The 54,716-nt window shown below is 70.8% G+C and carries 52 protein-coding genes, 3 tRNA genes and 1 pseudogene (2 of these 56 running past the window's edge); 33 read left to right on the top strand and 23 right to left on the bottom strand.

Features of this window, described 5'->3' with window-relative positions:
• The 6 genes from E0E30_RS00250 to rplI all read left to right on the top strand — a co-directional run.
• Positions 1-156, top strand: partial view of an AMP-dependent synthetase/ligase gene (locus E0E30_RS00250; RefSeq protein ID WP_130866638.1) — the final stretch only. The gene continues 1,857 nt to the left of window position 1, outside the view; only the last 156 of its 2,013 coding nucleotides appear in the window; its start codon lies off the left edge, out of view; the stop codon is at positions 154-156.
• Between the two features lie 3 nt (positions 157-159).
• Positions 160-543 (top strand): rhodanese-like domain-containing protein, encoded by a 384-nt coding sequence (locus E0E30_RS00255; RefSeq protein WP_130864584.1) that lies wholly within the window; start codon positions 160-162, stop codon positions 541-543.
• Between the two features lie 622 nt (positions 544-1,165).
• Entirely contained in the window at positions 1,166-1,456 is a 291-nt protein-coding gene (gene rpsF / locus E0E30_RS00260) for a 30S ribosomal protein S6 (protein WP_130864585.1), read from the top strand.
• Positions 1,457-1,644: 188 nt separating this feature from the next.
• Positions 1,645-2,217, top strand: a complete 573-nt coding sequence (locus E0E30_RS00265) for a single-stranded DNA-binding protein (protein ID WP_130864586.1) — start codon at positions 1,645-1,647, stop codon at positions 2,215-2,217.
• Between the two features lie 179 nt (positions 2,218-2,396).
• Positions 2,397-2,636 carry a 30S ribosomal protein S18 gene (gene rpsR, locus E0E30_RS00270; RefSeq protein ID WP_130864587.1) on the top strand — a complete coding sequence of 80 codons (240 nt, stop codon included), beginning with the start codon at positions 2,397-2,399 and terminating at the stop codon, positions 2,634-2,636.
• A 14-nt stretch (positions 2,637-2,650) separates the two neighbouring features.
• Complete coding sequence (gene rplI / locus E0E30_RS00275; protein WP_130864588.1) at positions 2,651-3,100, top strand: 50S ribosomal protein L9; 450 nt, start codon at positions 2,651-2,653, stop codon at positions 3,098-3,100.
• 211 nt (positions 3,101-3,311) lie between these two features.
• Here the strand turns inward: rplI and E0E30_RS00280 are convergent, their stop codons facing one another.
• The gene (locus E0E30_RS00280) at positions 3,312-3,764 is read right to left on the bottom strand and encodes an arsenate-mycothiol transferase ArsC (RefSeq protein ID WP_130864589.1); all 453 of its coding nucleotides are present in this window, start codon (positions 3,762-3,764) and stop codon (positions 3,312-3,314) included.
• A 15-nt stretch (positions 3,765-3,779) separates the two neighbouring features.
• Positions 3,780-5,138 (bottom strand): MFS transporter, encoded by a 1,359-nt coding sequence (locus E0E30_RS00285; RefSeq protein WP_130866639.1) that lies wholly within the window; start codon positions 5,136-5,138, stop codon positions 3,780-3,782.
• Positions 5,139-5,253: 115 nt separating this feature from the next.
• Here E0E30_RS00285 and E0E30_RS00290 point away from each other — a divergent pair, with 115 nt between their 5' ends.
• Both E0E30_RS00290 and E0E30_RS00295 read left to right on the top strand, forming a co-directional pair.
• Positions 5,254-5,802: a 2'-5' RNA ligase family protein gene (locus E0E30_RS00290; protein ID WP_130864590.1), complete on the top strand. Its 549-nt coding sequence runs from the start codon at positions 5,254-5,256 to the stop codon at positions 5,800-5,802.
• Between the two features lie 116 nt (positions 5,803-5,918).
• Positions 5,919-6,758, top strand: coding sequence for an undecaprenyl-diphosphate phosphatase (locus E0E30_RS00295; RefSeq protein WP_130864591.1), 840 nt, complete (start codon positions 5,919-5,921; stop codon positions 6,756-6,758).
• Between the two features lie 88 nt (positions 6,759-6,846).
• Here E0E30_RS00295 and E0E30_RS00300 read toward each other — a convergent pair whose 3' ends face one another.
• On the bottom strand, positions 6,847-7,626 hold the full coding sequence (locus E0E30_RS00300; RefSeq protein WP_130864592.1) for a siderophore-interacting protein: 780 nt from the start codon (positions 7,624-7,626) through the stop codon (positions 6,847-6,849).
• A 178-nt stretch (positions 7,627-7,804) separates the two neighbouring features.
• Here E0E30_RS00300 and E0E30_RS00305 point away from each other — a divergent pair, with 178 nt between their 5' ends.
• Complete coding sequence (locus E0E30_RS00305) at positions 7,805-8,584, top strand: carbon-nitrogen hydrolase family protein (protein ID WP_130864593.1); 780 nt, start codon at positions 7,805-7,807, stop codon at positions 8,582-8,584.
• 58 nt (positions 8,585-8,642) lie between these two features.
• On the opposite strand, the gene E0E30_RS00310 is transcribed toward E0E30_RS00305, so the two are convergent.
• Positions 8,643-8,915 (bottom strand): YciI family protein, encoded by a 273-nt coding sequence (locus E0E30_RS00310; protein ID WP_130864594.1) that lies wholly within the window; start codon positions 8,913-8,915, stop codon positions 8,643-8,645.
• A 77-nt stretch (positions 8,916-8,992) separates the two neighbouring features.
• Positions 8,993-10,198, bottom strand: a complete 1,206-nt coding sequence (locus E0E30_RS00315; protein ID WP_130864595.1) for a MarP family serine protease — start codon at positions 10,196-10,198, stop codon at positions 8,993-8,995.
• Positions 10,199-10,288: 90 nt separating this feature from the next.
• On the opposite strand from E0E30_RS00315, the gene idi reads away from it, so the two are divergent.
• Complete coding sequence (idi, locus tag E0E30_RS00320) at positions 10,289-10,870, top strand: isopentenyl-diphosphate Delta-isomerase (RefSeq protein ID WP_130864596.1); 582 nt, start codon at positions 10,289-10,291, stop codon at positions 10,868-10,870.
• Here idi and E0E30_RS00325 read toward each other — a convergent pair.
• Positions 10,857-11,783 (bottom strand): isoaspartyl peptidase/L-asparaginase family protein, encoded by a 927-nt coding sequence (locus tag E0E30_RS00325; protein ID WP_130864597.1) that lies wholly within the window; start codon positions 11,781-11,783, stop codon positions 10,857-10,859. The two genes, idi and E0E30_RS00325, sit on opposite strands and share 14 nt — an antisense overlap.
• A 344-nt stretch (positions 11,784-12,127) precedes the next feature.
• Between E0E30_RS00325 and E0E30_RS00330 the strand changes: the two genes are divergently transcribed.
• Positions 12,128-13,351 (top strand): M23 family metallopeptidase, encoded by a 1,224-nt coding sequence (locus E0E30_RS00330; RefSeq protein ID WP_245306448.1) that lies wholly within the window; start codon positions 12,128-12,130, stop codon positions 13,349-13,351.
• A gap of 65 nt (positions 13,352-13,416) precedes the next feature.
• Here E0E30_RS00330 and E0E30_RS00335 read toward each other — a convergent pair whose 3' ends face one another.
• The 6 genes from E0E30_RS00335 to E0E30_RS00360 are packed head-to-tail and all read right to left on the bottom strand — an operon-like array spanning position 13,417 to position 19,627.
• The gene (locus tag E0E30_RS00335) at positions 13,417-14,772 is read right to left on the bottom strand and encodes a YibE/F family protein (RefSeq protein ID WP_130864598.1); all 1,356 of its coding nucleotides are present in this window, start codon (positions 14,770-14,772) and stop codon (positions 13,417-13,419) included.
• Positions 14,773-14,787: 15 nt separating this feature from the next.
• Positions 14,788-16,182, bottom strand: a complete 1,395-nt coding sequence (locus E0E30_RS00340) for a sensor histidine kinase (RefSeq protein WP_130866640.1) — start codon at positions 16,180-16,182, stop codon at positions 14,788-14,790.
• A 50-nt stretch (positions 16,183-16,232) separates the two neighbouring features.
• Positions 16,233-16,925 (bottom strand): response regulator transcription factor, encoded by a 693-nt coding sequence (locus E0E30_RS00345; RefSeq protein WP_280953290.1) that lies wholly within the window; start codon positions 16,923-16,925, stop codon positions 16,233-16,235.
• 25 nt (positions 16,926-16,950) lie between these two features.
• On the bottom strand, positions 16,951-17,997 hold the full coding sequence (locus E0E30_RS00350; protein WP_130864600.1) for a type 1 glutamine amidotransferase family protein: 1,047 nt from the start codon (positions 17,995-17,997) through the stop codon (positions 16,951-16,953).
• Between the two features lie 21 nt (positions 17,998-18,018).
• The gene (locus tag E0E30_RS00355) at positions 18,019-18,489 is read right to left on the bottom strand and encodes a low molecular weight protein-tyrosine-phosphatase (protein ID WP_130864601.1); all 471 of its coding nucleotides are present in this window, start codon (positions 18,487-18,489) and stop codon (positions 18,019-18,021) included.
• Between the two features lie 43 nt (positions 18,490-18,532).
• Positions 18,533-19,627 carry a DUF2510 domain-containing protein gene (locus E0E30_RS00360; RefSeq protein ID WP_167853844.1) on the bottom strand — a complete coding sequence of 365 codons (1,095 nt, stop codon included), beginning with the start codon at positions 19,625-19,627 and terminating at the stop codon, positions 18,533-18,535.
• Positions 19,628-19,952: 325 nt separating this feature from the next.
• On the opposite strand from E0E30_RS00360, the gene E0E30_RS00365 reads away from it, so the two are divergent.
• The 3 genes from E0E30_RS00365 to E0E30_RS00375 all read left to right on the top strand — a co-directional run bounded on the left by E0E30_RS00365 (position 19,953) and on the right by E0E30_RS00375 (position 24,493).
• Positions 19,953-21,854, top strand: a complete 1,902-nt coding sequence (locus tag E0E30_RS00365) for an ABC transporter ATP-binding protein (RefSeq protein ID WP_245306449.1) — start codon at positions 19,953-19,955, stop codon at positions 21,852-21,854.
• Entirely contained in the window at positions 21,847-23,775 is a 1,929-nt protein-coding gene (locus E0E30_RS00370; protein WP_245306450.1) for an ABC transporter ATP-binding protein, read from the top strand. Before E0E30_RS00365 ends, E0E30_RS00370 begins: the two co-directional genes overlap by 8 nt.
• 157 nt (positions 23,776-23,932) lie before the next feature.
• Positions 23,933-24,493 (top strand): dihydrofolate reductase family protein, encoded by a 561-nt coding sequence (locus E0E30_RS00375; RefSeq protein ID WP_130864603.1) that lies wholly within the window; start codon positions 23,933-23,935, stop codon positions 24,491-24,493.
• Positions 24,494-24,584: 91 nt separating this feature from the next.
• Here the strand turns inward: E0E30_RS00375 and E0E30_RS00380 are convergent, their stop codons facing one another.
• The gene (locus E0E30_RS00380; protein WP_130864604.1) at positions 24,585-26,663 is read right to left on the bottom strand and encodes a bifunctional metallophosphatase/5'-nucleotidase; all 2,079 of its coding nucleotides are present in this window, start codon (positions 26,661-26,663) and stop codon (positions 24,585-24,587) included.
• 175 nt (positions 26,664-26,838) lie between these two features.
• Positions 26,839-28,137 carry a TIGR04053 family radical SAM/SPASM domain-containing protein gene (locus E0E30_RS00385; RefSeq protein WP_130864605.1) on the bottom strand — a complete coding sequence of 433 codons (1,299 nt, stop codon included), beginning with the start codon at positions 28,135-28,137 and terminating at the stop codon, positions 26,839-26,841.
• Positions 28,138-28,486: 349 nt separating this feature from the next.
• On the opposite strand from E0E30_RS00385, the gene E0E30_RS00390 reads away from it, so the two are divergent.
• The 4 genes from E0E30_RS00390 (at position 28,487) to E0E30_RS00405 (ending at position 33,321) form a co-directional block, all read left to right on the top strand.
• On the top strand, positions 28,487-29,554 hold the full coding sequence (locus E0E30_RS00390) for a thiamine pyrophosphate-dependent enzyme (RefSeq protein ID WP_130866643.1): 1,068 nt from the start codon (positions 28,487-28,489) through the stop codon (positions 29,552-29,554).
• The gene (locus tag E0E30_RS00395; protein WP_130864606.1) at positions 29,551-30,519 is read left to right on the top strand and encodes an alpha-ketoacid dehydrogenase subunit beta; all 969 of its coding nucleotides are present in this window, start codon (positions 29,551-29,553) and stop codon (positions 30,517-30,519) included. The genes E0E30_RS00390 and E0E30_RS00395 overlap by 4 nt, the downstream gene beginning before the upstream one ends.
• A gap of 27 nt (positions 30,520-30,546) precedes the next feature.
• Positions 30,547-31,995 (top strand): dihydrolipoamide acetyltransferase family protein, encoded by a 1,449-nt coding sequence (locus tag E0E30_RS00400; protein WP_210115839.1) that lies wholly within the window; start codon positions 30,547-30,549, stop codon positions 31,993-31,995.
• Positions 31,996-32,244: 249 nt separating this feature from the next.
• Positions 32,245-33,321, top strand: coding sequence for a glycoside hydrolase family 76 protein (locus E0E30_RS00405; RefSeq protein WP_130864608.1), 1,077 nt, complete (start codon positions 32,245-32,247; stop codon positions 33,319-33,321).
• A 24-nt stretch (positions 33,322-33,345) separates the two neighbouring features.
• On the opposite strand, the gene alr is transcribed toward E0E30_RS00405, so the two are convergent.
• Together alr and E0E30_RS00415 are read right to left on the bottom strand one after the other, a co-directional pair.
• A complete protein-coding gene (gene alr / locus E0E30_RS00410; RefSeq protein ID WP_130864609.1) occupies positions 33,346-34,545 on the bottom strand; it encodes an alanine racemase in 1,200 nt (399 codons plus the stop codon).
• Between the two features lie 162 nt (positions 34,546-34,707).
• On the bottom strand, positions 34,708-35,385 hold the full coding sequence (locus tag E0E30_RS00415; protein WP_130864610.1) for an EcsC family protein: 678 nt from the start codon (positions 35,383-35,385) through the stop codon (positions 34,708-34,710).
• Positions 35,386-35,534: 149 nt separating this feature from the next.
• On the opposite strand from E0E30_RS00415, the gene aat reads away from it, so the two are divergent.
• From aat to E0E30_RS00435, 4 genes are all read left to right on the top strand, one after another.
• The gene (gene aat, locus E0E30_RS00420; protein WP_130864611.1) at positions 35,535-36,254 is read left to right on the top strand and encodes a leucyl/phenylalanyl-tRNA--protein transferase; all 720 of its coding nucleotides are present in this window, start codon (positions 35,535-35,537) and stop codon (positions 36,252-36,254) included.
• Positions 36,255-36,881: 627 nt separating this feature from the next.
• The gene (gene pheA / locus E0E30_RS00425) at positions 36,882-37,814 is read left to right on the top strand and encodes a prephenate dehydratase (protein WP_130864612.1); all 933 of its coding nucleotides are present in this window, start codon (positions 36,882-36,884) and stop codon (positions 37,812-37,814) included.
• A gap of 81 nt (positions 37,815-37,895) precedes the next feature.
• On the top strand, positions 37,896-39,170 hold the full coding sequence (serS, locus tag E0E30_RS00430; RefSeq protein ID WP_130864613.1) for a serine--tRNA ligase: 1,275 nt from the start codon (positions 37,896-37,898) through the stop codon (positions 39,168-39,170).
• A 12-nt stretch (positions 39,171-39,182) separates the two neighbouring features.
• Positions 39,183-40,520: a DUF4921 family protein gene (locus E0E30_RS00435; protein ID WP_130864614.1), complete on the top strand. Its 1,338-nt coding sequence runs from the start codon at positions 39,183-39,185 to the stop codon at positions 40,518-40,520.
• A 76-nt stretch (positions 40,521-40,596) separates the two neighbouring features.
• Here the strand turns inward: E0E30_RS00435 and E0E30_RS00440 are convergent, their stop codons facing one another.
• Both E0E30_RS00440 and E0E30_RS00445 read right to left on the bottom strand, forming a co-directional pair.
• Positions 40,597-41,379: an HAD family hydrolase gene (locus E0E30_RS00440; RefSeq protein WP_130864615.1), complete on the bottom strand. Its 783-nt coding sequence runs from the start codon at positions 41,377-41,379 to the stop codon at positions 40,597-40,599.
• 59 nt (positions 41,380-41,438) lie between these two features.
• Complete coding sequence (locus tag E0E30_RS00445) at positions 41,439-41,996, bottom strand: WhiB family transcriptional regulator (RefSeq protein ID WP_130864616.1); 558 nt, start codon at positions 41,994-41,996, stop codon at positions 41,439-41,441.
• A gap of 359 nt (positions 41,997-42,355) precedes the next feature.
• Here E0E30_RS00445 and E0E30_RS00450 point away from each other — a divergent pair, with 359 nt between their 5' ends.
• On the top strand, positions 42,356-44,497 hold the full coding sequence (locus tag E0E30_RS00450) for a cation:proton antiporter domain-containing protein (protein ID WP_130866644.1): 2,142 nt from the start codon (positions 42,356-42,358) through the stop codon (positions 44,495-44,497).
• Here E0E30_RS00450 and E0E30_RS00455 read toward each other — a convergent pair.
• Both E0E30_RS00455 and argG read right to left on the bottom strand, forming a co-directional pair.
• A pseudogene (locus tag E0E30_RS00455) lies at positions 44,402-45,439 on the bottom strand (MFS transporter); the annotation flags it as partial. The gene E0E30_RS00450 and the pseudogene E0E30_RS00455 overlap by 96 nt on opposite strands.
• Before the next feature lie 201 nt (positions 45,440-45,640).
• A complete protein-coding gene (gene argG, locus E0E30_RS00460; protein WP_210115737.1) occupies positions 45,641-47,074 on the bottom strand; it encodes an argininosuccinate synthase in 1,434 nt (477 codons plus the stop codon).
• A gap of 253 nt (positions 47,075-47,327) precedes the next feature.
• Between argG and E0E30_RS00465 the strand changes: the two genes are divergently transcribed.
• Complete coding sequence (locus tag E0E30_RS00465) at positions 47,328-48,218, top strand: DUF559 domain-containing protein (protein WP_130864618.1); 891 nt, start codon at positions 47,328-47,330, stop codon at positions 48,216-48,218.
• A gap of 81 nt (positions 48,219-48,299) precedes the next feature.
• Here E0E30_RS00465 and E0E30_RS00470 read toward each other — a convergent pair whose 3' ends face one another.
• The gene (locus E0E30_RS00470) at positions 48,300-49,301 is read right to left on the bottom strand and encodes an NAD(P)H-quinone oxidoreductase (protein ID WP_130864619.1); all 1,002 of its coding nucleotides are present in this window, start codon (positions 49,299-49,301) and stop codon (positions 48,300-48,302) included.
• Positions 49,302-49,384: 83 nt separating this feature from the next.
• Between E0E30_RS00470 and E0E30_RS00475 the strand changes: the two genes are divergently transcribed.
• The 3 genes from E0E30_RS00475 to galK all read left to right on the top strand — a co-directional run bounded on the left by E0E30_RS00475 (position 49,385) and on the right by galK (position 51,203).
• Positions 49,385-49,467: transfer RNA gene (locus E0E30_RS00475), tRNA-Ser, on the top strand.
• Positions 49,468-49,500: 33 nt separating this feature from the next.
• The gene (locus E0E30_RS00480; protein WP_130864620.1) at positions 49,501-49,977 is read left to right on the top strand and encodes a hypothetical protein; all 477 of its coding nucleotides are present in this window, start codon (positions 49,501-49,503) and stop codon (positions 49,975-49,977) included.
• Entirely contained in the window at positions 49,974-51,203 is a 1,230-nt protein-coding gene (gene galK, locus E0E30_RS00485; RefSeq protein WP_130866645.1) for a galactokinase, read from the top strand. Before E0E30_RS00480 ends, galK begins: the two co-directional genes overlap by 4 nt.
• 42 nt (positions 51,204-51,245) lie before the next feature.
• Here galK and E0E30_RS00490 read toward each other — a convergent pair whose 3' ends face one another.
• Positions 51,246-53,078: an LCP family glycopolymer transferase gene (locus E0E30_RS00490; protein WP_130864621.1), complete on the bottom strand. Its 1,833-nt coding sequence runs from the start codon at positions 53,076-53,078 to the stop codon at positions 51,246-51,248.
• 165 nt (positions 53,079-53,243) lie between these two features.
• Here E0E30_RS00490 and E0E30_RS00495 point away from each other — a divergent pair.
• Both E0E30_RS00495 and E0E30_RS00500 read left to right on the top strand, forming a co-directional pair.
• Positions 53,244-53,334, top strand: a tRNA-Ser gene (locus tag E0E30_RS00495).
• A 164-nt stretch (positions 53,335-53,498) separates the two neighbouring features.
• Positions 53,499-53,571: transfer RNA gene (locus E0E30_RS00500), tRNA-Arg, on the top strand.
• Here the strand turns inward: E0E30_RS00500 and E0E30_RS13835 are convergent.
• A complete protein-coding gene (locus tag E0E30_RS13835; protein WP_130866646.1) occupies positions 53,530-53,838 on the bottom strand; it encodes a helix-turn-helix domain-containing protein in 309 nt (102 codons plus the stop codon). The two genes, E0E30_RS00500 and E0E30_RS13835, sit on opposite strands and share 42 nt — an antisense overlap.
• Positions 53,839-53,939: 101 nt before the next feature.
• Here E0E30_RS13835 and E0E30_RS00510 point away from each other — a divergent pair, with 101 nt between their 5' ends.
• The 4 genes in view from E0E30_RS00510 to E0E30_RS00525 are tightly spaced (each overlapping or abutting the next) and all read left to right on the top strand, a layout consistent with a single transcriptional unit that may run on beyond the window.
• On the top strand, positions 53,940-54,152 hold the full coding sequence (locus E0E30_RS00510; protein ID WP_130864622.1) for a helix-turn-helix domain-containing protein: 213 nt from the start codon (positions 53,940-53,942) through the stop codon (positions 54,150-54,152).
• Positions 54,149-54,385 (top strand): hypothetical protein, encoded by a 237-nt coding sequence (locus E0E30_RS00515; protein WP_130864623.1) that lies wholly within the window; start codon positions 54,149-54,151, stop codon positions 54,383-54,385. Before E0E30_RS00510 ends, E0E30_RS00515 begins: the two co-directional genes overlap by 4 nt.
• The gene (locus E0E30_RS00520; protein WP_130864624.1) at positions 54,382-54,588 is read left to right on the top strand and encodes a hypothetical protein; all 207 of its coding nucleotides are present in this window, start codon (positions 54,382-54,384) and stop codon (positions 54,586-54,588) included. Before E0E30_RS00515 ends, E0E30_RS00520 begins: the two co-directional genes overlap by 4 nt.
• Positions 54,569-54,716, top strand: the 5' portion of a protein-coding gene (locus tag E0E30_RS00525) for a hypothetical protein (protein ID WP_130864625.1). It continues 68 nt past the right edge of the window; the window shows 148 of its 216 coding nt (coding positions 1-148); its start codon is at positions 54,569-54,571; its stop codon lies beyond the right edge, outside the window. Before E0E30_RS00520 ends, E0E30_RS00525 begins: the two co-directional genes overlap by 20 nt.

Here is a 54,716-nt window from a genome sequence, read left to right on the forward strand (position 1 = left end):
AACGGGCTGCTCACCCCGACCCTCAAGGTCCGACGCCATGAGGTCGAGAAGCGGTTCACCGAGGTCATCGACGAGATGTACGGGCGGCTGGCCCGGATGCGCAAGTCGGGTGGACAGGCCCGCGAGGGCCGCGACGACGGATCGACGGAGGACTGACCCATGGGATTTCGTGACTTCCTCGCCCGCCGCGGCATGCCCGAGGGGGGCATCGACGTGCCGGCCGCCTTGCTGGCCCTGGCCAACGGCGGGGTCCTCGTCGACGTGCGCACCCGCGGTGAGTACGAGGCCGGGCACGCCCCTGGGTCGCGGCTCGTCAGCCCCAAGGAGCTCTTGGCCGATCCCTTCACCGCGGTCTACGGCGACGACCCCCTGGCCGAGCCGGATCCACACTTCATCCTCGTGTGCGACATCGGCCTGCGGTCGGGCCACCTCGTCCAGCCGATCCGTGACAAGGGGTACGACGCCGACTTCATCGCCGGTGGGCTCGGCGCCTGGCGGGCCGCCGGGGAGATCCTCATCCCGGGGCCGCCGCGGGAGCGGTGAGGCAGGCCGTTCGCCGAATCTTCCTCGGTGGGTGGTTCGGGGGCGGGTCCGACCGTCGTCGGCCGTCGTTCCATGGTTCGGCCGTGACCTCGCTCCGGAACGTGTCGTGGGGCCGGTCCTGCCCGGCACTGTGCTCCGGAAACGGTCGTCGGGCTGACGCCGGCCAGCACTGTGCGCCGGAAAGCGTCATGGGACTGACGCCGGCCAGCACCTTGCGCCAGAAGATGGACGTTGCTCCTGGTATTTCCGGAGCGGGGTGGAGGTTCTGGCGCTTGGTCGGGGGCGGGGGCTCGGGGCTGGTGGTTTGTGGAGCAGGGTGCCGGATGTGGAGCAGGGTGCCGGATGTGGAGCGAGGTGTCGGTGATGGAGCGAGGTGCCGGGTCTGGAGCAGGGTGCCGGCGATGGAGCGGAGAGGGCGCGGAGCGCGTGGTGGGGCTCACCGCCCGGCGACGGGCCCGCGAGCACGGTGGCGCCGCCCACCCCGGACCGGTACACTTGGCGACCGGCTGTCCCTGCGGGGACGCCGGCGTCACCGGGTGACAGCACCCGGCGACAGGCATATCGCCCTCCTGCCACGGGACGTCCCCGTGGCCGCTGAGACCAGAGGAGGTGGAGTCAGCGTATGCGTAAGTACGAGGTCATGATCCTCATCGATCCCACCGTCGACGAGCGTCAGGTCGATTCCCACTTGGAGAAGTACCTGAAGGTCGTCACGGACGAGAAGGGGTCCGTCGACAAGGTTGATGTCTGGGGCAAGCGTCGCCTCGCCTATGACATCCAGAACAAGTCGGAGGCGATCTACGTCGTCCTCGACGTCACCTGCGAGCCGGCGACGGTTCAGGAGGTCGACCGACTTCTCGCCATCGACGAGAAGATCATGCGCACCAAGGTCATGCGTCCCGACATGCACTGACGCGACGCCGTCGCGACAGTGGGCCGGACGCCCAACCGAGGACCCGCCGGACATCCGGCAGGCCGTCCGAGTGCCGGGCCATGACGGCGTCGACCGGTTCGACGAGAACTGTCAGACCCACCCGGCACACTGGAACCCGGGGCATCACAGGATGCCCGACACGCAACCGTTCCGATTCGGAGACTCACATGGCAGGCGAAACACCCATCACCGTGATCGGCAACCTCACCGCCGATCCCGAACTGCGCTTCACCCCCAACGGGGTGCCCGTGGCCAACTTCACCGTGGCCTCGACCCCGCGCACCTTCGACCGTCAGTCCAACGAGTGGCGCGACGGTGAGGCGATGTTCCTCAACTGTTCCGTGTGGCGTCAGTACGCCGAGAACGTCGCCGAGTCCCTGTCCAAGGGGATGCGCGTCGTCGTCCAGGGCAACCTCAAGGCCCGGTCCTACGAGGATCGTGACGGGAACCGTCGCACCTCGTACGAGATCGACGTCCAGGAGGTCGGCCCGTCGCTGAGGTACGCCTCGGCGAAGGTCACCCGCAACCCGTCGGGTGGCGGCCAGGGTGGGGGCAACTGGGGTGGCAACTCCGGTGGCTCCAACCAGGGCGGCTCGTGGGGTGGCAACTCCGGTGGCCAGGGCAACGGTGGCGGCAACTGGGGCGGCAACCAGGGGTCCTACAACAACGGTGGCAATGACAACCGGGGCGGCGGCGTCGATCCCTGGGCCCAGGCCCAGAACGACGAACCCCCGTTCTGACAGGTCGACGCCCGCGCCCCGCCAGGGGTGAGGGTCGCCCGCGAAGGGGCCCCTGTCGGGCTCCTCGACGGCGTCAGCCACCACACCATTCGTACGTCACGTTCCGTGCCCTCGGCCGAGGGCACCGGACAGGCACATTCCGGCGAGAGCCGGGCTTTCACCAGAAGGAGAGCACCACAATGGCCGGTCCACAGCGCAAGTCTGTGAACAAGAAGAAGATCGTCCCTGTCAAGACCGTGCACATCGGCGAGGTCGACTACAAGGACACCGCCCTGCTGCGCAAGTTCATCTCCGAGCGCGGCAAGATCCGCGCCCGACGCGTCACCGGGCTGTCCGTCCAGGACCAGCGCAAGGTCGCCATCGCGATCAAGAACGCGCGCGAACTGGCCCTGCTGCCCTACGCCTCGACGGCGCGCTGAGAAGGGAGAACGACATGAAGCTCATTCTCACCGCACCGGTCGAGAAGCTGGGTGTCCCCGGCGACATCGTCGAGGTCAAGGACGGCTACGGCCGCAACTTCCTGCTGCCGCAGAACTACGCCATCCGCTGGACCCGTGGCGCCGAGGCGCAGATCGACCAGATCAAGCGCGCCCGTGCCGCCAAGGAGATCAAGACCAAGGAGCAGGCCGAGGTGGTCCGCTCCCAGCTCGAGGACCTCAAGGTCCAGATCCCGGTCCAGGCCGGCGACACCGGGCGGCTCTTCGGCGCCGTCACCCCGGCCGACATCGTCCTGGCCGTCAAGAAGGCCGGTGGCCCGGCCCTCGACAAGCGGTCCATCGAGATCGTCAAGCCCATCAAGACCATCGGCAACCACACCGTCGGGGTCAGGCTGCACGACGCCATCAAGGGTCACGTCACCGTCGAGACCGTTCCGGCGAAGTGAGGTCGGTCCGCCGTGGGGCTCGGCCCTGACGGCGGTGGACCCGCCTGGGTCCGGATCGACGCGAGACTCCCCGTCCTCCGCTCGGAGGGCGGGGAGTTCTGCATCCGGTGGAGTCCGGCGGGGTCGGGGAACGCGGCCGGCGGGTCGGGCCCCCGGCTGCGGCTCCTCACCTCGTCCGCGGGTCAGTGAGGGCTCGACGTCGGCGAGCCGGTCAGCGCGCCTCCTGCCGTGGGTCCGCGTCGCCGGGTCGTGACGCCGCCACCCCGAGCTCGTCCAGCAGCCCGCGCACGCGGGCATCGATGTCGTCGCGGATGAGATCCATCCGCTGAGGTCCCTCGATGCCACGCAGTGAGGGCTCGTCGGTGTCCCACACCTCGATGGTCCCGCGCATCCCGGCGACCGGGTCGACGTGCGCCGCGGTGCCCACGACGACGACCCGGTCGACCCGACGCAACAGCTCGGCATCGACGGGTTTGGGGTGTTCCCCGGCGCAGCTGGCACCGACTCGGGCCAGACTGGCCACGGACTCGGCATTGAGGTCACCGCGCGGGTCGGTCCCGGCGCTGTGCACCTCGACCTTCCCACCACCGCGCAGCCGGGCGAGGGCGGCGGCCATCTGGCTCTTTCCGGCGTTGCGCACGCAGACGAACAGCACGCTGGGCATGGGTCCTCCTCGTGCTCAGGCGAGCACCTGCTCGCGATCCTCCTCGTCGCGGCCATGACTCGTCCAGGCGTGACCCTGCTCGCGGTCGAGGTGGGTGGCGTCCTTGTTGCGCAGGGCGAAGACGTACACGAGCAGCGAGATGAACGACAGGACCGTGACGTAGGCGATGAACCACGGTACCCGTCCGGCCTGCTTGGCCGCGACGTAGATGAGCGGGGCGGTGCCGCCGAACACCGAGTTGGCCAGGCCGTACCCCATGCCGACGCCGAGGGCGCGGATGTGCGCGGGGAAGAGCTCGGACTTCACCAGGGCGTTGATCGAGGTGTAGCCGGTGAGGATGACGTAGCCGATGAGCAGCAGGGTCATCGAGGTCGCCGGTGAGTGCGACTTCGGCAGCCGGGTGATGAGGACCCACGTGTAGAGCACCGCGCCGACGCCGAAGAAGACGAGCAGCGGCTTGCGTCCGACCCGGTCGGAGACGAGCCCGCCGATCGGTTGCAGGCACATGAGGATGAGCAGGGCGACGAGGTTGATCGTCGTGGCCGTCGTCGACTGGGCGCCGAAGGCCTTCTTGACGATGGCCGGGGCGTTGACCGAATAGGTGTAGAAGCACACCGTGCCGCCCATGGTGATGAGGAAGACGAGCAGCAGGGGACGCCAGTGGTCGACGAGCAGTGACCTCAGGGTGCCCGAGGTCGTGTCGGCACCCGAGCGGATGGCGTCGAGGTGGGCGTCGGTGAGGGACTCGTCCATGGTGCGGCGCAGCCACAGGACGACGACCGCCGAGAGGCCACCGATACCGAAGGCGATGCGCCAGCCGTAGCGGGTGATGTCGGCCTCGGACATCGTCGCGGTCTCGACGAGGAGGACCGCCTGGGCCAGGACCTGACCGCCGACGAGGGTGACGTACTGGAAGCTCGAGAGGAATCCGCGTCGGTTCGCCGTGGCCGCCTCGGACATGTACGTCGCGGAGGTGCCGTACTCGCCGCCGGTGGCGAAGCCCTGGACGAGGCGGCAGAGGATGAGTCCGAGGGCCGCCCCCACGCCGATGGAGTCGCGGGTCGGCAGGATCGCCACGACGAGGGAGGCCATGGCCATGACGGTGACCGAGAAGGTGAGGGCGGAGCGTCGTCCGTGCCGGTCGGCCCAGCGCCCGAAGAACCACGACCCGAGCGGCCTCATGACGAAGGTGATGGCGAAGACGGCATAGGCGTAGACCGCGGACGACGTGTCGGCCGGGTCGAAGAACTGGCTCTCGAAGTAACTGACGAAAACCGTGTAGGTGTAGACGTCGTACCATTCGACGAGGTTGCCGAGGCACCCCTTGAGGGTGTTCCAGGCTGCGCGCGAGAGGTTCGTCTCCTGACGGACCATCGGTTGGGTGGTGGCCACCGTGGGCTCCTTTCATCTGCGGACGGTCCACTATCCACCCGTTGTGAGAGGTTTCTCACCATTGTGACCAGATTGTCATTTTTCCGGGGGTGGTGTCGTGACCGACGAGTGGCAGAGCGGCGTCGTCTTCACCCACACCCTCACCCTCGAACTCGACGACGCCGCCCAGAGTCTCGTCGGTCGGGCCCGGGACGGCCTCGCCGCCCGGGGGATTCCCGTCCTGCACCAGCCGGCACACATCACCCTGGCGTGCGTCGACTCCATGACGGGGGTCGACGCCGCCCTCGTCGGATCGCGGTGGCCCCGGTCGGTGACGCTGGCCTCGGCCTGTCCGCTGCCGAACTCGGACGGCGTCGCGTCGCTGTGCCTGCACGGGGCGGGAGGGCCGGACCTGGCCCCGGGGCCGCTCCTGGGGGAGCACCGCCGGCTGCACGAGCGGCTGGCCCGGGCCGGGGTGACGACCTTCACGTACTACGGGCCGGAGCACTGGCACCCCCATGTGACGGTCGGCTACCGGATCCCGGCCCACCGGGTGGGGGCGGCGGTCGACCTGCTCGGGGCGTGGGCGCCGGCCCGGGTCGGGGTACGCGCCGTCACCGTGTGGGAGGTCGGGTCGGGGCGGACCCATACCCTCGTCGAGCTGTGAGGATGCTGAAGAGGGGCCCTCGCGAGGAGCGGGCCCCGGGCGTGACGTCGGCCTAGACTTGGCCAGCGGCACCGACGTGCCCTGCTTCCCCGTCACCGTGAGAGAGGTCCCAGCCCGTGAACTGGCTCCACGCCGTCATCCTCGGCATCGTCGAGGGCATCACCGAGTTCCTGCCGGTCTCGAGCACCGGACACCTGCGCATCGTCGAGAAGCTCCTGGGCTACGACATCCAAGGGGCCGGGATCACCGCCTTCACGGCGATCATCCAGGTCGGGGCCATCATCGCGGCCATCATCTACTTCTGGTCCGACATCGTGCGGATCGTCGTCGCATGGTTCAAGGGCCTGACGAACAAGGACGCCCGGACCGACCCCGACTACACGCTCGGCTGGGGGATCATCATCGGGTCGATCCCGGTGGCCGTCGTCGGCCTGCTCTTCAAGCACGCCATCGAGACCACCCTGGCGTCGATGTGGGTCGTGGCCGGGGCGCTCATCATCTGGTCGCTCGTCATGTGGATCGCCGACCGGCGCACCGACCTGGGCCGCGACATGAGCCAGGTCAAGCTCGTCGACGCCATCATCATCGGCTGCTTCCAGGCCCTCTCGCCGCTCTTCCCGGGCATCTCCCGCTCGGGGGCGACGATCTCGGCCGGCCTCTTCCGACGGTTCGACCGCGAGACGGCCACCCGGCTGTCCTTCTTCATGGGCATCCCGGCCCTCGTCGCGGCCGGTGCCTACGAGGCCATCGGGGCCGCCTCGGACATCTCCAACGGCGGCATCGGCTGGGGTCCGACGATCGTCGCGACCCTCGTCTCCCTCGTCGTCGCCTATGTGTCGATCGCGTGGCTGCTCAAGTTCGTCGCCTCGAACAAGTTCACCGGCTTCATCTGGTACCGCGTCGCCCTCGGCGTCGTCATCATCGCCCTCGTCGCGAGCAACGTCGTCACCGCCTGAACGCCGCGCCGACCACGTCCCCGGCGACTGCGCCCCGTTGGGCTGGGCCGTCAGCAGGGCGCTGGGGTATCGGTAGGGCGCCGGGGCCTCAGTCGCCGGACTCGGCCTCCATCGAGGCCACGAACGCCGGCTTGATGCGCCGCCAGTCGTCGGCGTCCCGGCCGGCGAACCAGTAGGCCGACAGCAGGACCCGGTCCCGCGGCAGGCCACGCTCGACGCGCAGGTGATGTCGCAGTGGTCGGACCATGGCGGCCTGCCCGTGGACGAAGGCCCACAGGTCCCCGGTCGGGGTCGGCAGGGCGCGGACGGCGTCGACGAGCGTGCTGCCCGAGGCACTCGGTTCGACCCGGGTGATCCGTGCCCCGTCGTGGTGCGGCAGCGGGTAGTCGACGGCGCCACGGACGAGGACGACCTCGGCGTGGGCATCGGCCGGCAGGGCCTCGAGGGCGTTGGCGATGGCGGGCATGGCGACCTCGTCCCCGACCATCCACACCGTGCCGGGGTGCTCGGGCATGGCGAAGTGACCGCCGGGACCACGCACGTCGATGGGATCCCCCGGGCGCGCCCCCAGGGCCCACCGGCGGCCCGGACCGTCGTGGTCGAGGAGCAGGACGTCGATCCCCCAGCTGCCGTCGGCGCCCACGCGACGGCGGGTGTAGGTGCGCAGCAGCGCAGCGGGCGCGTCCTGTGGCAGGGGATCGGGCATCGGCGTCGACCACGGCGCACCCGGCGGCGGCAGGACGATCTTGACGTGGTCGTCGACGCTGTCGCGGGCGGGGAGGTCGCCGGGTTCGACGTCGATCGAGACGACCCCGGGAAGGTCGTGGCGGACCTGGGCGACACGGGCGCGGTGGAGGGGCTTGGCCATGGGGGTCAGGCTACCGTGATTTTCGTCACGTTCGCATAGCGAAAACCTGTGCATCGAGTTCTCCACAGGGTTGTCCACACCCGGGGGATAGCTACATGGGTGTAACTACAGCCCTCGGATCCGGCGTGAGGGCGGTCCGGGATCGTCGGCTCCCGGGCCGACGGCCGACAATGGCCCCATGACGAACCTGTCCCTCGCCCTGGTCCAGTTCATCGCCGGCCACGACCCTCGGGCCAACCTCGACACGATCGTCGGCGCCATCGATGACGCCGCCCGTGCCGGCGCACGCCTGGTCGTCCTGCCCGAGGCGGCCATGGCCGGCTTCGGGGCGGATCTGCGGGATGTCGCCGAGCCCCTCGACGGTCCTTTCGCCACCGGGGTGCGCCGAGCCGCCCGGGAGGCCGGGGTCGTCGCCGTCGTCGGCATGTTCACCCCCGCCGGGGCCCGGGTGCGCAACACCCTGCTCGTCACCGACGGACGCGGCGAGGACGGCGTCGAGGAACGCTACGACAAGATCCACCTCTACGACGCCTTCGGGTTCCGCGAGTCGGCGACGGTCGAGGCCGGTGACCGGACGGTCGTCGTCGAGGTCGACGGGGTGCGGATCGGTCTGGCGACCTGCTACGACCTGCGCTTCGGTGCGCACTTCACCGCCCTGGGACGGGCCGGGGCGCAGCTCGTCGTCGTGCCGGCGTCCTGGGCAGGTGGCCCGGGCAAGGCCGAGCAGTGGGACGTCCTCACCCGGGCGCGGGCCCTGGACGGCCAGGCCTGGCTGGCCGCCTGTGACCAGGCGTGGATCGAGCCCGGGGCCCGCGACCTGGGAGTGGGGCTGAGCCGCGTCGTCGACCCGCTCGGGCACGTCGATGCAGCCCTGGGCGAGGGCCCGGGGATGCTGCGTCACGTCATCGACCTGGAGCGGGTCGCGCAGGTGCGCCGGGCGCTGCCCGTCCTCGACTGAGCACCCCGCCGCCACGGCTCGAGTGCTGCTCAGCGGACCCGGCGCACCGCCGGGGGCCTCAGATGTCGAAGTTCGGCTTCCATTCGCGGACGCTGGCCACCTGCACCGCATCGCGCGGGTAAGGGTCCTGGGCCAGATCGGCGTCGAGGGCCTCCCGGCTGTCGACGGTGAAGAGGAGGACGGCGCCGCTGCCGTCGGCCAGGGGTCCGGCATTGACGAGGTGACGACGCTCCTTGAGCTCCTCGAGGTACTCGAGGTGGCGCGGCCGGGCCGCGAGACGCTCGGACTCGTGGGCCGGATCGTAATGGGTTTCGACGATGAACACTGCCATGGCGTGAGTGTAGTGCTGTCGTCCCGGTCACTCCGCGGTCGGGGCCCAGCCGGTCCCGCCTGGACGGTGTCCCGGCCTCACTGCGCGGTGCAGGACTGGGTCGAGACCGGCGTCGTGGCCGCGTCCCCCTGCCGGATGAGAGCCAGCGACTGAGGGTTGGCCAGGGCGTAGCCGGTCGACCCGTCGGTCGTCGACCGGGCGAAGATCGTGCCGGCGACGCGGCCGTCGGTCGTCAGCAGGGGTCCGCCGGAGTTGCCCGGCTCGACCGTGCCGCGCAGCGAGATGATCGACCGGGTGACCGAGCGCGTGGCGTAGATGTTCTCGCCGGTCGCCTCGAGGGTGCCACGCACCCGTGCGGCGCCCACGGTGTACGGCCCGTCGAGCGGGAACCCGGCGACGACAACCGACTGTCCGGAGCTCACCGAGCTGACGGTCCGCAGCGGGGTCGCGGTGAGCGAGGGCACGCGCAGCACCGCCAGATCGAGGTCCGGGTCGTAGGCGACGACGGTGGCGGCCAGCGCCTGCCCCGTTCCGCCGACCTGGACGGTGATGGTCGAGGCCCCGGCGACGACGTGCGCGTTCGTCACGACGCGACGGGTGTCGGCGACCCAGCCGGTGCCCTCGGACTGCCGCGAGCACAGGGTCGACGTCGCCCGCACCTTGACGATCGAGGCCGCCGCCGCGCGCACCGCGGCCGTCGTCGTGGCGGAGTCGTCGGGGGTGGCGGCCGGCAGGGTGGGCTCGACCCCGAGCCCGGAGAAGACCTTGGGGAAACCGTCGGCGATGGCTCCCATGGCCCTGGTGGCGGCCCGGTCGACCGATTCGGGCACCACCTCCTGGGCGGTCCCCAGCACCCGGGAGGATGCCACCGCCCGGGCCTGGGCGGGGGAGAGGAAGGGTTGGACGGCCGAGGCGACGACGGCCATGACGACGGCGGCCATCCCCAGCGACAGCGCGGCCCCGACGATCTCGTCGACCCGTCGCAGCAGCCGGACCCGGGTGGCGTCGCGCAGACGGCGTCCCACGAGGACGCACAGACCCTCGCCGATCTGCGTCGCCAGCACGACGATGCCCAACCGGACGAGGGTCATCGTCGTGTCGCCCACCTGGGAGGCCCCCAGGGCCGACGCCGCCCGCCCGGCGAGCCACAACCCGGCCCACAGCCCGGCGATGAGGCCGACCAGGCCCGTGACCCCGACGAGGGCGCCGCGGCGCCAGCCCCGCGCTGCCTGGCCGATGAGCACGAGGAGCAGGACGAGGTCGAGCATGGTGCTGCCGGTCATCGGTCACCTCTCATCGGACACCTCCCGGGGACATGGGGAGATCCCAGCGTGCCACGGGTGGCTGGCGGACAGCTGTGTATCTTTCCTCCCATGACCTCGCAGCCCGCCGCACCGCGGCCGCACGCCGGTGATGACCTGGTCGTCCTCCTCGACGAGAGCGGCAGTCCGGTCGGGACCGCCGATCGGCTGGCCGTGCACACGGAGTCGACGCCACGACACCTGGCCTTCTCGTGCCACATCCTCGACCGCGACGGTCAGGTGTTGCTCACCCGCCGGGCGCTGGCCAAGGGCACCTGGCCGGGGGTGTGGACCAATTCCTGCTGTGGACATCCTCGGCCCGGCGAGGAGGTGCGCGACGCCGTCGTCCGGCGGGTCGAGGAGGAGCTGGGGCTCGTCGTCGAGCCGGAGCGGGTGCAGACCGTCCTGCCCGAGTTCAGCTATGCCGCCACCGATGCGTCCGGGGTCGTCGAGAACGAGCTGTGCCCGGTGCACGTCGTGTGGCTGGCCGAGCCCGCCGAGCGTGTGGAGCTGCACCCGGACCCGGCCGAGGTGGACTCGTGGCTGTGGACGCCGTGGGACCAGGCGCGGGCCCTGGCACGCACCGCCGTGCCGCCGATGAGCCCGTGGTCGGTGCTCCAGTTCGAGGAGCTCGGGGCGCTCAGACCAGCGTGACGACCTCGTCCCCGCGCCGATGGGCGGCGAGGATCGAGGCGGCGACGTGGGCGACGAGTCCGGTCCCCTCGGCGGTGACGGCGATGAGCCCGCCGGTGGCGTGGCGCCCGGTCACCTCGGCCAGGGCGTGCGCGGCGGCGTCGACGACGTCCGGGCCGGCCAGCCGAAGTCGCGCGTCGACCTCGTGGGCGACCGACCCGGCCAGGAAGGCCTCCCCGTCCCCGGTGCACGAGACGGCGACGACACCGTCCCGGGCCCAGGTTCCCGCTCCGATGACGGGGGAGTCGCCGACCCGTCCCCAGGACGTGCCGCAGATCCCTCCGGTCGAGGTGGCCGAGGCCAGGTGGCCGGAGCGGTCCCGGGCGACCGCGCCGACCGTGCCGTGTCGGGGAGCCACGGCCCGGTCGGCAAGGACCTCGGCGAGTTGGGTGCGGCGTCGGTCGGTGACGAAGTACTCGGGTGGTTCGACGTCGAGCCCCCAGTCGCGGCACAGCTGTTCGGGTGGGTCGACGACGAGGACGTTGTCGGTACGGTCCATGACCGCCCGGGCCGCCTCGACGGTGTGTCGGGCGTGCCGGGAGCAGGCCACCGCGCCGGCCCGGCCGTCCCCGGTCATGACGGCGGCGTCCATCTCGACGGTGCCGGCGGCGGTGAGGACCGCCCCACGCCCCGCGTTCAAGAGGGGGTCGTCCTCGAGGGCGCGCACGGCGGCGATGACGACGTCGAGGGCCGGTGCGCCGGCGTCGAGGAGCTCCTCGCCGGCGAGGAAGGCCCGGCGCAGGCCCTCGCGGTACGCGTCGGCCGTCTGGCCGGTGCGCGGTGGCACGGGCCCGGCACCTCCATGGATGACGAGGAGGGGTCCGTCAGCGTGCACGACGTCGTGGAACATGGCGCCATCGTAGGACGCCGGCATCCCCGGGCCTGTGGACAACGTCCCCCGAGCTGGGGACAGACACGGTCGACCCGACCTGTCATGATGCGCAGCGGCCGCCCGGACGGGGCCAGCTCACCTCGTCACGGCGCGGTTGTGGAATGACAGCGATGTGTTTTCCCCAGCCAGATGGGTTGTCCACAGGGCGCTGTGGACAACCTGGGTCGTGGTGGTGGACGAGCCGGGCGACGCGGGGCGGCGGGATCGGATGACCCGAACGCGAACCCTCGGTGAACACTTCGCCGGAACCGCTGACAAATCACCCGGTATGTGATGGGCTCGGGGGCGCGAATGCGACGTGGAACCGGACGGGAACGAGGGACACCATGGTGACGCTGCGAGCAGTGATGCAGGGAGTGGTCGCTCCCCTCGTCGCGGCCTCGACCCTCGTCGTCGCCGGGTGGGCCAGCCTGCCGTCGAGCCCGGACCTGCACGCCGCGCCGGCGCCGAGGCCCTCCGTCACTCCGGTCGAGACGCACTCGAGCTCGCTGCCGCCCACCGGTCGGGGTGACCAAGGGCGTGTCCCGACCTCGCTGCCGGCGCCGGCCGTCCTCCCCGGGCTCACCCAGCCGTCGGCAGGGGCCGCCGCCGATTCCCCCGCGATGCCGTCGGGGACCGGTGAGGACACCACCGTCCTCACCCGCCCCAGGACCATCCCGATGTCGGTGCTGACGATGCCGAGGGCCGTCACGGGACCCACCGGCACCCTGCTGTCACGGCCGGTCGACGGGCCGATCACCTCGCCGTTCGGGATGAGGTTCCACCCGGTGCTCCACGTGTGGAAGCTGCACACCGGCACCGACTTCGGCGTTCCCTGCGGCACCCCGGTCGGGGCGGCGGCCGACGGCGTCGTCACCTTCACCGGGTGGGGTGGAGGAGACGGCATCCGGGTCGTCGTCGACCACGGCACCCTGGCCGGCCACCACGTCGAGACGACGTACAACCACCTCTCGGCGATCGGCGTCACCGTGGGCCAGAAGATCACGGTGCACCAGGGCCTGGCCCTCAGTGGGACGACGGGCTACTCCACCGGCTGTCACCTCCACTTCGAGGTCATGGTCGACGGGCAGTTCACCGACCCGGTGCCGTGGCTGTCGGGGTCCCCGGTCGTCGTCGACCTGTCGAAGCTGAGGACCCGTCCGGTCGCGGCACCGACGGCCACCCCGACCCCGACTCCGGCCGAGCCCGGCTCGCACAGCGCCACGCCGACCCCGTCGAGCCCTCGCCCGTCGAGCCCCAGTTCGTCGAACCCCAGCGTGTCGACCTCGACCCCGGCGCGTCCGGGTCCCTCCGGTCCGAGCAGCGGCGCACCGGGTTCCGGGACCCCGTCGCCGACGCGTCTGTGCACGCCGGCGCCCACCCCCGGTGGGCCGACGCCGACTCCGCGGCCGTGCCCGCCCGCCCCGTCGGGAACGCCGGGACCGTCGGCCTCCGGCACGTCGACCCCCGGTCCGGGGGGCACCGTCCCGTCACCGTCGAACTCAGCGGTTCCCGGTCCCTCCGCGTCCGACTCGTCGGCCCCGGCTCCCTCGGACTCGACGACCTCGTGAGGACCGGTCCTCGGCCGAGGTGATCCGTCCGTGTGCCGGCGAGGTCACTCGCCGAGGTCCCTGCCTCACGACGAGGCCGGCCGACGGAACCGGTCGGTGCCCGTCGGATCGCTGCCCGACCCGTCCGTGCGGGCCACCGCATGTGCCGAAGGGCGATCCACGTGGGCGGATCGGTGGTCCGTGGGGCCCGGGCGCCGTTGCCCCTGAAGGGTGTGCCAGGCCAGCAGCGCCCCGATCCCCGTCGTGAGCGGGACCGACAGGACGAGCCCGATCGACCCGATGAGGGTCCGGACGATCTCCTCGGCGAAGGACTCGCTGCGCAGCATGTCGATGAGCGGCAACCGGTAGATCATGAGCAGGAGCAGCGACGACATCGCCGCACCGGCGGTGGCGAAGGCGATGGTGTAGACGCTCGAGGCGATGTGGTCGCGCCCGATCCGCATGGCGCGCCGGTAGAGGTCGCGCCGACTCGTCGCGGTGTCGGCGAGCTCCCACACCGCCGAGGCCTGGGTGACGGTGACGTCGTTGAGGACGCCGAGCCCGGCGATGATGACCCCGCAGATGATGACGCCCTGGAGCCGCACGTCCGGTGCCGAGGCCGCCAGGACGAAGTCGTCCTCGCTCGTCACCCCGGTGAGGTGGGCCCACCGGGTCGCCGCCCAGCCGAGCCCGGCCGCCAGCAGCAGACCGAAGAGGGTGCCGATGAGGGCGGTCGTCGTGCGGGTGGAGAAACCGTGGGTGAGGTAGATGACGACGAACATGATCGCCGCCGAACCGACCAGACCCACGAGCACGGGCTGCGAACCCGAGACGAGCGCCGGGTAGAGGAACCTGCCGAGGATGAGGAAGGCCAGGACGAGACTCACCACCGCGGCGAGCCCCCGCCACCGCGCCACCGCGACGACGACGACGAGGAAGAGGGCGGCGATGAGGCCCAGCGGCATGGTCCGCTCGAAGTCGTAGAACTGGTACGTCACCTGATTGGTGCCGGTCGGCACCCGGTACATCCGGATGACCTGGCCGGCGTGCACCCCGGAGGCCGACACCGCGGCGGTGAGCGTGATCGACGCCGTCTGCCCCTTCTCGGGACCCTCGTCGACGTGCACGGCGATCTGGTCGCAGACGTCCTGGCGGCCCGAGCTCCCCGAGCCGCCCGACCCGGCCTGACCGTTGCACGATCCGGCCCTGACCGACGACACGGTGCCCTGGACGAAGCTCACCCCCGGTGCGTTCCAGGCGGCCGAGTCCGAGGAGATGTGCCGGTCGACGTCGTGCGGCCACAGCGCCACCAGGCCGACGATCGTCGCCAGGGCCAGGGGTGTCAGGAGGAGCAGGAGTCGGCCCAGGGCGGAGCGCTCCCGGGCTCGCTGCTCGGCGGTACGCGGCTGGTGACCCGGATGGGAGTGTCTGACGTCGTCCACGGGCCCGAGCCTAGATCAGGCCTCCTCGGACGCGGTCTCCTCGGCGGGTCTGTCGTGTCGGGGCAGGTGCACGGTGAACATCGCGCCGCCGCTGGGGGCCCGGGAGGCCTTGATCCCCCCGCCGTGGGAACTCACCGTGTGGGCGACGATGGACAGTCCCAGTCCGGTGCCGGGGGTGTTGCGAGCCCGATCCGACCGGTAGAAGCGTTCGAAGATGTGTGGCAGGTCCTCGTCGGCGATGCCCGGGCCCTCGTCGTAGACGGTGACCGTGTCCCCGTCCATCCGGACGGTGACGGTGCCACCGGGGGGAGAGAACTTCACGGCGTTGTCGAGGAGGTTCGTCACGGTGCGCTCGATGGCCTGCGGGTCTCCGAGCATGGGATGTGTCGCCGTCTCGACGTCGAAGGTGAGGCCCGGCCCACGACGACGACCCCGCTCGACGGCCTTGGTGACGACGTCGGCCAGGTCGAACTGCTCGGGACGCGGCGGCGGCGCGTCCTCCCGGGACAGCTGGACGAGGTCGCCGATGAGGCTCGAGAACTCGCCGAGCTGGGCGGCGATGTCGGTGAGGATCTCGCCCTTGGCCTCCGGCGGCAGCATCCCGGACTTCTGATCGGCCATGAGCAGCTCGACATTGGTGCGCATCGACGTCAAGGGCGTGCGCAGCTCGTGGGAGGCGTCCGCGATGAGCCTCTTCTGACGCTCGCGGGAGTTCGTCAGCGAGGACAACATGGTGTTGAACGATCTGGCGAGGTCGCCCAGCTCGTCATGGGAGTGGACCTTGATGGGCACGAGTTCGTCGGTCGCCGAGACCCGGTGCACGGCCCGCGAGAGGTCGCGGATGGGGCGGGTGGCGTCGACCGCCGCCCAGTACCCGGCGATGGCGGTGGCGGCCACACCGACGATGCCGGCCACGAGCAGGACCGTCCACAGTGACCGCAGCACCGCCTGGGTCTCCGACAGGGAGCGGCCCATGACGAGGGCGTAGCTGCCCGAGGACGTCTGCAGCGGGCTCGTCTGCAGAGGGACGGCGACGATCCGCATGGCGTCGCCCTTGGAGTCGACGACGGTGCGGGCCTCGGTGCCGATGCCGAGTCGCGCGATCGCCAACTCCTCGGGTCCGATCGTGATCCTCCGGCTCGCCCCGGGGATGGTCTCGGTGCTGCCGTCGGCCTTGATGAGGACGAGGGTGGCGTCGGCGGTGCGCATGGCGGCGGAGTCGAGCCCGCCGAGGTTGTCGATGTCGGCGCCGATCGGGGTCGACATCGACATCGCCAGTCTCGTGAGCTGGTCGTCCAGCTGGTCGTACAGGGTGATGCGGGTCATGAGGTAGGCCGACAGGCCGACGACGAGGACGGCCAGTGCGACGCTCACCGAGGCCAGCACGCTCACCCGCCGCCCCATCGTCATGTGGGGGGCCCGGGGACGCCAGTCGAGGATGCGACGCCACCACAGGTGGATCACGGCATGGCTTCCCGCAGGACGTAGCCGACCCCGCGCACGGTGTGGATGAGCCGCGGCTCGCCGTCATGCTCGGTCTTGCGGCGCAGGTAGCCGATGTAGACCTCGAGGGAGTTGGCGGTCGTCGGGAAGTCGAATCCCCACACCTCGTGGAGCAGCCAGCCGCGCTCGAGGACCTTGCGCGGGTTCTGCAGGAACACGTGGAGCAGGGCGAACTCGGTGCGGGTGAGGTTGATGCGCCTCTTCCCCCTCGTCACCTCGCGGGTCTGCGGGTCGAGGGTGAGGTCGGCGAAGGTGAGCACCTCGACGGCGTCGACCGGTTCGGCCTCGATCCGGGACCGCCGGGTGAGGGCGCGCAGCCGGGCGAGGAGCTCGTCGAGGGCGAACGGCTTGACCATGTAGTCGTCGGCGCCGGCGTCCAGCCCGTCGACGCGGTCCCCGACGGCGTCGCGTGCCGTGAGGATGAGGATCGGCACGTCGTTGCCGTTGGCCCGCAGCATCTGGGTGGCCTCGAGTCCGTCGAGGCGAGGCATCATGACATCCATGATGACGGCGTCCGGGTGACTCCCCGACAGATGCGCCAGGGCCTCGACGCCGTCCTCGGCGGTCTCGACGTCGTAGCCGCTGTACTGCAGCGACCGCGCCAAGGACTCACGCACCGCGCGATCGTCGTCCACCACCAGGATGTGCATGGTCATAGCCTGCCACCTCCCTGCCTCAGTTCTCGACCTCGACCGCCCCGGCAGGGGAGGCGTCGGTGCTCGTGGGGTCGGCCGGGTCGGCGGACGCGGAGTCGGGGTCGGCCCGGTCGTCGGGAGCCGTGGCGTGCTCGGTCCCGGTCTGCTCGGTCGCAGTGGGCCCGGTCGTGGCCTCCAGAGCGGCACGACGCTCGGCGGCCTCCTGGCGCTCCCGAGCCACCCGGGACGCCGCCGCCACCTTGGCCAGCCCGGCGAACCTCGGCCGGGCCGGGGTGGGGGTGGGGTCGTGGTGACGGCTGCGCTCGGAGCGCACGAGAACCCCGTCAGGGTCCTTGGTGAACCACCGCACCAGGCCGGTGCCGAGGACGTGGGTGCGGCCGGAACCCTCGTCGACGACCAGACAGGTGCCCTCGTCGATCGCCACCGCACTCGACAGCAGTCCCGCCTCGATGGCCGAGACGAGCAGCCCGTCACCGCAGAAGGCGTCGTTGTGGGTGGCGACGGTGAGGCTCACCAAGCCCAGGCCCTCGATGAGGGTGACCTCCTCGAATCCGTCGGACCCGGCCCGGGACCCGACCTGTCGGCCCTGCAGGCGCCATCCGCCGGCCAAGGAGGTCGTCGAGGCCGCCATGGCTCCGGCCGAGAAGCCGAGCCAGGGCGCGCCTCCGCGCACGAGCCGGGACAGCTGCTCGGCGGCGGGCGCCAGACCGGTGACGTAGCCGGGCACCCAGCCGCCGCCGACGATGATGCCGGCCAGCTGGTCGAGTCCCTCGGGCAGGGCGAAGTCGGGGTCCTCGGGCCAGGCGGGGGCCGGGTCGGACCCGTCGGGGCCGGTGAGGAGGGGCGCGGTGCCCGGGCCGTCCAGGTGGATCGGCACGATGGTCGCCTCGGGCCAGCGCGAGGTGACGATCGAGGCCAGCTCGGTGAGGAACCCGCCGGAGTGCTGCTGCGGTCCGGCGACGACGACGCCGATCCGGTCGCCGTGTTCACGCGCCTCGGCGACGAAGTCGTCGTGGACCTCGGTGAGGGACGCGTCGAAGGGGCCGCCGACCAGGAAGAAACTCATGGTCGACAGGATATCGGGCGCTCAGCGGGCCCCGAGGGCCGCGATGATGCCCGGCATGGCGTCCTCGATCTGGTCGGCGGTCACCTCGAACCCGGCGGCGTCCCCGTACCAGGGGTCGACCAGGGCCGTGCCCGGAGGGACCGAGGGGTCGAAGTCGCGCAGCAGCGCCAGGTTGGACGCCCCGGGGGCCATCCGGGACAGGGCGCGGACGTGCGAGGGTTCGGCGGCGACGACGAGGTCGGCGCCGCGGATGTCGTCGGCCCCGATCTGCCGGGCGATGTGGGGTGAGACGTCGTAGCCGCGGCGCTCGAGGACGGCGCGGGCGCGCCGGTCCATCGGGTTGCCGTCCTCCTCGTCGGAGACCCCGGCGCTCGTGATGACGGCGTCGATCCCGGCCTCGGCGGCCGCCCGACGGGCGATGCGTTCGGCCATGGGGGAGCGGCAGATGTTGCCGTGGCACACGAAGACGATGGTCGGACGGGGCGTGGTCATGGTCTCTCCTCGCAGCGGTGGTGGCTCGGATCGGGGTCGGGGTTCAGGAGTGGACGAGGGACCTGCGTGCGGCTCCGACGTCGCGACGTCCCTGGTCGTCGCTCGTGCGGAACCACCCGACCCAGGAGGAGGTCGGGCCGCCACCGGCCCCGGAGACGACGACGAGGTCGACCGTCCACAGGTCGCCGGTGGGCGAGATGAGGAGGTAGACCGTCTCCAGCCCGGTGGCGCCACCGTCCGCCACGTCGCTGCTGTCGACCTCCCGGTACTGCGCTCCCGACCACGGCGCGGCCGACGTCAGGCACGACAGGTACCAGGACAGGTCGCGTTCCAGCCGGGTGGCCGAGGACGCCGGCAGGGTGCCGATCGCCATTCCACTCGTGCCTGAGGCGTCCTCGACCGCCGTGCGGTCGGACAACCAGGCGAACCGCGGCGGGGAGACGAGGGACGTCCAGCGGTCGGAGGGGATGACGGACAGTCGCCCGGCGGAGTACTGGGTCCCGGTGACCCGGGTCGTCGCGCCGGTGCCGGCCCGACACGACTGCGGCAGGGGACTGGTGGGGGTCGTCGTGCCCGGGTTCGCCCCGGGCGTGCTGGGTGAGGAGGCCGGGGTCGACGGGGTCCGGGTCGGGGTCGACGGGGTCCGGGTCGGGGTCGACGGGGTCGCAGCCGGTCCGTCGGGTGTCGTCGTGGCCGGAGCGGAGGACGGCGTCGCCGAGCCCGTGTCCTGCGGGGCCCCTCCCCGGGTGGCCAGGACGACGACGATGGCGACGAGGACGAGCACGGCGACCCCGGAGGCCACCCATCCGGCGATCCGGCGTGACCGGTGAGGATCCACGAACGGTGGCGCTGCGGGGGAGGTCGCCCCGGAGCTGCCGAGGGCGCCCTCCCGGCCCGACCCGCTGGCATTGGGCCCACCGGCACTGGACCCACCGGCACCGGGCTCGCTGGCGATGGGCCCGACGACGATGGGATCGTGCGGGTCGCGCCCGGGGGGCCGGTCGGATCGGGAATCGCCGCCGGACGGCGTCCACCCGGCCGGTGCGTCCATCGTCTCGGCGGACCACGAGACGCCGTCCCAGTGCCGCAGGCGTCCGGGCGCGCCGGAGGGGTCGGGGTACCACCCTGCTGGTGCCATGACGCCCTCCTGCGGTCCGGCGGGCGGGGAGCCCGCGTCGTCATCACGGTGGCAAGCGGCTCGGACGGTTCCGGGGGCCGTGCCGCCGGGAATCGGCTCCGGACGTCGGTTCCGCAAGACATGGGCCGGGAGCCGACGGACGGTGCGGCGCCGCGGACCGCCGGCGACGACCCGGGTGTCGACCGGCGAATCGGTGGCGACCTGCGGCACCACTGTCATAGGCTGAGACCCATGCTGTCCTGACTGACACCCCGATCGGCCCCGCCACCGCACGCCTGCGGCGCCGTCGTCCACCCCTCACATCGGTCCACGTCAGGAGATCCCCATGCCCGAAGCCAGCTCGTCCGCCAGCCCGACGCCCACCATGAGCGACGAGGTGCGCGAGCTCTACGCCGACGCCCTGGGTCGCAACCCGGCGCTCGCCCCACCTCCCCGGCGCAGCGCCCATGCCCGCTTCGACAACCTCTGGCGGTGCCGCACGTACATGCGGCCCTACATCGCCCGGTTCGTCCTCATGGTGCTCTTCGCCTTTCTGTCGACCCTCGCCGGGATCGTCACACCCCTGGTCACCCAGCGGATCATCGACGGCCCGGTCGCCCACGCCGATCACCGCGGACTGTGGACCCTGGGCACCGCGGCCATCGGCGTCGGCGTCATCGAGGCCCTCTTCATGTTCTGGCGCCGCTGGGTCGTCGCCCGGGCCACTCTGGGGGCCGAGACGGGCATTCGCACCGACCTCTACGCCAAGCTGCAGCGTCTTCCCCTGGGCTTCCACACCCAGTGGGAGTCCGGTCAGTTGCTCTCGCGGATCATGAACGACCTGTCGACGGTGCGCCGATTCCTCGGGTTCGGCTTGCTCTTCATCATCATGAACTGCTTCCAGATCGTCGTCGTGACGATCCTCCTGCTGCGCATGTACTGGCCGCTCGGCGTCGTCGTCCTCGTCTCGGCGGTGCCCATCGTGTGGCTGTGCCTGTGGAACGAACGGCGCTACGTCAAGCTCTCGCGCACCATCCAGGACCAGACCGGGGATGTCGCCTCGGCCGTCGAGGAGTCCGTCCACGGGCTGCGTGTCATCAAGGCCTTCGGGCGGCGTGAGCACGTCTACGCCGGGTTCGACGAGAAGGCCACCATCCTCTGGCGCACCAGCCTGGATCGGGTTCGGCTCACGTCCTTCTTCTGGACCTTCCTCGAGGCCATCCCCACCCTCACCCTCATCGTCGTCCTGGCGGTCGGCGCGGTGGCCGCCGCCCAGCACCGACTCACCCTCGGCACCCTCGTGGCCTTCATCACCCTCATGCTCAGCCTCATCTGGCCCATCGCCTCGTTGGGGTTCCTCCTGTCGATGACCCAGGACGCCATGACCGCCGCCGATCGCATCTGCGAGATCTTCGACGCCCCCGAGACCATCCACGACGGGCCGCGTCGGCTCGAGGACCCCACCGGACGCCTCACCTTCGACGACGTGAGCTACCGCTTCCCCGACGGCGACGAGGACGTCCTGCGACACGTGCACCTCGACATCGCCCCGGGTGAGACGGTGGCCCTCGTCGGCGGCACCGGGTCGGGCAAGACGACCCTCACCGCGCTGGTCCCCCGACTGGCCGACGTCACCGGTGGGGCGATCCGGATCGACGGGGTCGACGTGCGCGAGCTCGAGGTCGCCAACCTGCGCTCCATCGTCGCCACCGCCTTCGAGGACGCGACCCTCTTCTCCATGAGCGTGCGGGAGAACCTCACCCTGGGCCGGCCCGACGCCACCGCCGAGGAGGTCGAGGCGGCGATCGACGTCGCCCAGGCCGGCTTCGTCCGTGACCTGCCCTGGGGCCTGGACACCCGGATCGGGGAGCAGGGGATGAGCCTGTCGGGGGGCCAGCGACAACGGCTCGCCCTGGCCCGAGCGGTCCTCGTGCGTCCGCGGATCCTCGTCCTCGACGACACCCTCTCGGCCCTCGACATGGCCACCGAGGCCCTCGTCGAGGCCGCCCTGAGGAGGGTCCTCGTCGGCGTCACCGGGATCGTCGTCGCCCACCGCGCCTCGACCGTCCTGCTGGCCGACCGGGTCGCCATGCTCTCGGAGGGCACCATCACCCACGTCGGGACCCACGCCGAGCTGCTGGCCACCGTCCCGGAGTACCGCGAGCTGCTCAGCGCCGACTACGACGCCGAGCTCGCCCTCGACGAACCCCTCACCGAGCCCGCGGGAAGGCAGGTGCACCATGGCTGACGACACCCTGACCAGCCAGGACGCCGAGCGCGACGAGATGGTCGAGCCCACCCCGGCGGTCGACCCGGCAGGACCCAAGAATCCCCCGGAACCGCCCCAGCCGGTGGAGGCCGCCGACTGGCGGGGCGTGGCCAACGAGGAGGCCGCCGAGGTCTCGCACCAGGCCTCGGGACTCCTCAAGGCCCGCTCCCGGGCGCTGCTGTGGTCGCTGTTGCGGCCGTACCGGAACCTCGTGTGGATCCTCGTGGCCGCGATCGTCGTCGAGAACATCACGCGGCTGGCTTCGCCCTGGCTGGTCCGCCGAGGGATCGACGCCGGCATCCCCCCGCTCATGCACGGCGGGTCGGCGCGTTACCTCATCGAGACCGTCGTCGCCATGCTCGTCGCCCTGGTCATCCAGGTGAGCACCCGCATCTACTTCCTACGGGTGTCGGGGCGGATGGGCCAGGACGTCCTGCTCGAACTGCGTCGCCGGGTCTTCCAGCACTTCCAGAGGCTCGACGTCGCCTTCCACGACTCCTACACCTCCGGTCGGGTCGTCTCCCGGATGACGAGCGACGTCGACGCCATCGCCGAACTCATGGAGACCGGGTTCGACGGGCTCGTCTCGGCCGTGCTCACCCTCATCGGCACCGGGGTCATGCTCCTGGTCATGGACTGGCGGCTGGGTCTCATCTGCCTGGCCTCGCTCTTCTTCGTCGCAGCCCTGCTGAGGTGGTTCTCGGCGGAGTCGAGCCGGACCTTCCGCAAGGTCCGCAACGCGTCGGCCCAGGTCATCATCCAGTTCACCGAGACGATGACCGGCATCAAGGCGGTCCAGGCGTACCGGCGCGAACCCCGCAACCAGGAGATCTTCACCGGCCTGGCCGACCGCTACCGGGCCATCAACGTGCGGTCCTTCCGGCTCTTCGCCATCTTCATGCCGGGCATCCGGCTCATCGGCAACATCACCATCGGCCTCATGCTCCTCGTCGGCGGATTCTTCGTCCTCAAGGGCTGGGCGACGGTCGGCGTCCTCACCGCCTTCCTGCTGTACCTGCGGCAGTTCTTCGAGCCGCTCACCGACATCGGGCAGTTCTACAACACCTTCCAGTCGGCCTCCTCGGCCCTGGAGAAGCTGTCCGGCGTGCTCGACCAGGACCCGGCCGTCGCCGAGCCCGAGTCGCCGCGGCCGCTGGACCGGGCCCGCGGCCAGGTCGAGCTCGACCACGTCGGTTTCGAGTACGAGACCGGCAGGGTCGTCCTGCCCGACCTCGACCTCCACGTGCCCGCTGGCCAGACGGTCGCCCTCGTCGGCACCACCGGGGCCGGGAAGACGACGATCGCCAAGCTGCTGAGCCGCTTCTACGACCCCACCACCGGTGCGGTGCGGCTCGACGGCGTCGACCTGCGTGACCTGGCCGACGCCGACCTGCGCCGCGAGGTGACGATGGTGACCCAGGAGAACTTCATCTTCGCCGGCACCATCGCCGACAACATCGCCTTCGGGCGGCCCGGGGCCACCCGCGAGGAGATCGAAGGGGCCGCGCGGGTCGTCGGCGCGAACGGGTTCATCGAGGCCATGCCCCAGGGCTACGACACCGACGTCTCCCAGCGTGGCGGACGGTTGTCGGCCGGGCAGCGTCAGCTCGTCGCCTTCGCCCGGGCCTTCCTCGCCGATCCGGCGGTCCTCATCCTCGACGAGGCGACGTCGTCCCTCGACATCCCCTCCGAACGACTCGTGCAGAAGGCGCTGCGGACCATCCTGGCCGACCGCACGGCGTTGATCATCGCCCACCGGTTGTCGACGGTGGAGATCGCCGACCGTGTGCTCGTCCTCGAGCACGGGCGGATCATCGAGGACGGCTCTCCCGCCGAGCTCCAGGCCCGGGGAGGACGCTACGCCGCCCTCCACGACGCCTGGGAGGCATCCCTGGCCTGACGGCGTGTTCCCGGGACCCCCGGGCTCGTGCCCGTGATCTCCTGCTCCCGGAGCAGGAGATCACGCGCTCCCGGACCCGACCACGACTCCCGACCACGAGTCCCGCCCACAGTCCACCCGTCCTCGACCCGCCCGTCCCAGGATCACAGGAGCACCCATGAGCCGCACCGTCGTCGCAAGCCTCTTCCAGTCGGTCGACGGCACCGTCGCCGACCCGTACCTCTTCCAGCACGACTCCTTCGACGAGGAGCTCGGCGTCTGGATGACCTCGGGCATCTCCCGGGTCGACGACGCCGTCCTCGGCCGACGCACCTTCCAGGAATGGTCCGGGTACTGGCCGGCCCACTCCGACGGCCCCGACGCCGTCTTCGCCGACTTCATCAACGCCGTCCCCAAGCACGTGGCGTCGCGGACCCTCACCCCCTCCGACCTCACCTGGACCAACTCGCGGCTCATCGACGACGACCTCGTCGACCATGTGCGGGCGCTCAAGGAGACCGAGGGGCGTGACATCGCGGTCGAGAGGTCGATCTCGGTGGTGCGCCAGCTCGTCGAGGCCGGGGTCATGGACGCCCTCACCCTCACCCTCATCATCCATCCGGCGGCCGCCGGATCGGGTCGGCGGCTCTTCGAGGCCCCCTTGCGACTGCGCCTGCTCGACGTCCAGCGCACGAGCAGGGGGAACGTCCTGGCGACCTACGGGCCGTACGGCTGCTGAGCCACGCCCCGACGCACGACGGCCCCGGATCGCTCCGGGGCCGTCGTGTCAGTGAGGTGTCACACGTCAGTGAGGTGCCAGGGGGGATGACTCAGTTGCCGGTCTTGGGCAGACCCGGCTTCGGCATCCCGGGCTTGCCCGGCGTGGGGGTCCCGGGCTTGCTGGGCGAGGGCTTGCCGGGGGTCGGCGTGCACGAGGCGCCGGTGAGACCGGAGATCTCGGCGTTGTACCGCACGACGGTCTTGCTGTCGGGGAAGGTGAAGGTGACGACGGCCGAGCCGTTCTTGAGGCCCTTGCAGTCGGGGATGGTGAACGACACCGTCCCGACCCCCGCCTTGACCGCGGCCTCGCCGACCGAGACCTTGACCGAACCCTGCTCGATGGTGGCGACGACCTTGGAGTTGGCCGGCGCCCCCTTCGAGGTGAAGTCGACCGTGTCGGGGGCGACGCCGTCCTTGGCCGGCTGGCCGAGGGTGAAGCTCGGGGTGGTCGAGCTCTTCGAGCTCACCGTCGAGGTGAGCGAGACGGCCTGCTTGGCGTAGGAGGGGGTGAGGGTCTTCTGGTCCTTGATCCACGACACCCAGGCGTCGAGGTCGATCTTGCCGGTGTCGACCGGCTTGCTGCCCTCGGCGAGGGTACGGAAGTTGTCACCACCGGTGATGAGGAACGACCCGGAGCCGACGGTATAGGTGCCCTTGGGGTCGATCGGCTTGCCGTTGACCCAGATGCCGGTGATCCGGTCACCCTCGGGACGCGACTCGTCGTAGGTGTAGGTGACGTTGCTCGACAGGCCGAGCTGGAGGTACGGACGTGACGGCACGGCGCCCTTGGCGTCGCGCTGCCACTGCTCCTCGAGGACCTTCTTGAACTGCGCCCCGGAGATCTTCGTCGTCATGAGGGTGTTGGCGAAGGGCAGGACGAGGGCGGCGTCCTTGTAGGTGATGTCGCTGTTGAGCAGCGAGGCGCGGGTGCCGCCGGGGTTCTGGATGCCGATGAAGCTGGGGTCGTCCTTGCCCAGGACGTCCTTGAACATCTGGGCGACCATGTTCGTCATCGTCGACTCGCGGTCGCGGACGTTCGCGCCGAAGGTCGAGTCGGTGGCATTCGACGGGGTGGTGATGGGAGCGGTCGTCGTGCCGATGACCTGGGCACCGACGACCTCGGACTGGGCCTTGGCGTCGGCATAGATCTTCGAGATCTCGGCAATCGTCGGATCGGAGGAGTCGGCGTCGGTCGCGGCGGGGATGACCTCGCCCTTGGCCGAGCAGAGCTTCTTGGCCGAGGTCGACCAACCGAGCTCGACCTTGGCGAGCTTGGTGCCGTAGGACTCGGCCTGGAGCAGCGGGGCCCCATTCTTCGTCGTCCACGAGTAGGTCTGGTGGGTGTGCCCGTTGAACATGACGTCGACGTCGGTGCTCGTCCCGGACCAGATGTCGGCGAAGTTGCCGGTGACGGTGGACGGACCGGCGGTACCACCGACCGCGGCTCCGTCGTGGATCTCGGCGACGACGACGTCGACCTGGCCGGAGCTCTTGAGGCGCTTGGCCTCGGCATTGACGGCGGCGACCGGGTCACCGATGGTGAGGTTGGAGATGCCGGCCGGGGAGACGAGGGAGGGCAGGTCCTTCGTCACGGCACCGACGACACCGATGCGCACCCCGTCCTTCTTGATGATCGTCGAGGCCTGCAGCGGCGAGGCGACGGTCGTCGTGCCCTTGACGTAGACGTTCGCACCCAGGTACGGGAAAGCGCCGTCGATCCGCTGGATGACGTGCCCGGTGAGGTCGGACCAGCCCTTGTCGAACTCGTGGTTGCCGACCGAGGAGGCCTCGACCTTGGCGGCCTTGAGGATGTCGAGGGTGGGGTTGTCCTCGAGGGAGCCGGACTCGAAGGTCGACCCGCCGATGTTGTCCCCGTCGGACAGCAGGAGCACCTTGTCGGCACCGAGCTGGGTGCGCGCCTGGGCGACCGGGGTGAAGAGTTTGGCGGCCTGACCGATCCGACCGTGGAAGTCGTTGAAGTTGAAGATCTGGACGGTCGAGTCGGCGGTGCAGTCGGCCGGTGACGGTGCGGCGTCGGCGAGCGGCGCGGCGACGGTCATCGAACCGGCCATGCCGGCGGCGCAGAGCATGGAAAGCCCGGTGCGACGCCACTTCCTGGCGTGGGTCATGGTCATCTCCTGTGGGTGCGCGGCCCGGGTGACGCCCAGGCCATCAGGCCCAACTCTTGGACACACCTGTGAGGTTGCGCAAGGGGTTGGGCCGAATCGTCACCCAGAGTTCACGAGTTGACCTTGAAAGGTCCCCACCACACGGCACAATCGGGCCCGCGCGATGGAGCGCTCCTCAGCGCTCGATGCCCTCGGGCAGCGGCCCGGTGTACCCGCGTGGCACATAGGCGCAGGACGGGTCGGAGGCCAGCGGGTTGCCGGTCATGGCGTACGCCGTCGACCGTGAGCCGCCGCAGAAGTGGTTGAACTCGCAGGCCCCGCACTTGCCCTCGAACCCAGACGGGTTGCGCAGTGACCGGAACACCGGGGACTGCCGGTAGATCTGCGGGAAGGGCGTCTCCTTGACCGATCCGCAGTGGATCGGCAGGAAGCCCGAGGGGTAGACGTCGCCCACGTGGTCGATGAAGGCGAATCCCGACCCGGAGTTGATGGCCAGTGGGGTGCGCGGTGGACGGGGGTCCTCGATGGCCTCCCCGAGCAGGGCGTTGGTCTCGGCGGTGAGCCAGCGGTAGAGCTCCCCGTGCTCGGCGGGCTCGGCCTCGCCGCGGCGGACGGCGTCACGCTGGAAGGCGATCCGCCGGTACTGGGGGGCCTCGGTGGTCTTGACGGCGATCCGTGTCGAGTTGTCGTGGAGCCAGTGGAGGACGTCCTCCCGCTCGTGCGGGGTGAGCATGTCGAGGTGCTGGCCGCGCCCGGTCGGCACGAGCATGAAGGTGTAGAACATGAACGCCCCGAGATCGATGGCGTTCTTGAGCATCTGCGGGGCCTCGTGGATGTTCTTGGCCGTGAAGACCGTGTTGAGCTGGAACCTCATTCCCAGGTCGTTGAGCATCCGACAGGCCTCGACGGTGCGGTCGAAGGTGCCCGGGATACCACGGAAGGCGTCATGGGTGGCGGCCGACCCGCCGTCGAGGGACATCGACATCATGGAGACGCCGGCGTCCTGGACCGCCTTGACCCGCTCGCGGGTGAACAGTGGCGTCACCGATGGCGAGATCGACACGTGGAGCCCCTTCGAGACGCCGTACTCGATGAGGTCGACGAGGTCGGGACGCTCGAAACAGTCACCACCGGTGAGGATGAGCATGGGGTAGGGCTTCTCGTAGCTCGTGAGCTGGTCGATGAGGGCCCGACCCTCGGCGTTGGTGAGCTGCCCTGGGGCGGCGCGGTGCTGGGCCTCGGCCCGGCAGTGCTGGCAGACGAGGGCGCAGGCCCGGGTCACCTCCCAGATGACGATGAAGGGCTTGTCGGACAGGTCGTGCTTGATCTCGCGGACGAGGGGATGGCCTCCGGGGTGCCGGGGACGGTCTCCGGGGTGGGCGCCCCGACCCCCGCCCGGATGGAGCCCGCCGGGATGGCCCCCCGGGTGCTCGACGGGTCCCTGCGCGGTCCTCGCGGTGTCCTGGGTCGTCATTGTTCCTCCTCGTCACGTCCTGCCGCGTCAGCCTACGTCCGCGCGCGCGAGCACCGGGAACCGGGGACCTACCAGTCGGTAACCTACGGATCGGTAGGTTGGATCTTGTGGGATTTCCACCGAACCGCAGGAAGTCCTTGCGACTGGGGTCGATGTGCTCCAAGAATGGACGAGGTCGGCGCCCGAGCAGTCCGGGCGCCATCCGAGCTTCAGCGATGAACGAGCTGCTGGGAGGCAGTCCATGGCAGACCTTGGCGTCACCGATCGTCAGGAAGGCTCCTCGGCCGAGGGGCCGGAGTTCCTCACCCCGCCCCGCCGACGGCATCCCGTCGAGGTCCCCGACCCCGACATGGTGCAGATCCTCGCCCCTGACGGCACCCGCACCGACCGCGACGACCTCCCCCTCGACCTGTCCGACGAGCAGCTCGTCGACGCCCTCGAGCGGCTCGTCATGGCTCGCCGACTCGACCTCGAGGGGACGAACCTCCAGCGTCACGGGGAGCTCAGCCTGTGGCCGCCGGCCAAGGGTCAGGAGGCCACCCAGGTGGGTGCCTGGCTGGCCGTCGGGCCACAGGACCAGATCTTCCCGACCTACCGGGAGCAGGCACTCGGGCACTGGATGGGGGTGAGCCTCGAGGACGTCATCGGTGGCTGGCGCGGCACCGCGCACTGCCCCTGGGACACCGTGGCGACGCGCTTCTCGGCCTATCCGGTGCTCATCGGCTCGGGCACCCTGCACGCCGTCGGGTACGCCATGGGCATCCAGCGTGACGCCGCCGCCGACCCCGAGCTGCACGCCGCCGTCCTGTGCTTCCACGGCGACGGGGCCATGAGCGAGGGTGACACCAACGAGTCCTATGTCTTCGCCTCGTCGATGAACGCCCCGGTCGTCTTCTGCGCCGTCAACAACCAGTGGGCCATCTCCGAGCCGACGAAGGTGCAGTCACCGACCTCCCTCTACCGGCGGGCGTTGGGGTTCGGCATCCCGGCCGTCCAGGTGGACGGCAACGACATCCTGGCCATGGCCGCTGTGCTGCGGGTGACTCTCGAACGGGCCCGGCGGGGCGAGGGACCGACGTTCATCGAGGCCTGGACCTACCGTCGCGGAGCGCACACGACCACAGATGACCCCACTCGCTACCGCACCGCGGAAACCGACGCAACCTGGGAGGCCCTCGACCCCATCGCCCGACTCGAGACGTACCTGCGCTCGCGTGGGCTGATCGACGACGCCTGGCTGGCCGACCTGCAGGAGCGAGCCGATGAGTTCGGTGCCCGGGTGCGGGCCGCGGCCCAGCAACCCGACCCGGACCTCGTCGAGCTCCTCGACGACGTCTACGTCGACCCCACCCCCGAGGTGCTGGCCGACCAACGTGAACTCGCGGCCTGGCGAGCCGCCGGAGAGGAGCAGGCATGACCACCACCCTGGCCAAGGCCATCAACAGCGGCCTGCGGGACGCCCTCGCCGAGGATCCGAAGGTCCTCGTCATGGGGGAGGACGTCGGTACCCTGGGCGGCGTCTTCCGGATCACCGACGGGCTCAAGAAGGAGTTCGGTGGCGACCGCGTCATCGACACCCCGTTGGCCGAGTCCGGCATCGTCGGCACCGCGATCGGGCTGGCCATGCGCGGCTACCGGCCCGTCGTCGAGATCCAGTTCGACGGGTTCGTCGCCCCGGCCTTCGACCAGATCGTCTCGCAGCTGGCCCGGTACCGTGCCCGGGTCGGGGGGCAGTGGTCGCTGCCGGTGACGATCCGGATGCCCTTCGGTGGCGGGGTCGGATCGCCCGAGCACCACTCCGAGTCGCCGGAGGGGTTCTTCGCCGGGGTACCCGGGCTCAAGGTCGTCTCCTGCGCCACCCCGGACGACGCCTACTGGCTGCTGCGTCAGGCCATCGCCAGCCCCGATCCGGTCATCTACTTCGAGCCCAAGCGGCGCTACTACGTCAAGGGCGAGGTGTCGTCGACGGCGTCCTTGCGGATGGGGCAGGCGAGGATCGCCCGGCCCGGCACCGACCTCACCCTCATCGCCTACGGGCCCATGGTCGACACCTGCCTGGCGGCGGCCGAGGTGGCGGCGTCCGAGGGGCGCGAGCTCGAGGTCGTCGACCTGCGCAGCCTGCAGCCGCTCGACATGGCGACGGTCGAGGAATCGGTGCGCCGGACGACGCGCGCGGTGGTCGTCCACGAGGCCCCGCGGGCCCTGGGGCTGGGCTCCGAGGTCGCCGCCCGGCTGGGCGAGTCGCTCTACTACGTCATGGAGGCCCCGGTGCTGCGCGTCACGGGGTGGACGACGCCCTACCCGCCGTCGCGGGTCGAGTCCGAGCACATCCCCGACGTCGACCGCGTCCTCGACGCCGTCGACCGCTCGCTGGCCTACTGACAGGAGACAGTCGTGAAGAACTACACCATGCCCGACCCGGGCGAGGGACTCACCGAGGCCGAGGTCGTCTCCTGGCGAGTCGCCGTGGGCGACACCGTGGCCATCAACGACGTCCTGTGCGAGGTCGAGACGGCCAAGTCGATCGTCGAGCTGCCCAGCCCCTACGCCGGGACGGTCACCGCCCTCGTCGCGGCCGAGGGACAGACGGTCCCGGTCGGTGCGCCGCTGGTGACCATCGACGACGGGAGCGAACCCGAGAAGGCCGCCGAGGAACTGCTCGTCGGGCACATCCCGGCCGCCGAGAGTGGACGGCGTCGGCGCCGACGGGGGTCGGCGGGGGCCGCGCAGACCCCGGCCGTCGTGGTCGAGAGCCCGCCGGAACCAGCGACCCACGCGGAGCGTGTTGCTGAGCCACCTCGCGCGGAGCGCGTCGCTGAGCCACCTCGCGCGGAGCGCGTCGCTGAGCCACCTCGCGCCGAGCGCCCCGTCCCCCCGCGCATGGACGCCACCGAGGGCCCCGCCCACGTCCTGGCGAAGCCGCCGGCACGCCGGCTGGCCGCCGAGCTCGGTGTCGACCTCGCCACCGTCACCGGGACCGGCCGCGACGGAGTCGTCACCCGCACCGACGTCAAGGCTGCTGCATCCCGCACGGTGGCCTCGCCGCCCGCAGTTCCCGCAGCGGGGGCTGCCGCTGGAGTGGGTGGCGAGTTCGCAGTCGGGCAGTCGGTGGTCTCCCGGCTCATGCTGGGAGGTGCCCCGACCGGTCCGGGGGAGCGCCGCACGCCGATCCAGGGGGTGCGCAAGGTCACCGCCAAGGCGGTCAAGGAGTCCATCGACACCAAGGCCCTCGTCACCTCGTTCCTCACCTGCGACGTCACCGCGACGATGGACTTCGTCTCCCGGATGCGCCAGGACAAGGCCTTCAAGGGGCTGCACATCTCGCCGCTCACGGTGTGGTGCAAGGCGGTCACCCTGGCGATGCGTCGGACCCCGGTCATCAACGCCAGCTGGGACGACGCGACCGGCGAGATCGTCCACCACGAGCAGGTCAACCTCGGCATCGCCGCCGCCACCCCACGCGGACTCATGGTGCCGGTGCTGCGGGGCGCCCAGGAGATGACCCTCGTCGAGTTGGCGACCGAACTCACCCGACTCATCGCCGTCGCCAAGGAGGGGGCGCTCCAGCCGGCCGACTACAGCGGAGGCACCTTCTCCATCACCAACGTCGGGGTCTTCGGGCTCGACGCGGGCACCCCGGTCGTCAACCGGCAGGAGTCGGCCATTCTCGTCCTCGGAGCCATCTCGCGGCGGCCCTGGGTTGTCGGCGAGGGCGAGGAGGAACGGGTCGTCCCGCGGTGGGTCACGACGATGAGCCTGGGATTCGACCATCGGCTCATCGACGGCGAGCAGGGGTCGGTCTTCCTGCGCGATGTCGCCCAGATCCTCTCGGATCCCTCCTCGGCGCTCCTGTACTGAGTCACGCACCGGTCCCGATGGCCCCCGGCAGGGGCGTCGGGGCCGGGCTGCGCCAGCGACTGTCAGGAAATCACCCTGAGCGGCGAAATGCTCCCCTCCAGGGGAGGAATCGCTCGCTCCGGGGAATTTCCTGACAGGGTCCCCGGGAGCCCCTCCGGGGGGCTGTGCTCCGGGCCCTCGCCCGCGGGCCCGGCCACGCCGGTCCGCCGCCGGCCGCTCCCTGCGGCGACGCGCCGATAGGGTGTGCCCGTGACCGACCCCACCAGTGATCCCGCGGTCTGGGCCGATCGGGCCCGCCTGGCCCACGACGCGCTCCTGTCCTTCTTCCGACTCGACCGGATGCTCCTGCGCGAGGCCGTCCCGCGGCGCCGCCAGGACCTCAACCGCTACTCCTACGAGTGGCCGCACTCCCAGGCGACCCAGGCAGCCACCGACATGGCCTGCGCCGGGATCGGGCCGGCCGACGTCCACGACCGCGGCCAGGAGTCCTACTGGAACCCGGTCATCGGCGCCTACATGTCGCTGCCCCGGCCACCCCACGCCTTCGGCGGCCACGTCTACCTCGACGACAACGCGTGGATGGGGCTGGTCCACGTCCAGCGGGTGCTCGCCGGGATCGGCGCGCGCAAGGATCTGGTCCGCGCCAGGGCGATCCACCGGTTCATCCGCCGTGGGCGCGACACCGACCCCGACCACCCGGCCCCCGGCGGCGTCTTCTGGACGACCTCGGCCTCCAATCGTGACCGCAACACCGTCTCGGCCCTGCCCCCCGCCCAGCTCGCCCTGCGTCTGCATGAGCTCACCGGGAAGGCCACCTACCTCGAGGACGCCCTGCCGCTCTACGACTGGGCGCGCTCGTCGATGCTCGCGCCGGAGGGGCTGTACTGGGACCACATCGACCTGGCCGGCACCATCGACACCACCTGGTGGACGTACAACCAGGGTGTGGCCATCGGGGTCGAGGCGCTGGCCTGGCGGGCGACCGGCTGGACGGTGCACCGGCGTCGACTCGACGAGACCATCGAGGCCTCCCTCACCCACTTCCGCCCCGAGGAGCCCGGCGGGCCCTTCGACGGTCAACCGTTGTTCTTCGACGCGATCTACCTCAAGAACCTCCTGCTGGCCTCGACGATCGTCCCCGACGACCGGGCGGCCCGGATCACGCGCAGCTATGCCGAACGGATGTGGCGGACACGCTGCGACCCGGTGACCGGCATCTACCGGCGTCCGCACATCGACCACACCGAGTTGCTCGAGCAGGCCGGGATGGTGCAGTTGTGCGCGGTCCTGGCCCAGGATCCGCGCGGCTGGGCGACGCTGTACTGACCCCTTGGGTTCAGGCCCCTGTCCTCATCCCTCGAGGTGCCCCCATCCCTCGCGGCCTCGATCCGCCCTCGACCCCTCGACCCCGTTGACCCAGACCCGGTCGACCCGCGCCGACAGGTCGCAGGTGATCTCGTAGCTGATCGTCCCGAGGACCTCGGCCATCTCGTCGGCGTCGTAGGAGACGTCCCCCTGACGTCCCAGGAGAACGACCTCCTCGCCCACCGCGACGGTGGCGTCGGGGCCGACGTCGACCATGATCTGGTCCATGCACACCCGCCCGACGACCGGGCAGCGTCGCCCCTGGACGAGTACGGTCCCGCGGTTCGACAGGGCGCGCGAGTAGCCGTCGGCATAGCCCACCGGCACCGTGACGATCTGGGTGCGACGCGGGGCGGTCCACGTGCGGCCGTAGCCCACCGAGTCGCCGGGCTCGACGGTCTTGACGAAGCTCACCCAGCTGCGCCACGTGAGCGCCGGACGCAGATCGGCCCGGTGCGCCTCGGGATCGGGGTCGTAGCCGTAGGCGACGATGCCGGCGCGCACCATCGTCGTCGTCCCCAGGTCGTGGCCGAGGATGGCCCCGGAGTTGGCCAGGTGCACCTGGGGCACCGGTCCGCGCAGCGCGACGACGTCGTCCACCGCCGCCAGGAAGCGCCCGATCTGGGCCCGGGTGAAGTCGACGCCGGTGGGCACGTCGGAGACCGGGAGGTGGGTGAAGATTCCCTCGAGCTCGAGGTGCGGTGCGGCGTCGACGGCCCGGGCCATCTCGGCCAGCCGGTCGGGACCCAGCCCGATCCGTCCCATCCCGGTGTCCACGCCGATGTGCACGCGGACGGGGCCGGCAGCACGGGTGGGGTCGGCGGTGCGCGCGGCGCTGGTCTCGGTGGCGGCGACGTCGGCCAGATCGGTGACGGTGAGCCTCATGCCCGAGGCGGTCGCGGCGTCGAGGTCGCGCGGCAGCGGCGGCGAGAGCTTGAGGATCGGGAGCCCGACGCCGGCGTCGAGGAGTTTCTGCCCCTCCGAGACGTTGGCCACGGCGAGCCAGTCCGCGGCTCCGGTGCGCTCGACCTCCAGGGCGATGGGGACGGCCCCGTGCCCGTAGCCGTCGGCCTTGATGGCCAGCATGACGAGGCGATCGCCGGCTCGCTCCCGCACCTGCGCCAGATTGTGGACGATGGCCGACAGATCGACGACGGCCTGGGTGGGGGAGGGGCACCACGACATGGGCGTCATTGTCGCACCGCACGTGCGGGGGTGGGGCGGGGGTCCACGCCCGATCAGCCCGGTCCGGCTCGTCTCGAGGGCCTCGCCCGCGGACGACCGTGACCTGCCCGATGAGCCCGGGCGCGGTGCGGGGCGCGTGTCGTGCCTCGTGCGGGGCGGGGATCAGCGGGGGCGTCGGGTGGGGAACTGGCGACGCGCGTACCGGCCCACCTGCCAGGTCGTGTACCCGTCGGTTCCGGCCCCGATGCCGCCGCCGAGCAGGGGGATCCGCTTGGCGACGAGGGTGGGCAGCTTCTTGCCGGCGACCTGCCCCATGAGGAGGTTGACGACCTGCACGGCGACCGTCTTCTCGAGGGCCGGGTCGGCGACGGGGGCGGTGGCGATGCCCATGGGCGAGGTGGGCAGCGTCTTCTTGGCGACGAGGTCGTCCACCTCCTTGCTCGACAGCAGGCAGGCCAGGACGGCGGTGCGCACCCGCTGGTCGTCGAGGTCGTAGCCCCGAAGGTGGGCGATGGCGGCGACCATCCGGACCTGGACGACGGCCACCCCGGTGATGTTGGCCGGGATGGACACGGCCAGGGTCGCCAGACCGCCGAGGTTCGAGACGAATCCCTGGGCGCCGGCGAGGGCGACGTGCTCGGTGGCGAGGGCATCGATGGCCGCCTCCACCTCGCCGCGGTTGACGAGGGTGCGCTGCGCCGCCTGCCGGGCCCCGGGAAGGGGTCCGACGCCGTCGATGGCCAGCTGCAGGACGGTCCGCAGCATGGAGACAGCCGCCCCGGGGGCCATGGCCGGGGCCTGGGTCATGAGCGACTTGCCGATGGTGCTGCCGATTCCCATGGTTCCTCCGATCCGCGGCGCCCGCCGGAACCGGGGGCGTCCGTGGTCCAGAGTAACGGGGGTCCGTGCCGGGGCGGCCCGGGACGTCGTCGGGTCCGGGGGAACTCGGGGCACCGAGGGCGTGTCAGCAGCCGTGTCAGACTGTCGGGGTGAACACCGCGGAACTGTTCGGCGACCCCGACCAGTGGCCTGACGACGACCTCGTCGCGGTGACGGGCGTGCTCGGACCCCATCTGGTGCTCGCCGCCCTGCACGAGGGCGTCTTTCCCATGCCCCTGGGACGCGACGTCCCGCGGGCCCTGCGTGGAGGAACCGGCTGGTGGTCGCCGGTGCGACGCGGAGTGCTGCCGATCGACCGGTTGCGGGTGGCCCGCAGTCTGCGCAAGACCTGCCGCAGGTACACGACGACGGTCGACCAGTGTTTCGACGAGGTCGTGTCGTGCTGCGGTGACCCGGGCAGGCCGGGCGGGTGGATCGACGGGTCGATCCGGGCCACGTACGGCGGACTGCATCGGGACGGATGGGCCCACTCGGTGGAGACCTGGGACGACGACGGCCGGCTCGTGGGCGGGTTGTACGGGGTGTGCGTCGGCGGGTTGTTCAGCGGGGAGTCGATGTTCCACGACGCCGAGCACGGTCGCGACGCCTCGAAGACGGCGCTCATGAGGCTCGTCCTCGAGATGTCCACGGTGCGTCCGGCGCTCGTCGACGTCCAATGGCTGACGCCGCACCTGGCCAGCCTCGGAGCCGTCGAGATCTCCCGGCAGGAGTACCTGGGGCGCTTGGACGAGCTCGTGACCGCGTCGACGCCGAGTTGGCGTCCGCGGACGATGTCGGGCGCGCAGCTGCTGGCGGCCCTGGAGCGCTGAGGGCGCGCCGTGGGAGCGGGCGTCTCGGCGTCCGCCGGGCGGGCGCATCGGGCGCGTCCGTGCGGGCTGTGGGCCGGGGCTGACCGGGCTCGGGCCCCACGAGCGTCGTGGCGCCGTTCCATCTGCCCGAGGGCCGCTCGTCGTTGATCGTCACCGCGATCACCCGGCTGTCATCACCTCGCTCCGGAGAGTGCGGGTGAACCTGGCCCGCCCCTGGCCGGAACCGTCCTCGCAGCAGTCGGCCTCGAAGAGGCCGCCCATCCCGGCCGCACCTGGCGCCGGAACCTGCACTCTGCTCCCAAACCGGTCGTCAGCTCCGGCCCGAACGTCACCAAGCGCCAGAATCTGCACCCTGCTCCGGAAATACAGGGCGCGGAGTGCAGGTTCTGGCGCTTCGTCGAGGGTGGGTGACGACATCTGGCGCAGGGTGACGTCGGAGGCGCTAGGTGCAGGTTCCGGAGCACAGTGACGGCCGGTGATGGGGAGGACGCCAGGTGCAGCTCCCGGACCCCAGCGACCGCCGGCGGTGACCGGCGAGCACGGCCGACCCGATGCCCGGGCGCGTCACCGTCGACGCCGGTCGGCAGCCTCGTCCGCCCGTCCCGCCCACCGGCTAGTCTGACCGCCATGTACGGATACTTCGGGCCCGCGGGGACCTTCACCCACCAGGCCCTGCGCACCGTCGCGGAGCGGTCCGGGCGGGGTCTCGACGCCCGTCCCTACACGACCGTCGCGGGAGCCCTGGCCGCTGCCGGGCGCGGCGAGGTGGAGGCCTCCCTCGTGCCCATCGAGAACTCCGTCGAGGGCGGCGTCGGGGCCACCCTCGACACCCTCGCCGCGGCCGACGGCTTGCGGATCGTCCAGGAGGTCGTCATCCCCGTGCAGTTCGGGCTGTGGGTCCGGCCGGGCACCGCCCTCGACCAGGTGCGCAGCGTCCTCACCCATCCGCACGCCGCCGCCCAGTGCCGCGACTGGCTCGACCACCACCTTCCCACCGGGGCCGACCTCACCCAGTCCGGCTCGACGGCAGGGGCGGCCAGGGAGGTGTCCAACCCCGCCAGCCAGTACGACGCCGCCGTGTGCGCCGAGGTGGCCGGACGCATGTACGGGCTCACCTGCGTCGCCGACCGCATCGCCGACAACCCCGACGCCCGGACCCGGTTCATCCTCGTCTCCCGCCCCGGGCCCATCCCGCCGCGCACCGGCGACGACCGGACGACCGTCGTGGCCTTCCCCCACGTCGACCACCCCGGGGCCCTGCTCGACATCCTCCAGCAGTTCGCCTTCCGCGGCATCAACCTGTCGCGCATCGAATCGCGACCCACCAAGGACCAGCTCGGCAACTACTGCTTCTCCATCGACGCCGTGGGCCACGTCGACGACGAGCGCATGGCCGCCGCCCTCAAGGGTCTGCACCGGGTGTGCCGCGAGGTCGTCTTCCTCGGTTCCTACCCGCATGCGGACGCCTCCGAGCAGCCGGCCGCCACGGTGCCCCAGCGGTCCACCGACGACGCCTACCGTCAGGCCGAGGCTTGGTTCGCCCGGGTCACCGGCCGCTGACCGGCCCCGACGCCGTCCGGCGCGTCCCGCGACGGCCCGACCGGCGTCGTCCCGGGGGTTCGCCTCGGTAGGATCGGCACCATGATCGACCCGAAGCTGCTGCGCACCGACCCCGACTGCATCCGTCGCTCCCAGATCGCCCGTGGGGACGACCCGTCGGTGGTCGACGAGCTCGTCGCGGCCGACGAGGAACGACGTCACGCCATTGCCGCCCACGAGGCAGCCCGTGCCGAGCAGAAGGGTCTGGGCAAGCGGATCGCCAAGGCCCAGGCGGACGAGAAGACCGCCCTGCTGGCCCGCACCAAGGAGTTGTCGAGTGAGGTCGGCCGGCTCAAGGAGGCCGCGGAGGCCGCCGAGGCGCGGTTCATCGAGCTCGACAAGACCCTCGGCAACATCGTCATCGACGGCGTCCCCACCGGTGGGGAGGACGACGGCGTCGTCATCGAGACCATCGGCACCCCGCGCGACTTCGCCGCCGAGGGATTCGAGCCCAAGGACCACCTCGAGATCGGTGAGGCCCTCGGCGCCATCGACATGGAACGCGGCACGAAGATCTCCGGATCGCGGTTCTACGTGCTCACCGGGGTCGGTGCCCAACTCGAGTTCGCCCTGCTCAACCTGGCCATGACGAAGGCCGCCGCCTGGGGCTTCACCCCGATGATCCCGCCGGCCCTCGTCAAGCCCTCGGCCATGGAGGGCACCGGCTTCCTCGGCCAGGCCGCCGAGGACGTCTACTACCTGCCCAAGGACGACCAGTACCTCGTCGGCACCTCCGAGGTGGCCCTGGCGGCCTTCCACTCCGAGGAGATCCTCGACGACGCCGAGCTGCCCAAGCAGTATGTCGCCTTCTCCCCGTGCTATCGGCGCGAGGCCGGCTCCTACGGCAAGGACACCCGCGGCATCTTCCGGGTCCACTGGTTCGACAAGGTCGAGATGTTCGTCTATTGCCTGCCGCAGGACGCCGAGGCGTGGCACGCCAAACTGCTCGGCTTCGAGAAGGAGTTCATCGAGGCCCTCGAGATCCCCTTCGAGGTGCTCGACGTCGCCTCGGGCGACCTGGGACTGTCGGCCGCCCGCAAGTACGACTGCTACGGCTGGCTGCCCACCCAGGGCCGGTACCGCGAGATCACCTCGACCTCGAACTGCACGACCTTCCAGGCGCGTCGGCTGTCCATCCGCCACCGCGGGCCGGACGGCGTCGAGCCCCTGGCCACCCTCAACGGCACCCTGTGCGCCATGACGAGGATCATCATCATGCTGCTGGAGAATCACCAGCAGGCCGACGGGTCGGTGCGGGTGCCGGTGGCGCTGCGTCCCTTCCTCGGTGGACGCGAACTCCTCGAGCCCCGGCACTGAGCGGCCGCGGCGATGAGTGAGGACGTCGACGGCTACTACCGCGAGCTCCCGGACGGCACCATCAAGCAGCGCAACCCCTTCACCGGCACCCAGGTGTGGACGGTGCCGGGTCGGGGGGCGCGTCCGCTGAGCTCGCCGCCGGCGAACCCACGTCCGCTCACCGACGCCGACCGCACGAACTCCTGCGCCTTCTGCGTCGACCGACACCTCCAGACGCCGCCCGAGAAGGCCCGTCTCGTGGCCGACCCCGAGGGGCCACTGTGCGGGCACCGGATGCTCACCCATGTGCCGGCCGGGCAGCTCGACGACACCGTCGCGCAGTTCCGACGCATCCCCAATCTCTTCGAGATCCTGCCGTGGCAGTACTGGCACATCAATCACGGGGCGGCCATGCCGCCGGATGCCCGTGCCTGGCAGGAGGAGTACCTCGCCGATCCGGCCGGCCGGGCCCACGTTCTGGCGGTCCTCGACGCGAAGTTCGCCGCGATGGGGGAGGGACGCCGCGCTGCAGAGCTGTCGTCCGCCGACCTGCGCGAGGCCTCGGCGCCGTTCTTCGCCGGGGGCCATGACGTCGTCGTCGGCCGGCGTCACTACACCGATGACGCGACGACCACCGCGGGGCTGGCCGGATCGGGGACGCTGGGCGTCGAGGAGCACCGGGCGTTCATCGCCCTCACCGTGGCCGCCATGGGCGACCTCTACGCCCAGAACCCGCAGGCCAGGTTCGTCGTCACCTTCCAGAACTGGCTCAAGCCGGCCGGGGCCTCCTTCGACCACCTGCACAAGCAGCTCGTCGCCATCGACGAGCTCGGCACCAACAACCAGACGGTGCTTCCCGAGGCGGTCCTCGACCCGGACCTGTACAACCGGTACGGGCCCGACTTCGCCGTCGACCACGGATTCGTCCTGGCCCGCAACGAGCACGCCGTCGCCACCGTCGGGTTCGGTCACCGGTACCCGTCGATGGAGATCTGGTCGACGAGCGAGCTCGACCAGCCCTGGCGGATGGCCCGCGAGGAGGTCGACGCCGTCGCCGACCTGCTGCACGCCATGCACGTCGCCGTGGGCACCGACGTGCCGTGCAACGAGGAGTGGCACCACCGGCCGCGCGGGGTCGGGGTGCCGTTGCCGTGGCGGATCAACCTCAAGCTGCGCGTCTCGGTGCTCGCCGGGTTCGAGGGCGGCACGAAGATCTACGTCAACACGATCTCCCCGGCCTCGCTGGCCGCCCGGATGCTGCCGGCGCTGTACGAGGCCCGGGATGCCGGGAGGATCGCGCCGATGGACCTCGGTGCCGAGTGCGTCGTGCCCAGGGGGGTCCTGGCGTCGACCCGGGCGACGTTGCGGTAGGGACGGCGCGGGTCGGACAGTGCGCCGGGACGGCGCGGGGCCTACAGTGCGCCGGGACGGCGCGGGCTGACGAGATTCAGAACCACCGCGCCAGTTCGGCTGCCGTCCCACCCTCGGCGAAGGTCCCGGTGACGTCGTCGGCCGCGGCCTTGACCTCCTCGGGCGCGTCGCCGATGGCCACCCCGCGCCCGGCCCACGAGAGCATGTCGGTGTCGTTGTACCCGTCGCCCATGGCCAGGACGTCCCGGGGATCGATGCCGCGATGTCGGCACAGGTCGGCCAGGGCGGAGGCCTTGGTCACCCCGCGCGGGGCGATGTCGAGCCAGGCCGACCACCCGACGAAGTAACTCACCCCCTGCATCCCCAGATGCCTGGCGAGCTCGACGAACTCGTCGGCCGGAGCGTCCGGGTCGCGCACGATGACGCGGGCGGCCGGGCGTGACATGAGTTCGTCGACCGACTCGATCGTCATCCGCCCGTTGAGTTCGCCATCGGGGAAGAGCCGATTGAGCCGGAACCCGGCCCCGACGTCCTCGACCGCCACCAGAGCCCTCGGGTGCAGGTCGAGCACCTGTCGGATGACGGGTGCCGGGTCGAAGGTGACCTGGGAGACGACGGCCAACGGCTGGGTGCGCGCGGTGACGGCGCCGTTGGAGACGACGAGGTCTCCGCTGGGCAGCCCGAGCGCCTCATGCACCGGCGTCGCCCCGAACAGTCCGCGCCCGGTCGCCAGGACGACCGGGACCCCCGCGTCACGGACCCGACCGACGGCGTCACGGACCGGGTCGGGCAGGTGCCCCTCACGGTCGACGAGGGTGCCGTCGATGTCGAGGGCGACGAGGCGGGGAGTGAACGTCATGGTCCCCAGAGTGCCAGTCGATGATGAACGGTGCGTGACCGTCCGGCCACCGTTGGGGGTCAAGCTGCCATCCGGACGGGACGAACGGTCCTGCCGGTCACGGCGCGGAAGGCCTGCAGGAGCTGGTCGATAGTCGGTCGGCAGCTCGCCGCCCTCGGGCGGTCGGACTGGCAGCGCGCGCGGCGCAGGTGCCGCTTCACCGTCGACAGGGAGCACCCGAGGCGCTCGGCGATGAATCCCAGCGGCTGGTCGGGGTGCTCGCGCCGAGCCCGCAGGACGTCGGTGGTGCGCACCCGCGACCCGTGTCCCATGACGCCGACGAGGGCGTCGAGATCCTCGGCCTCCACGTGCACCTTGAGCAACGAGCGGATCCGTGACCGCTGGCGGGCTGTCGTCCCGGCGACGAAGCCGTTGACGTCATGGTCGACGACGGCGTTCTCGAGGCAGGCGGCGAACATCGGGCAGGCCAGACAGGTCTCGGTCGCCATGCCGGTCATCCGGCGGTGAGCCAGGTGCTCGTCGGCGGTGACAGGAGTCGCGTCGCCCTCGAGGAAAGGGTGATGAAAGACGTCGACGAGGACCGAACATGCCACGGTGCGGTGGGAAACGGTGGTCACGGTTGTGCCTTTCTCGGTGGGCGTGGGTCCGGTCCGTGATCGGAGGGGGCCGTACCGGCTGTACCTCCTGTCTGACGTGGCACATGGCTGGTCGGTTCCCCCGCCGTGCATCGCGCCAGGAGGCCGTTCCGCAGACCCCGACATGTCGCCGGGACAAGGCACATCACCCCGCTGGCACGAAGCTTCGCTCCCATGTCTAGCTGACGAATGAGACGATCCACAACCTCAAACGGGCCTGTTTACCCAGATGTCACCAAAGGGTCGTGAATATCTTGTGTGCCACCCCCCGTGCGGGGGTCATGGCCTTCGATCCCGTCGGTCGGCTCGGTTAGTCTGGCGCGGTGAATCCAGGTACCTACTTGGCCTTCGTCGTCGCCCTGGCGGTCGGCGCCCAGTGGCTCGGATGGCGGCTCAAGCTGCCATCCCTGCTGTTCCTGCTCGTCATCGGCTTCGCGCTGGGACAGTGGGTGACGCCCGACGAGGTGTTCGGACGCAGCCTGCTCTTCGCCGGAGTCAACCTCTCGGTGGCGATCATCCTCTTCGAGGGGGCGCTGTCGCTGAAGTTCCGCGAGGTGCGTGACCTCGGGCGTCCCATCGTCCGATTGTGCACGGTCACGGTGGTCGTCGCCTGGGCCCTCATCACCCTCACCGCGGCCCTACTGGGCTTCGACATCCGGGTCGCCCTGCTCGTCGGGGCGATCCTCGTCGTCACCGGCCCGACCGTCATCAACCCCATCCTGCGGCAGGTCCGTCCGACCCGGCGCGTCTCGGCCCTCTTGCGCTGGGAGGGCATCGTCGTCGACCCCATCGGAGCGATCCTCGCGCTCCTCGTCTTCCAGGGCGTGACGAGCATCGGTGGCAACACCATCGGCCACGGACTCGTCCTGCTGGGGTGGACGGTCGTCGTCGCCCTGGCCTTCGCCATCCCCATCGGCCTGGTGCTGTCGATGATGCTGCGGCGCCAGCTCATCCCCGACTTCCTCCAAGGAGTCATCTTCGTCGCCGTGGCCTGCGCCGTCGTCGTGGGAGCCAATCTCGTCCAGGCCGAGTCCGGGCTGCTCGCCGTGACGGTGCTCGGGATCTTCCTGGCCAACCAACGGCTCGACCTCGACCAGGTGCGTGAGTTCAAGGAACATCTCCAGGTGCTCCTCGTCGGTGCGCTCTTCATCATGCTGGCCGGGCGCGTGACGCCGTCCCAGATCGTCGACATCCTGCCCATCGGGCTGGTCTTCGTCGCCGTCCTCGTCGTCATCGTGCGGCCGGTCTCGGTGCTCGCCGCGCTGCGAGGCACCGAGACGACCCGCCAGGAACGCACCGTCATGTCGTTCATGGCCCCCCGAGGCATCGTCGCCGCCGCCGTGACGTCGATCTTCGCCCTCGAGTTCTCCGACGCCGCCTCGGGCATCACCGAGCAGGCCGCGGCGGTCGCCACCTCCGACCCGAACCGCGCCAAGGCCCTCACCGCGTTCGCCCAGCAGCTCGCCGACCTGTCCGGCCAGGTCGATCGTCTCGTGCCGCTGGTCTTCCTCGTCATCGTGTGCACCGTCGCCCTCTACGGCCTGGGCATCGGGCGTCTGGCCGAGAAACTCGGGCTGGCCAGCACGAGCCCGCGCGGCGTCATGTTCGCCGGGTCTCCGCCGTGGGCCGTCGAGGCCGCCCGGGCCCTCAGCGCCCTCGAGGTGCCCACCCTCATCGTCACCCGACGCAGCTACGACCTCTACACCGCCCGCAAGGCCGGCCTGCGCACCGAGTCGGCCGACTTCCTGTCCGAGTACGCCGTCGAGGAGATGGACCTGGCCGGGATCGCCATGATGATCGCCTGCACCCCCGAGGACGACACCAATTCCATCGCCGCCGTCCAGTACCGGCGCGTCCTCGGGCGGTCCAACGTCTTCCAGGTGCGCCGCTCCGACGAGGGTGATGCCGCCGACACGACGACCGGAACGGTCTCCACCCTCAAGGCCCGCTCGGCCTTCAGCCCCGCGGCCACCCACGGGGAGCTCGACCGGATGTGGCGTGATGGCTGTCGGGTGCGGGCCGTCCAGCTCACCGAGCGGCTCACGTGGGCCGCCTTCAGCGAGCTCACCCGCGGGGCGGTGATGCTCTTCGTCGTGCGACCGGGGTCGACGATCGTCGCGACGAGACACATGAGCGCACCGAAACTGGGCGACGTCATCGTCTACCTGGGCCGTCCGATGGAGAGACCGGCGCTCCCGGCCCCACGTCGGGCGGCGTCGGGGAGCCAGAACGGCCGGGTGATGTCGCAGGAGGCGTTCACCCGGCGGGAGTCACTGAGCACCGCCTCGGCCGAGGAACTCGTCCGTGAGCGGGTCGACGCCGCCCGCTCGGGGACGCGTCCGCCGGCCCATGACGAGGCGGACAACGACCCCCACCCCCGTCGCCAGGACGCCGGCCAGGACGAAACCCCAGGGCCATCCGTGGGAGTCGAGAACGGTGCCCACGCTCGGCGCGGCCAGGGCGATCCCCCCGTTGAGGCATGAGCCCTGCCAGCCGATGACGGTCCCGCGCACCTGGGCAGGGGTGAGGGCGGAGAGCTGGTCGATGCTCGAGGTGAGGGTCGGGGCGCAGAAGAGCCCGCTCACCAGGAGCAGGAGGGCCGCCTGGACGGGGGTGTGGGCCAGGGCGGCGAGGGTCGTCGTCACCCCGAGTGCGACGAGGAGGATCGACGTCGTCGCCCCTCGGGGCAGGGTCCCGTAGATGACACCGCCGACCGCCGAGCCCAGTCCGGAGGCGGCCAGCACCCAGCCGATGGCCTCGGTGTGGCCCATCGCCCGCATGGCGCCGACGGTGGTGAGCTCCAGGCCGCCCAGGCAGAACCCGGCGGCGGCGACGGCGACGAGGATCGCCAGGACGTGGGGACTCACCCAGGAGACCTTGGTCGGCGCGGGATCGGCGGTCGTGGCCTCGGCGGCCGGCTCGTCCTCGGGGGAGGCCGTCGGAGGATCGAGGGCCATGAGGCCCAGGGCGCCGAGAGCGGCCACGACCGAGCATCCGACGATGGTCGGGCGGGTGCCCAGGGATGAGGCCGCGATGATCGCCACCGTCGGCCCGATCATGTAGCAGATCTCGACCGAGACGGCGTCGAGGCTGAGAGCCGCTCGGCGCTGCTCGGCCTCGGTGCGGGCGATGAGCACCTGCCGCGGGACGGTGTACACGGGGTAGTTCCACAGCGAACCGATGCCGGCCAGGACGAGCAGGGGGATGTAGCCCACCCACGGCGCGACGCCGAAGACGGCCAGGAGGATGACGACCGACGGGGCCATGGTGCGACGCAGGCCCTTGCGGTCGATGAGGGAACCACGCCACGGGGAGGAGATCATCGACGCCACGGTGACGACGGTGGTGACGACCCCGGCCAGGCCGTAGGACAGACCGAGGGTCTGGACGACGTGCAGGGTGATGACCATGCCCAGCCCGAACATGGGGATGCGCGTCACGGCCGCCAGGACGAGGGTCGTCCAGACGTCACGGATCGCCAGGACCTCCCGATAGCTGCGCACCCGTCCACTCTAGGGGAGCGGACGGGTGCTGCCGTGCCCGGCCGGACGCCTCTGGCGAGGGCCGGCCCAGGTCGACGTCGAGCGTCGTGTCGAGCGCGTCGGGGACGCGCTCGAGGGGCAGGGTCAGTCGACGCCGAACTCCATCGCCGCGCGGTCGAGGGAGCGCTGGGCGTCGTCGTCCTCATGGCCGGAGGACGCAATGGCCTTCGCCCCGCCGACCGCCAGCGACCCGACGAGGTCGGCCTGGCTGGTGAGGCGTCCCTGCGAGGAGTACAGCTCGAGCTTCTCGCGGGTGTCGGCGATGTCGAGATTGCGCATGGTGAGCTGACCGATGCGGTCGGTCGGCCCGAAGGCCGCCCCCTCCACGCGCTCCATCGACAGCTTCTCGGCGTGGTACGAGAAGTGTGGGCCGACGGTGTCGAGGATCGAGTAGTCCCAGCCGCGGCGCAGCTTGAGGGTGACGGTGCCGGTGATGGCGCTGGCCACCCAGTGCTGCAGCGACTCGCGCACCATGAGGGCCTGCGGATCGAGCCAGCGTCCCTCGTAGAGCATCCGTCCCAGGCGGCGTCCCTCGTTGTGGTAGGTCTCGATCGTCTCCTCGTTGTGGATGGCGTTGACGAGGCGCTCGTAGGCGATGTGCAGCAGGGCCATTCCCGGGGCCTCGTAGATGCCGCGCGACTTCGCCTCGATGATCCGGTTCTCGATCTGGTCGCTCATGCCCAGGCCGTGGCGTCCGCCGATGGCGTTGGCCTCGAGGACCAGAGCGACCTTGTCGTCGTACTCCGTGCCGTTGACCGCGACCGGCAGGCCCTGCTCGAAGGTGACGGAGACCTCCTCGGCGGGGATGTCGACGTCCGGGTCCCAGAACTTCACGCCCATGATCGGCTCGACCGACTCGATGGACACGTGGAGCGACTCGAGGGTCTTGGCCTCATGGGTGGCGCCCCAGATGTTGGCGTCGGTGGAGTAGGCCTTCTCCTTGGAGTCGCGGTAGGGCAGGTCGTGGGCGGTGAGCCAGGCGCTCATCTCGTCCCGGCCACCGAGCTCGGCGACGAAGTCCTCGTCGAGCCAGGGCTTGTAGATCCGCAGTTGCGGGTTGGCCAGCAGTCCGTAGCGGTAGAACCGCTCGATGTCATTGCCCTTGTAGGTCGACCCGTCGCCCCAGATGAAGACGTCGTCCTTGGCCATGGCGCGCACGAGGAGGGTCCCGGTGACGGCGCGGCCGATGGGGGTGGTGTTGAAGTAGGGGCGTCCGGCCGAGCGGACGTTGAAGGCGCCGCAGGCGATGGCGCTCAGACCCTCGTCGACCAGGGCTGCGCGGCAGTCGACGAGCCGGGACAGCTCGGCCCCGTAGGCCAGGGCGCGGCCGGGCACCGAGTCGATGTCGGGCTCGTCGTACTGCCCGATGTTCGCGGTGTACGTGCAGGGGATGGCTCCCTTGGAGCGCATCCAGGCGACCGCGACGGAGGTGTCGAGACCTCCGGAGAAGGCGATGCCGACGCGCTCACCGGCGGGAAGTTGCGTGATGACCTTGGACACGGTCCGATCGTAGCGCATATCTATGCAATGCGAGAAATGACTATGCGGGGCGGGGTGGGGTTGGAGGGCGCATGGGTGGGGTGAGGGTGGAGATTTGACCTGGAGAGGCCGTCCGGGACGTGAAACCGTCCTTTCGGGGGCTTCCATGTCAGATCTCCACCCTCACCGAGCTGCCTGCGGCATGCACGTCATCCACAGGCCTCTGCTCGGGGCCGTCCACAGGTTCGCGATTGCGTGCCGGATGTCCGGCGACGCCCCGATAACTGTGGGCATGAGAGCACTCGAACGGATCATGCAGGTGGAACGAGGCGTGGCGAGGATCCCGGCGCGCGGGGCCCTGGCCAATCAAGCGACGTCGGCAGCGCGCGAGGGCTCGCTGGTGCGGGTCTTCCCCCGTGTCGTCATGGCGGCGCCGTTGCGTGACGACCCGGTGTCGATGATGCGCGCCGTGCTCCTGTGGCGACCCGATGCCGTCTTCCTCGGGCGGGCGGCGCTCAAGGTCCTCGGCCGGGAGGTGGAGGTGAGGGACGTCGAGTTCGCCGTCCCGGTGGCCGCCCGCGCGGCGTCGCACCTTCGCCCGCGGCGGTGGAGCGTGCCCGGGGCCATCGTCGTCGGCGACGAGGTGCGCTGCACCAGCCCCGCCGCGACTGCCGTCATGCTCGCGGCGTCGGGGGACTGGGGGCCGGTGTGCGACCTCCTGCGCGAGGAGGTGGTTCACCCCGGTGAGGCGAAGGAGGCGCGCCGGGTTCTGGGTCGCATCCTCCCGTCCGCGACCCTCGACCGTGTCCTGCTCGAGATCTCGGGCCGGCCATGGTCGGTCGCCGAGCTGTGGCTGCACCGTGCGCTGAGGCTGGCGGGTGTCACGGGGTGGGACGCCAACGTCGAGGTCGACTGCGCCGGGCGGCGGTGCGTTCCCGACCTGCGGTTCGTCGTGGAACGGGTGGCGGTCGAGGTGGAGGGACACCGCTACCACGGCAGCGTGCGGCAGTTCGAGGACTCCGCCCGCCGACAGGCGGCCCTCGAGGCCGGCGGCTGGCATGTCATCAGAGTGACCGCGACCATGGTGCGCGACGACCCGCAGGCGGTGGTCGCCCTGCTCGACCGAAAACTCCAGCGGAAGCATCGGTCGACCCGACCGGTGCCGGGGTGGGTGGACATCTGACGTGAAAGCCCCTGAAACGACGATTTCACGTCTCGAAGACGGCTTCGGCGTCAGAAATCCACCCTGGGCCGCCCCGGCCCGTCACAGGGTCAGCGCGATCTTCCCCAGCACCTCGCCGGAGGCCAACCGACGATGGGCGTCGGCGGCGTCGGTGAGGGCGAACACCTCGACCGGGGCCGGTTTGATCCGCCCGTCGGCGTACATCGGCCAGGCGACCTCCTCGACCCGGCGGCAGATCTGCGCCTTCTCGGCCAAGGGCCGGAACCGCAGGCTCGTGGCCGTGATCCACGCCCGCTTGTTGAGCAGCTTGTCGATGCGCAGTTCACCCTTGACGCCGCCCTGCATCCCGATGACGACGAGCCGCCCGCCGACCGCCAGCGCGTCGACGTTGGGGCCGAGGTACTTGGCGCCCATGATGTCGAGGATGACGTCGGCCCCACGACCCTCGGTGGCCTCCTTCACCCCCGCCAGCCAGTCCTCGTGGTAGTCGAGCGCGACGTCGGCCCCGAGCCCCCGGCAGAACTCCAACTTCTCCGCGCTCCCCGCGGTCGTCATGACCCGGCATCCCAGGGCCTTCGCGTACTGGATGGCGAACTGCCCGATACCGCCCGCCCCGCCGTGGACGAGGAGGGTCTGGCCGGCCTCCAGCCACACGTGGTCCATGTTCGAGATGACGGTCGCCGCCACCTCGACGAGGGTCGAGGCGACGACCTCGTCGATCCCCTCCGGACGGTGCAGCAGCTGGCCGACCGGCACGACGACCTGCTCGGCGTATCCGCCCCCCGCCAGGAGGGCGACGACCTCGTCGCCGACCGACCACCCGGTCACGCCCGACCCGAGCTCGCTGATGGTGCCGGTGACCTCCAGACCCATGACCTCCGAGACCCCCGCCGGCGGCGGGTACAGGCCCTGACGCTGCAGCAGGTCGGCCCGGTTCATCCCGACCGCCCGCACGGCGACGAGCACCTCGTCGGGGCCCGGCGTGGGGGTGGGAACCTCGGTCCACTCCATGTTCTCGGGGCCGGGGCGATGGCGGCCCTTGGCGTCGGTCTGCTCGGTCGGCCGGACGGTGATCGCGTACATGGTCCCAGCCTGCCACAGCGGGCATCGGCGCCGGTGCGAGGCGGCTGTGGCTAGGATTGGTCCGACCCCGAGCAGTCGGGGCTGGCGAGATCGCATAGTGGACGAGTGCAGCCGCCTTGAAAGCGGCCGAGGGCAACCTCCGTGGGTTCGAATCCCACTCTCGCCGCGCCAGTTCCACCGACGGTAACGGGAGGTTGCCATGGCGGAGATCACCCTGCCCGACGGGACCCATCGGCACGTCCTCAAGCCGGAACCTCCGGTCCGCGGGTTCATCCTCGCCGGGGCGACGAGCCTGGTCGCCGCCGTGCTCCTCGTCGCGGCCATCGCCGGGCACTGGGGCATCGGTTGGATCGTCCTCTTCGCGCTCCTGCTGGCCCTGGGGCTCGCCCTCGCCGGGGCCGTGACGTGGTCCCTGGTGCACATGCGCCTCATGGTCGACCTCACCGCGGACGGCTACCACATCCACGGTGCCGGGCAGAACCGCTCGGGCACCTGGGACTCGGTGACGAAGGCCGCCCTCACCGAGACGAGGTCGCGGCTGACCCTGTACCACGGCCAGGTCGGCCGGACCCACATCGTCCGTCCCGGGGTCGGCGACCCGGCCGAGATGGACGCCCTCGCCGCCGACGTCGCCAAGCACCTGGACGCCTCCCGCGGCTACACCCAGCACCTCTGACCACCACCGAGACCGGAGTCATCGTGGACAACGACACCACCCCCGCCGCCTGGACCCGCACCGAGGGCGCCGAGCGCGCCACCGACCTCTTCCGTCGTACCTGGGACGCCGCACCCGACGGCGTCTGGGCCTCCCCGGGTCGGGTCAACATCATCGGCGAGCACACCGACTACAACGGCGGCCTGTGCCTGCCGATCGCCCTGCCGCACTGCACCTACGTGGCCCTGCGACGCCGCGAGGACGACGTCGTGCGGATCGTCTCGGCCTTCGACCAGAGCGTCGTCGACTGGGAGGGGACCGTCGAGCAGATCGTCCCCCGGGCCCTCAAGGGGTGGCCGACGTACACCGCCGGGGTCGCCTGGGGCCTGGCCGACGCCGGCCTGCGCCCCACCGGGTTCGACGCCGCCCTGGTGAGCTGCGTGCCGTTGGGGGCCGGTCTGTCGTCCTCGGCCGCCGTCGAGTGCGCCATGGTCCTGGCCCTCGACGAGGTCAACGGGTTCGGCCTGGGTGGGGACGACGAGGGCCGGGCCAAGCTCGTCGACATCGCGGTCCACGTCGAGAACGACATGGCCGGGGCTCCGACCGGGGGCATGGACCAGGCGGCCTCGCTGCGGACCACCGAGGGCCACGCCCTCCTCCTCGACTGTCTCGACGGGTCGACCCGCCAGGTGCCCTTCGACCTGGCCGACGCCGGGTTGGAGCTGCTCGTCATCGACACCCGTGCCAAGCACGCCCTCGTCGACGGGCAGTACGCCGCTCGGCGTGAGTCCTGTGAGCAGGCCGCGACGATGCTCGGGGTCGACACGCTGCGCCAGTTCGACGACCTGGGGTGGGCCTTGGCCAACCTGCCGGACGACACCATGGTCGCCCGGGTGCGTCACGTCGTCACCGAGATCGCCCGGGTGCAGGAGTTCGTCGCCCTCGTCGACGAGGGTCGCATCCTCGAGGTCGGCCCGCTCATGGACGCCTCCCACGACTCCCTGCGTGACGACTACGAGGTGAGCTGCGTCGAGCTCGACACCGCCGTCGACGCCGCGCGCGCCGCCGGGGCCCTGGGTGCCCGGATGACCGGCGGCGGGTTCGGCGGGTGCGCCATCGCCCTGGTGCGCGAGGCGGACGCCGACGCCGTGCGGGCCGCGGTGCGTCAGGCCTTCGCCGGCCGGGGATTCACCGAGCCCATCGTCCACGTCGTCACGCCGGCGGCCCCGGGGGCCAGGGTCAGCTGACCGAGGCGCGGCGTCCGTACCGCTCCCGGTCGCACCGGTCTCCTACTTCTGGGGGTTGTAGGCGCACTCGTCGGTGATCGACTGGCTCTGCTTCGTCGGGGTCGGCGAGGCGCTCGTCGACGCCTTCGCGGTCGCACTGGCCCTGGCGGTGGCCGACGGCGTCGAACTGGCCGACGGGGTCGTCGACACCTTCACCGCGGAGGCCCCGGTGACCGGCTTGTTCTTGTTGTCGGCGTCGGACGCCTCGGCGATGGCCTGCGCCACCTGCTTGCGCATGAGCGCGTAGTCGGGGGCGTAGGGCTTGAAGCCGTTCTTGCCGATGGTGAAGAGCAGCCGGTTGAGGTTGGCGTTGCGCATCCGGATGGCCAGATCGACGAAGGCCGGCAGCATGCCCTGGGGGATGTCCGAGACGACCATCTGGCCGCTGGCGTCGGCGATGGACTCGAAGCGGGTGAGGACGACCTGCGGGCTGGCCTGGTCGAGGACGGCCTTCATGAGGCAGGACTGGCGGCCCATCCGGTCGTAGTCGGTGGTGGCCGAGCGGCTTCGGGCGTACCACATGGCCCGGTACCCGTCGAGGTGCTGGCTGGCGCCGATCTCGATGTAGCCGGTGGGGGCCTTGCCCTCGGTGTTGCCGGCGATGGGGATGCGCTCGTTGACGTTGACGGTGACCCCGCCGAGGGCGTCGACGAGCCGCTGGAGTCCGTCGATGTCGATCATGACGAAGTAGTCGAGCTTGAGGCCGAGGGCCTCCCCGACGGCGAGCTTGAGGGCGTCGGCGCCGGGGTAGTCGGTGGCCCCCATGGCGTCCTTGTGCTCGCTCTCGACGGTCGACCAGATGGCGTTCGCCCAGGACGCCGAGTCGTCGCCGTGGCCGTTGGTGAACCCGTTGGGATAGATCTGGTGCAGCTTGGAGTCCGCCGGGAAGGGCATCGCGGCGGTGTTCCGAGGGATCTGGATGATCGTCGTGTCGGCGGTCTGGGTGTCGATGGACGCGACCATGATGGTGTCGGTGTTCATCTCACCCTTCGATCGATAATTCCGGCTGTTGGAATCATCGGCGCCGACGAGCAGGACGTTGACGCGCTTCTTGGAGGCCCAGATCTCCTGGACGCTCCTGCTCGTGTCGATGTCCGGTCGGGTTCCCGACAGTGAGTTCCTGAAGATCTTGTCGAGCAGTGCCGACTCGTCGTGGGCATAGCGTGCCCCGACAGCCATGGGGGTGGCGATGCCCAGGGACAGGGCCCCGACGAGCAGGGCGCTCAGCCAGCGCTGGCCCGTCGTGAGCACCCTCGGGCGCAGATCGAGGTTGGTGACGACGAGCAGCCCGACGAGGATGACGGCCAGCGTCGGGAGCGCCCAGATGAGAGCGGTGAGCATCGTCGGGCGGACGACGACGGAGGCCACCAGGGAGGTGTCCGACAGCGCCATGACGATAAGGACGACGAGCGCGGCGGCGGTGAGGCCGACGAGCACCCAGCCTGCGATGCGCCGGCCCCTCGAGGCGCTGCGGGACAGGCCGAGGCCGGGGACGAGGGCGCCGAGGAAGGTCCACAGGAGGGAGCGACGGAAGGCTCGGTCGCGCTGGTGGTCGGTGGTCCCGGAGGTCGGTGCGGAGGTCATGGCTGCCGAGGAGGGGTCGGCGACGCCGTCGCGGGCGGTGCGGGTGGACGGTGGGGTGGTCTTGTCGGGGGTGTGGTGCCCGGTGTGCGGGTCAGGGTCCTCGGAGGCGCCCCGGCGCGGTCTGGCGGTCGGCTCGGCGTCGAGTCGGGGGATGACGCGGGTGTCCTCGGCGGCCTCGGGCTCGGACAACCACCACGGTTCGGCGGCGTGCCGGGGATGGTCGTGGCCATCCAGGTGGCTGTCGTCTGCCATCGTCGTCCCTCTCCGTGCCGGGCCGTCCGGCGTCCGCCTCGGGTGCGTCCTGACGCCGTCGACGCGGGAACCGACCCGCGTGAACCTCGGCCCATGGTAACCACCACCCGGAAACCTCGGCTTGGTTCCGGCCACCCTGACCCGATAAGCTGTCCCGGCAGCTCTGGAGGCGTCGCCTAGTCAGGTCTATGGCGCCCGCCTGCTAAGCGGGTTTGGGACGTTAATCCCATCGCGGGTTCAAATCCCGCCGCCTCCGCGTGACGGTGGGCGTCCGGGCCTCTCGGGGTCCGGACGACCGACGTGACAAGCTGCGCGTCGCCGAGTCGATCCAGGTCGACGAGGTGGCGTGGGCAGGCCGGGTCACCCGGATTTGTCCTTCCGTACGACACGTTGTAGTGTTTCTCAACGCGCACGACGCAAGCGCCCGTGGCTCAACGGATAGAGCATCTGACTACGGATCAGAAGGTTGGGGGTTCGAATCCCTCCGGGCGCGCAAGCCACCAGGCCCCTCGTCCTCAGGATGAGGGGCCTGACCCGTCTCGAGCCATGATGCTGGGACACCACACGCCATTGCCCATGCGCGTACCGTCAGTCGCCGTGGCTGGGAGAGCCCCCGCTCAGACGCGCTAATCGACGCACGGGACACGCCCATAGCGTCAGCAAGCTCAGTTTGATCGAGGCCGGCAAACTCCCTGGCCTTCCTCAGCCGGTCAGCTTGTGTCCAGACCGGGACCTGCACCTCACGCGGTTGGGTAGTCATGTGTCCAGCGTAGGACACATGAGGTCATCTGCACAGGCCGACCTTAGATCTCATCGTGCCAACACTAGACACATGCGTAGTCCTCAGCCTATGATCTGCACATGCCGACAACTACGCTTATGTCTAGTTCCGAGGTGGCCCGCGTCCTCGGATGCACGCCAAGGACGGTCTCACGGCTCGTCGCTGCCGACGTGCTGACGCCAGCAGCTAAGGGTCCCGGCCTCCGGGGCGCGTTCCTCTTCAACGCCGGCGACATTGCCCGCCTCAAGCGTGAGCGCGACGACAGGTCGAAGCGACGCGAGGTGGCCTCATGACCACCCCCGACATGCTCTTCGACGCAGTGCCTGAGGTGTCACCCAGGCAGATCGTCTCTCCCATTCAGGATCTCGTAGCCCAGGCCGTCGACGTCGTCCTGGGCATCGATGGCGAGATGGACACCGTCGTGCCCCACCTGGGTGAGCTGACCCCTACGGAGCTGGCCGTCATGTGTCGGTCTCTCCAGTGGTGCTCTGAGCGGATCGCATCGATCATCGGGCGGCTGTCATGAGTACCGCCCATGTCAATGCCCAGTGGCTCCAGCACCTGGTCTGGGTCACGGACGCCGCCGTCGACCTCATCCGCGCCATCCGTGACCCCGACGCGACGCACGACGACCGCCTTGACGGACTGTTCACACTCGCCGCCGAGGTCACTGCTCTCGGCGCATGGGAGGCCGAGGGGGAGGTGACCCATGAGTCTGACTCGCAGTGAGCGCCTGGCACTGGACTACGTCGTCGACCGCCTCGATAACGCCCAGCTCGAGGTCGACACGCTCATGGACATCCTCCACCGTGTCGACAGGACCAGGGAGATCGAGATCATCGGCCGTCGGGCGACCT

The sequence above is a fragment of the Acidipropionibacterium timonense genome (genome assembly GCF_900605005.1).
Classification (GTDB): Bacteria; Actinomycetota; Actinomycetes; order Propionibacteriales; family Propionibacteriaceae; genus Cutibacterium; species Cutibacterium timonense.

What these genes read in the sequence shown, in the direction of transcription:
- E0E30_RS00255 (WP_130864584.1), top strand. Translation starts at nt 160, where the DNA reads ATGGGATTTCGTGACTTCCTCGCCCGCCGCGGCATGCCCGAGGGGGGC.
- rpsF (WP_130864585.1), top strand. Translation starts at nt 1,166, where the DNA reads ATGCGTAAGTACGAGGTCATGATCCTCATCGATCCCACCGTCGACGAG.
- E0E30_RS00265 (WP_130864586.1), top strand. Translation starts at nt 1,645, where the DNA reads ATGGCAGGCGAAACACCCATCACCGTGATCGGCAACCTCACCGCCGAT.
- rpsR (WP_130864587.1), top strand. Translation starts at nt 2,397, where the DNA reads ATGGCCGGTCCACAGCGCAAGTCTGTGAACAAGAAGAAGATCGTCCCT.
- rplI (WP_130864588.1), top strand. Translation starts at nt 2,651, where the DNA reads ATGAAGCTCATTCTCACCGCACCGGTCGAGAAGCTGGGTGTCCCCGGC.
- E0E30_RS00280 (WP_130864589.1), bottom strand. Translation starts at nt 3,764, where the DNA reads ATGCCCAGCGTGCTGTTCGTCTGCGTGCGCAACGCCGGAAAGAGCCAG.
- E0E30_RS00285 (WP_130866639.1), bottom strand. Translation starts at nt 5,138, where the DNA reads ATGGTCCGTCAGGAGACGAACCTCTCGCGCGCAGCCTGGAACACCCTC.
- E0E30_RS00300 (WP_130864592.1), bottom strand. Translation starts at nt 7,626, where the DNA reads ATGGCCAAGCCCCTCCACCGCGCCCGTGTCGCCCAGGTCCGCCACGAC.
- E0E30_RS00305 (WP_130864593.1), top strand. Translation starts at nt 7,805, where the DNA reads ATGACGAACCTGTCCCTCGCCCTGGTCCAGTTCATCGCCGGCCACGAC.
- E0E30_RS00310 (WP_130864594.1), bottom strand. Translation starts at nt 8,915, where the DNA reads ATGGCAGTGTTCATCGTCGAAACCCATTACGATCCGGCCCACGAGTCC.
- E0E30_RS00315 (WP_130864595.1), bottom strand. Translation starts at nt 10,198, where the DNA reads ATGACCGGCAGCACCATGCTCGACCTCGTCCTGCTCCTCGTGCTCATC.
- idi (WP_130864596.1), top strand. Translation starts at nt 10,289, where the DNA reads ATGACCTCGCAGCCCGCCGCACCGCGGCCGCACGCCGGTGATGACCTG.
- E0E30_RS00325 (WP_130864597.1), bottom strand. Translation starts at nt 11,783, where the DNA reads ATGCCGGCGTCCTACGATGGCGCCATGTTCCACGACGTCGTGCACGCT.
- E0E30_RS00330 (WP_245306448.1), top strand. Translation starts at nt 12,128, where the DNA reads ATGGTGACGCTGCGAGCAGTGATGCAGGGAGTGGTCGCTCCCCTCGTC.
- E0E30_RS00340 (WP_130866640.1), bottom strand. Translation starts at nt 16,182, where the DNA reads ATGACGATGGGGCGGCGGGTGAGCGTGCTGGCCTCGGTGAGCGTCGCA.
- E0E30_RS00345 (WP_280953290.1), bottom strand. Translation starts at nt 16,925, where the DNA reads ATGCACATCCTGGTGGTGGACGACGATCGCGCGGTGCGTGAGTCCTTG.
- E0E30_RS00350 (WP_130864600.1), bottom strand. Translation starts at nt 17,997, where the DNA reads ATGAGTTTCTTCCTGGTCGGCGGCCCCTTCGACGCGTCCCTCACCGAG.
- E0E30_RS00355 (WP_130864601.1), bottom strand. Translation starts at nt 18,489, where the DNA reads ATGACCACGCCCCGTCCGACCATCGTCTTCGTGTGCCACGGCAACATC.
- E0E30_RS00360 (WP_167853844.1), bottom strand. Translation starts at nt 19,627, where the DNA reads ATGGCACCAGCAGGGTGGTACCCCGACCCCTCCGGCGCGCCCGGACGC.
- E0E30_RS00365 (WP_245306449.1), top strand. Translation starts at nt 19,953, where the DNA reads ATGCCCGAAGCCAGCTCGTCCGCCAGCCCGACGCCCACCATGAGCGAC.
- E0E30_RS00370 (WP_245306450.1), top strand. Translation starts at nt 21,847, where the DNA reads ATGGCTGACGACACCCTGACCAGCCAGGACGCCGAGCGCGACGAGATG.
- E0E30_RS00375 (WP_130864603.1), top strand. Translation starts at nt 23,933, where the DNA reads ATGAGCCGCACCGTCGTCGCAAGCCTCTTCCAGTCGGTCGACGGCACC.
- E0E30_RS00380 (WP_130864604.1), bottom strand. Translation starts at nt 26,663, where the DNA reads ATGACCCACGCCAGGAAGTGGCGTCGCACCGGGCTTTCCATGCTCTGC.
- E0E30_RS00385 (WP_130864605.1), bottom strand. Translation starts at nt 28,137, where the DNA reads ATGACGACCCAGGACACCGCGAGGACCGCGCAGGGACCCGTCGAGCAC.
- E0E30_RS00390 (WP_130866643.1), top strand. Translation starts at nt 28,487, where the DNA reads ATGGTGCAGATCCTCGCCCCTGACGGCACCCGCACCGACCGCGACGAC.
- E0E30_RS00395 (WP_130864606.1), top strand. Translation starts at nt 29,551, where the DNA reads ATGACCACCACCCTGGCCAAGGCCATCAACAGCGGCCTGCGGGACGCC.
- E0E30_RS00400 (WP_210115839.1), top strand. Translation starts at nt 30,547, where the DNA reads ATGCCCGACCCGGGCGAGGGACTCACCGAGGCCGAGGTCGTCTCCTGG.
- alr (WP_130864609.1), bottom strand. Translation starts at nt 34,545, where the DNA reads ATGTCGTGGTGCCCCTCCCCCACCCAGGCCGTCGTCGATCTGTCGGCC.
- E0E30_RS00415 (WP_130864610.1), bottom strand. Translation starts at nt 35,385, where the DNA reads ATGGGAATCGGCAGCACCATCGGCAAGTCGCTCATGACCCAGGCCCCG.
- pheA (WP_130864612.1), top strand. Translation starts at nt 36,882, where the DNA reads ATGTACGGATACTTCGGGCCCGCGGGGACCTTCACCCACCAGGCCCTG.
- serS (WP_130864613.1), top strand. Translation starts at nt 37,896, where the DNA reads ATGATCGACCCGAAGCTGCTGCGCACCGACCCCGACTGCATCCGTCGC.
- E0E30_RS00435 (WP_130864614.1), top strand. Translation starts at nt 39,183, where the DNA reads ATGAGTGAGGACGTCGACGGCTACTACCGCGAGCTCCCGGACGGCACC.
- E0E30_RS00440 (WP_130864615.1), bottom strand. Translation starts at nt 41,379, where the DNA reads ATGACGTTCACTCCCCGCCTCGTCGCCCTCGACATCGACGGCACCCTC.
- argG (WP_210115737.1), bottom strand. Translation starts at nt 47,074, where the DNA reads ATGCGCTACGATCGGACCGTGTCCAAGGTCATCACGCAACTTCCCGCC.
- E0E30_RS00465 (WP_130864618.1), top strand. Translation starts at nt 47,328, where the DNA reads ATGAGAGCACTCGAACGGATCATGCAGGTGGAACGAGGCGTGGCGAGG.
- E0E30_RS00470 (WP_130864619.1), bottom strand. Translation starts at nt 49,301, where the DNA reads ATGTACGCGATCACCGTCCGGCCGACCGAGCAGACCGACGCCAAGGGC.
- E0E30_RS00480 (WP_130864620.1), top strand. Translation starts at nt 49,501, where the DNA reads ATGGCGGAGATCACCCTGCCCGACGGGACCCATCGGCACGTCCTCAAG.
- E0E30_RS00490 (WP_130864621.1), bottom strand. Translation starts at nt 53,078, where the DNA reads ATGGCAGACGACAGCCACCTGGATGGCCACGACCATCCCCGGCACGCC.
- E0E30_RS13835 (WP_130866646.1), bottom strand. Translation starts at nt 53,838, where the DNA reads ATGACTACCCAACCGCGTGAGGTGCAGGTCCCGGTCTGGACACAAGCT.
- E0E30_RS00510 (WP_130864622.1), top strand. Translation starts at nt 53,940, where the DNA reads ATGCCGACAACTACGCTTATGTCTAGTTCCGAGGTGGCCCGCGTCCTC.
- E0E30_RS00515 (WP_130864623.1), top strand. Translation starts at nt 54,149, where the DNA reads ATGACCACCCCCGACATGCTCTTCGACGCAGTGCCTGAGGTGTCACCC.
- E0E30_RS00520 (WP_130864624.1), top strand. Translation starts at nt 54,382, where the DNA reads ATGAGTACCGCCCATGTCAATGCCCAGTGGCTCCAGCACCTGGTCTGG.